Origin of the sequence: Paenibacillus elgii NBRC 100335, assembly GCF_004000865.1 — a bacterium.
In the GTDB taxonomy this organism is placed as follows: domain Bacteria; phylum Bacillota; class Bacilli; order Paenibacillales; family NBRC-103111; genus Paenibacillus_G; species Paenibacillus_G elgii.
The window spans coordinates 173,015-230,685 of sequence record NZ_BIMB01000003.1 but is presented as its reverse complement, the minus strand read 5'-3'; the positions used below and the strand labels follow the sequence as shown (position 1 = coordinate 230,685).

Genomic DNA, 57,671 nt, shown 5'->3' with positions numbered 1-57,671 from the left:
GGGATCGACTATATAACGGCATTGTTTGGTTGCTTGTATGCCGGCGTCATCGCTGTCCCTGCTTATCCTCCCCGCCTTCGCCAGCGGGCAGCGGGCGGGGGAAGCCATCGGATCAGCTCGATGATCCGAGACGCGGAGCCCGTTATTGCCCTGACGCAATCCGGACTGATGAAGCAGCTTGAGAGCTGTAGAGAGCAGCTGCCCGAGCTATCGACGATGCGTTGGCTTGCCGTCGATCAGATTTCTTCGGATCAAGCCACGGCGTATACTACATACGACTCCGCTCAAGAGGCGGTGGCTTACCTTCAATATACATCAGGGTCCACTTCATTGCCCAAAGGGGTAATGGTTACGCACGGCAATTTGTTGGCGCAATGCCGTCTGATGGTAGAATCCTTGCGGTATCGGGCGGACTCCGTTTCGCTGATTTGGCTGCCGCCTTTTCACGATTGGGGCTTGATCGAAGGGATCATGCTGCCCGTATACAACGGACATCGCGGGTTTTTAATGGACCCGGTCTCTTTCGTACAGCAGCCGGTTCGCTGGCTGGAGGCGATCACACGCTGGAAGGTAACCCACGGCGGGGGACCGAACTTTGCTTTGGATTTATGCGTACGAAAGGTGACCCCGGAGCAGATCTCCCAGCTGGATCTGAGCAGTTGGGAAGCGATAGTGGTTTCGGCGGAGCCGGTCCGTCAAGAAACATTGGAGGAATTTGCTTCCATGTTCGCTGCATGCGGGTTTCGCCGGCAGGCGTTGGCGCCCGGCTACGGCATGGCCGAAACGACTCTTCAAGTCTCGTCCGCTTTGCGAAACGGGCCTACTTATATCATGGGAGCTTCGGCTGAGCTGTCCTCGAACTGGATCGTGGATTGCACCGACGGAGAACCCGGCACGGCCTTTCCTTCCTGCGGAAAAGCGGGATGGGATATGAGAGTTCTTATCGTGGACCCGGAAACGCTGCAAGTATGCGCTGACAATCAGGTTGGCGAAATATGGGCAGCCGGCGGGTCCGTTTGCGCAGGCTACTGGAACCGGCCGGAAGAGACGGAAACGGCATTCCGCGCCTATACCAGCGATACGAAAGAAGGACCTTTTCTGCGCACAGGCGATCTGGGATTTCTGCGGGACGGAGATTTGTATTTTGCCGGCCGACGGAAGGACTTGATCATTGTTGACGGGCAAAATCATTATCCGCAGGACATTGAGCTTACGGCGGAGAGAAGCTGTCCGATTTTGCGCAACGGGGCCGGGGCGGCGTTTGCCGTGAGGACTCGAGGAACGGAAGGGGTCGGTCTTGTCTACGAAGTGAAGCTTGCGGCGCGCAAGGCCAAGCTCGACATGGAAGCCGTCGCCCATGAAATTCGCCAGGCGATCTCGGACGTTCACGGCGTTTCACTCGAATGCTTGACGCTGATCCGTCCCGGCAGCATTCCCAAAACGAGCAGCGGAAAAATCCAGCGAAACGCAAGCAAACAAGCTTATGAAAGCGGCCAGTTGGATGTGATTGGAAGCTGGAAGGCCGGGGTCGCCCCTGAACAAGAGGCTTCGCGAATTCCGGCGGGGCAGCGGTTTGCGAGTTCTTGGCAAGAAGAGGCATTGGAGCATTGGGTCCGTGAACAGGTAGCTTCCCGTCTGGGACTGCCTCCTGCGGAGATTGATCCTCTAACGCCTTTCTCGTCTCTGGGGCTTGGTTCGAAGGAAGCCATCCTTCTGACCGGGGAGATTGAGCTGCATGTCGGACGAAAACTGCCGCCAACCTTGTTGTTCGAGCAGCCGAACATCCGCGCCTTGGCGAAGCATCTGACAGACGCCGGGACAGATACGGGGGCCCGCATCCAACGAAACCATAGCGCAGAGCCCATTGCGATTATCGGACTCGCATGTCGTTTTCCGGGAGCGCCCGACCCCGAAGCTTTCTGGCAAGTACTGCAGAGCGGGGAGGATTGCATTACCGAGGTGCCTCCCGAGCGATGGCGGGTGGAAGACTACTATGACGCGGAGCCTGATGCGCCGGGGAAAACGTACAGCAAGCATGGCGGCTTCCTTGCCGATATCGATGCTTTCGACGCCAAGCTGTTCAATATCTCCCGTCCGGAAGCGATGGAGCTGGACCCGCAGCAGCGGTTGCTGCTGGAGTTGAGCTGGGAGGCGCTGGAACGCAGCGGTCATGCTCCCGACCGGCTGGCTGGCCAGCCCGCAGGAGTATTTATGGGCCTTAGTCAAAGCGACTATCAACGTATGCAGTGGATGGATATCGAACGGCTCGGCCCATATACGGCATCCGGCGGAGCGCTCAGTACGGCAGCCGGACGGCTCTCTTACTGCTTGGGGCTGCAAGGGCCTGCCATGGCGGTAGATACGGCCTGCTCCTCTTCGCTTATGGCCGTACATCTTGCTTGTCAAAGCATCCGTATCGGGGAATGCAAGATGGCTCTGGCAGGCGGTGTAAACCTTACGCTGTCGCCCGAGGTGAACATCGGTCTTTCCAAGGCAAGAATGCTGTCGCCAACCGGAAGATGCCATACCTTCGACGGTACGGCCGACGGCTATGTGCGCGGGGAAGGCTGCGCCGTTGTCGTACTCAAGCGGTTATCCGACGCCCAGGCGGCGAAAGACCCTATTCTGGCGGTTATTCGCGGGTCGGCTGCCAATCAGGACGGACGCACGAACGGACTCACCGCGCCGAGCAAGGCTTCCCAGACTGCGGTCATCCGCGAGGCGATCGGCAGCGCGGGCGTGAAGCCGCAGGAGATTCAGTACGTGGAAGCGCATGGGACAGGAACCGTGCTCGGCGATCCGATTGAAATTCATGCGCTTGCGGACGCGCTAGGCGAAGGACGCGGCTCGGATCATGCCCTTCTGGTCGGCTCCGTGAAGACGAATATAGGTCACTTGGAAGCTGCGGCCGGCATTGCCGGTTTGGTGAAAACGATCCTCTCTCTGCAAAACCGGTGCATACCCAAGCATCTTCATTTTCATCAGCCTAACCCTTACATCGATTGGAGCTCGCTTCCCATTGCCATTCCCACGCAAAGCACACCCTGGCCGACCGGACCTTCTTCTCGAAGGATCGCAGGGGTCAGTTCGTTCGGCTTTAGCGGAACCAATGTGCATGTGATTGTGGAAGAAGGGCCGCCGATTGCGGACAATCCGGTCGCGGAGCCTTCTGTTTCCCCGCTGCGACTGTTGACTTTGTCGGCAGGCAGCGAGCGGTCGCTGCGGGCTTTGGCCGGACGTTACGGGAAATTCTTGGCGGAAAAGCCGTCCGTCTCGCTTGCCGATTTCTGCTGCACGGCGAATACGGCGCGAGCCCAATTGCCGTACCGTACCGCCACAGTAGGGGCAACCCCCGAGGAAATGTCGGAGCAACTGCGGCTCATCGGCCAAGGAACGGAAGAAGTGTCCGCCTTGAAACGGACTTTAAAAAGCCCTAAGCTTGCGTTCCTTTTTGCCGGGCAGGGGGAGGTCTACCCCGGAATGGGGCGGCAATTATATGAGACGCAGCCGGTATTCCGGCAGACGATGGATGCTTGCGACAGTGCGCTTCAAACCTTTCCTGCGTTTAAAGGACGCTCGCTTAAGGCGGCGATTCTTCAGGAGGAGGGTGCGGACAATTGGATGGAAGACACTTCTTATGTCCAACCGCTTCTCTTTGCGTTTCAATACGCCTTGACCGAGCTTTATCGCGCTTGGGGGATCGGGCCTGCGGCTGTGTGCGGCCATAGCGTGGGAGAATTTGCCGCTGCCTGTGCCGCCGGAGTGCTGGACTGGCTCGACGGCTTGCGGTTGGTTGCCGAACGCGGGCAGCTGATGCAGTCGCTCACGGAACCCGGCCGTATGGCAGCCGTGATGCTGCCATTAGCGCGGGTTGAGGCCCTGCTGGAGCCGTATTCGGACCGGCTATCGGTCGCAGCCGTTAACGGCTCCGGGAATACGGTGGTCGCCGGCGATCCGGAAGCCCTTGACCGGTTGTTCGAGAGCCTGAAGGCCGAGGGAGTGGACTGCCGCTTTTTGCGGGTGTCGCACGCATTTCATTCGGCGAAAATGGATGCCGTGCTGGAGCCGTTCGAGGCTGCTGCGGCAAGGTACGCCTATGGAGCGCCTCAGCTTCCGCTGATCCGGAATTTGACCGGGACCGCTTGGCCGTCCGGGGAAAAGCCGGATGCCGGGTATTGGCGCGATCATCTTCGGCAGCCGGTACAGTTTGCAGCGGGTGTCCAAGCCCTCGGCGAGCTGGGCTGCGAAGTGTTCGTCGAAATCGGTCCGACAGCAACGCTCACGTATTTAGCATCCCAGTCTTTGCCTGATGCCGTTTGTCTTCCCTCCTTGAGGAAAGGAAAGGACGATAGAAGAACCCTTTTGGAGACAATGGGAGAGCTGTATTGTTATGGAATTTCCTTGAATTGGACCGCCGAGAGCGCGCAAGAATCGCACAAGACGGGAAGAAGGATAGCGATTCCGACCTATGCGTTTGACCAAGAGCGGTATTGGAGTCCATCGGTAGCGGCCTTTCAGGCAAGGAACAGGTATGTAGGCGAAATGAAGACGGGACCGGAAGCGACGGAAATTTCAGACTATCCGCCAATGACGGATACAAGTCGCGATGACCATGCTTTGCAAGAGGGCACCGACGAGCTTGGACGAATCTTGAGGGGGGGACCGGAGCAGGCGGAGGTTTTGAACGCCTATCTTCGGAAGCAGCTGGCTTCCATGCTTATGCTCTCCGAATCGTCTCTGGAAGGCGAACAAGCCGTAGGGACGCTGGGGTTCGACTCGCTGATGGCCATACAGCTGCGGAACCGATTGCAGAGGGATCTTCGGTTGACTGTGCCGATGATTTCTTTAATGGGAGAGGCGACCTTGTCGAGCATCGCTGCCGCTTGCCTGCAGGTACTCGATCTTTCAGAGAGCGCGGGTTCGTCAGGGGAGCAGGCGCCGATTTTGCAGCTCTCCAGGGGAGAAGAATCGTATGCGCTGTCCATCCCGCAACGACAGCTTTGGCTGCTTCAGCAGATGGACCCGTCAACGCCGGCCTACAATTTGCCCACCGGATTGCGCTTGAACGGACCTCTGAAGCAGGACGTACTGCATCGAAGCCTTCAGGAGCTTCTGAACCGACACGAGATTCTTCGGATACGTATCGATGCGATCGAAGGGGAACCTCGTCAACGGGTGCTTGTCTCCGAGCCTATGCCGCTGCCGGTCGTTGATCTCCGCCATCTCGCCCCGGAATCGCGGGAGATTGAAGCGAACCGCATTGCCTTGGAGGAGGCCAGACGGCCGCTGGACTTGAGCCAAGATCCGCTTATGCGGGCTCTCCTTATTAAGCTTGGCGACGAGGATCACATCTTGCTACTCCTGCTCCACCATATTGTGGCGGACGGCTGGTCCTTGGTCGGTGTTTTTATGCGCGAGTTGGATTTATTGTACGCTGCTTTCGAGAAGGGGGAAGCTTCTCCGCTTTCCGGGCAGCACATTCAATATATCGATTACGCCGAGTGGCAGCGGACGCGATTGAACGACTCTTATTTAGCTCCGCAGCTAAACTATTGGAAGGAGCAATTGGAAGGGGCGTTGTTCCATCCCTGCTTCCCGGCCGACCGGCAAAGACAAGCCTTTACGAAGCATCTTGGCCGGCGGATACACGCTTACTTGCCGACGGAATTGATGGAAGCGGTGAATACGCTGAGCCGCAATCAGAACGTCACTCCTTTCGTGACGCTGGTGGCGGCCATGAAAGCTCTGCTGTACCGCTGGACCGGTCGCGAGGACCTGATTATCGGCACTACCGTTTCCGGCAGGACGACGGAGGAGCTTGAGCAGATGATGGGCGATTTTACGAATCATCTGCCTTTACGTACGAAGGTTCAGGCCGATGCGAGCGCGCTCTCGTTCATTCATACGGTCGGAAACACGGTGATGAGCGCTTTTGCTCATAGCGAATGCCCTTTTGAAAAAATCGTCGAAGCGGTCAATCCGAGCCGTCATGGCAACCGCAACCCTTTATATGACATTGCGGTCGTGATGCATACCTTCTCCGGCCGGGCGGCCTCGTTAAAAATCGGGTCCTCGCTGGAGGCCGGTTTCATCGCTCCGGTGGCACAGATCGACAACGGGACGTCGGAGTTGGATTTGATTTTCGATCTGCTGGAGACCCCCAAGGGGCTGTTGATCGAATGCGAGTTCGATACGGAGCTGTTCGAAGCTGCGACCATCGAACGTTTTATTCAAAGCTTCGGAACGTTGCTGCGCAAGCTGGTCGATGATCCGGCGTGTGCGGTGAAGGATTTGCCGCTCCTTACGGAAGCCGAAGAGCGGGAGCTTGCAGCGGAAGCGATCCGGAGGCGCGTTGAGTTTGCGCCGCAAGCTTGCTTGCATCACCTTTTCGAGAAACAGGCGCAATGTCGTCCCGACAATGTGGCTGTCGTTTGCGGAGACCGGCAGCTGACTTACGGGCAGTTGGAAGCAAGGGCCAATGACACGGCGCGCAGGGTTGTCGCTCAGGGCGTCGGACAAGGAGCATTGGTCGGCATTTGCACCGAACGCTCGTTTGAGATGGTCATTGCCATTCTCGGCGTCTTGAAGGCAGGGGCGGGATATATCGCGTTAGATCCGGTATATCCGGAAGAGCAGCTGAACTTTATTCTCAGCGATTCTTCCGCTGCGGTGGTGATCGCGCAGGAGGCGACGAGGGAGCGCGCGTTACGCTTGGAGGGAGTGCAGGTTCTGTGCATCGATGCCGGGCCGGAACCCCGGTACGAGGATGGAAAGCCTCTGGACATCAAGGTGCAGCCGCAGGATACCGCTTATGTCCTCTATACCTCGGGTTCTACCGGAAAGCCCAAGGGAGCACTGATTACGCATTTTAACGTAGTCCGGTTGTTTCAAGCAACGGCGGATTGGTATCGGTTTGGAGAGAAGGACGTATGGACCCTGTTTCATTCGTATGCCTTCGATTTCTCCGTATGGGAGCTGTGGGGAGCGCTGCTCCACGGCGGAAAGCTGGTTGTCGTTCCTTACTCCGTTAGCCGTTCTCCCGAGTTGTTCCTGAACCTGCTGCGCGACCAAAAGGTGACGGTGTTGAATCAGACGCCTTCGGCTTTCCGTCTGCTGATCTATGCGGACGGTCAGTGCTCCGATCCCGTTCCTCTTTCACTGCGGTATGTGATTTTCGGCGGCGAGGCGCTTGATCCCGGGCTGCTTGCGCCTTGGGTGGAAAGATACGGATTGGACGCTCCGCAACTGGTCAATATGTACGGCATTACGGAGACGACGGTGCATGTGACGTATTCCCCAATCCGTTCCATCGAGGAGGCGATGCTTCACCCGGCTTCGGTCGGAGTGCCGATCCCCGATCTGGAGATCTACATTCTTGATGCCGGTCTGCGGCCGGTGCCGCCCGGCGCCGTCGGGGAAATCTGCATCGGCGGTGCGGGTTTAGCCCAAGGCTATCTGAATCGTCCTGAGCTGACGGCTGCCCGGTTCGTTCCGAATCCGTTCCGTCCAGGCGAAGGAGAACGATTGTACCGGTCTGGCGATTGGGGACGCATGCTGCCGGGAGGCTTGCTTGAATATGTCGGGCGAGCGGACGAACAGGTTAAAATTCGCGGCTTCCGGATCGAGCCTGGCGAGATTGAAGCTGTGCTGAGGCAGCACACGGCCGTTCAGGATTGCGTGCTGCAAGTATGGGAACCGGCCCCGGAGGATCGCAGACTGGTGGCGTATGTCGTTGCGAAGCCCGAACGGGTCGAAGTCGATTTGCCCGAAAGCGTGGCGGGTCAGGAGCAGGTGTCCCAGTGGCAGGCTGTGTTCGACACGACCTATAGCCAAGGTGAACACCAGGGTGATCCGACCTTGAATACGACAGGCTGGAGCAGCAGTTATACGGGTCAGCCGATCCCCGATCACGAAATGCACGATTGGGTCGAACATACCGTAGAGCAAATCGCCCAGTTGAATGCCAAAGAGATACTGGAAATCGGCTGCGGAACCGGGATGCTTTTGTTCCGGCTCGCTCCGGATTGTACGCGCTATACGGCTTTGGACCTGTCCGACGTAGCCTTGAACTATGTGCGGAGCCAATTGGCAGCCGCAGGGTTGGCGGAGGCGAAGGTGGAATTGCTCCATCGGCCTGCAGACGACTTGTCCGGATTGGAAGACCGCTTCTATGATGCGGTAGTCATCAACTCCATGATGCAGTACTTGCCGAGTATCTCGTATTTTATCCATATGCTGGAGCAAGCCATAAGGCGGGTAAAACCGGGTGGAACCGTGTTTATCGGCGATATCAGGAATGCCGCTCTGCTGGAGATTTTTCATACCTCGGTACAATTTTTCCGGGCGTCGGAGGACGCGGAGCTATCCGGCATTCATGCTGCCGCCCAACGTGCCGTTCGGGAAGAAAACGAGCTGCTCGCCGAACCGGAGCTGTTTTACGCGCTCAAACGCCGGATACCGCAAATTGGACAGGTGGAGGTTCGCCTGAAACGCGGACACTATGAGAACGAATTGACGCGTTACCGTTATGATGTACTGTTGCACATTGCAGATGCATCCGAGTCCGGTTCCGCAGAGCCGATCGAACCCGAACCGCTTGTGCTCGATTGGCGGAAAGACGGCCTTTCCCTCGCTTCGCTTCGGAGCATGCTGGAACGTGAGGAACCCGAACGTGTGATCGTTAAGGGGATACCGAACCGGAGATTGACCGGCGAGCTCGCCATTTGGGAACAGATGAAGCGAGGAGCGGAGAAGCGGACCAAAGCGGAAATAGCGCCTCATGACCTTCTCCGGATAGAAGAAGCTGTCGATCCCGGACTGCTTTGGGCTTGGGAGCAGGAGCTGCCTTACTCCATTCAAGTTGGCTGGAGCGGCGCAGCGGACGGCCTTCACACGTTTCAAGCGGCCTTGCGCCGTCAGGGGAAGGATGGCAAGGGTAGACGGGCGATTCTTCCTGAACCGACGCTGGAGGATAAACCGCTGAATTCGTATGCGAACGACCCATCCTTCGGCACGTTGGCCAGAAAGCTTGCGCCTCAGCTGCGCTCCTATACGTCGGAGAGGCTGCCTGCTCATATGGTGCCGTCGGCTTTCGTCATCCTGGACCGGCTACCGCTTACCGCGAACGGGAAGCTCGACCGCAGGGCACTTCCTGCGCCGGATACCGACCGGCCCGCTATCGAAACCGCGTATGTGGAACCACGCAATCCGATCGAAGCAATGCTGGTCGATATGGCTTGCGAGGTTTTGGGGATCGGGCAGGTCGGCGTGCATGACAACTTTTTTGAGCTTGGAGGCAATTCGCTGCTCGCGACGCAATTTGTGGGCCGGGTCCGCGCGGCCTTTATGATAGAAGTACGTTTGGTTGAACTGTTCACCGCTTCTACGATTGCTTTGTTGTCCGAACGCGTTGTGGAACTGCTAGTTCAGGAATTAGGAAGCGAGTTTGTGGAAGAAATTGCATTGGCAGAAGAAGCATGACAAGGGGGGGAGAACCGTGAACGATTCCTCACAGAAGATGAAAGCATTGTCGCAAGCGCAGCTGAATCGGGTGCTGGAGCGCATCGGCAGTAAGAAAAAGGGGACGACCACCATTCCGCGCCGTGATCATACGGAAGGCGAGACGGGTCTCTCCTTGGCTCAGCAGCGGCTGTGGTTCATGTGGCTGCTTGATCCGGACAATCCGTTCTATAACGTTCCGGGAGTGCTGCATTTAACCGGTACGTTGGACCTTCGAGCGCTGGAGCGCAGCTTGAGCGAGATTGTCCGCCGTCATGAAGTGCTTCGAACCGCCTTTATCGAAGAAGAAGGCCAAGCGGTTCAGCGTCTCGTATCCACGGGGGAATTCCGGCTGTCGTTTATCGATTTCAGCGCACTGCCGGAGCCTGAAAAGTCCAAGGAAGCCGAGAGGATCGTACAGGAGGAGGCCAGCCGTCCGTTTCACCTGGGGGAAGCGCCTTTGCTTCGGGGACTGGTCGTGCGAATGGCCCCGGAAGAGCATCTCTTCGTCGTGGTTATGCACCATATGGTCTCGGACGGATGGTCGCTCGGCGTATTCGTGAAGGAACTGGCCGCTCTCTATGACGCGTTGAAACAGGGGAATGAATCGCCGTTACCCGAACTGCCCATCCAGTATGCGGATTATGCTCATTGGCAGCGCCACAAGTATGAAGCAGGCGAGCTGCAGGGGCAGCTGGCTTACTGGAAAAACAAGCTGGGTCGCGACAATACTTCCATTGCGCTTCCCACCGACCGCCGCCGGCCGCCGTTCCAACGGTACCGGGGCGCCAAATACCGCATGATGCTGCCAACCGGCCTCCAGCAAAAGCTGGAGGATACCGCCCGGGGAGGAAACGCCACTTTGTTTATGCTCCTGCTGGCCGGTCTGCATGCGCTGCTGTACCGCTATTCCAATCAAAGCACCATCCGGATCGGCTGCCCCGTCGCAAACCGGAAATATTCGGAAATGGAAGGCCTGATCGGCGTATTTATGAATACGCTGGTGATGCGTGCCGAACTTTCGCCCGAGCTTTCCTTCAACGAATTGCTGAATCAGGTTCGCACGACGGCGCTGGAAGCTTTTGAGCATCAAGACGTGCCGTTTGAAAAATTGGTTGAGGAGCTGCAGCCGGAACGGCATATGAGCCATAATCCGTTCTTTCAAGTAGCCTTCTTTTTCCAAAACGCGCCGATGCCTCCGCTGGAGCTGGCCGACCTGACCATACGGCAAATCCCGGTGGACTGCGGGACCTCCAAATTCGATCTTACCTTCCAGATCACGCCCCGCGGCGAGGGGATGGAGCTCGAGATCGAGTACAACAGCGATCTGTTCGACGAATCTACGGTGACCCGCATGTCGGGCCATTGGCAAACGCTGCTTACGGCGATTGCATGGAACGCCGATCTGCCTATAAGTGAACTGCCGCTGCTAAGCGAAGAGGAACTGACTCATTTTCGCACCTGGAACGCCACGTCGTCCGATTATGACGGTCCTTGGCTGCTTCATGAACTGTTCGAGGCTCAGGTTCGCCGCACGCCGGATGCCGTAGCCCTCGAGTTTGAAGGCAAGAGGCTGACCTATCTGGAGCTGGAGCAGCGAAGCAATCAGTTGGCCCACCATCTGAGAGGGAGAGGAATCGGACCGGAACGGACAGTAGGGCTGCTTCTGGACCGTTCGATCGAGCTTGTTATCGGCATTCTGGGCACGCTTAAGGCGGGCGGAGCGTATGTACCGATCGGCCCGGATTATCCGCCGGATCGCATCCGCTTTATGATGGAAGACTCGCAAGTGCCTATCCTTCTTACGCAATCGCATTTGTTAACCGGACTGCCGGAAACGGGAGTGCCTGTCGTTGCGCTCGATACCGAATGGAAGGACAAGATTTCGCAGGAAAGCGTACTGCCGCCGGAGTCCGGCGTGAGGCCGGAGCATTTGGCTTATGTCATTTATACGTCCGGTTCGACGGGCAAGCCCAAAGGGGTCATGAACGAACACCGGGGAATTTGCAACCGAATGCACTGGATGCTTGAAACGTTCCGGCTGGAGTCCGACGACCGAGTCATCCAAAAAACGCCGTACACGTTTGACGTCTCCATCTGGGAATTGTTCTGGCCGTTAATTACGGGTGCGCGGTTGATGATCGCCAGACCGGGCGGACACGCGGACAGCGCGTACCTGGTTGATTTCATCGCAAAGCATGGGATCACCGTGGCTCACTTCGTGCCATCCATGCTGCGGATTTTCCTGCAAGAACGGGATTTGAGCCGCTGCGCCTCGCTTAAGCAGGTCTATTGCACAGGCGAAGCGCTCGCTCCGGACATCGCGCAGGATGGTATGGAAAGGCTCGGCGTCCGCTTGATCAATCTTTACGGACCGACGGAAGCCGCCGTCGAAGCCAGCTGGTGGGAATGTTCGAAGGGCGAATCGGAAGTGCCGATCGGACGACCCATTGCCAATATGCAAATGTACGTACTGGATGCCCAAGGCCATCGTGTGCCGGTCGGGGTGACCGGGGAACTGTACATCGGCGGAGTAGGGGTAGCCCGCGGTTATTGGAATCGGGAAGAACTGACGAAGGAACGTTTTTTGCCCGATCCGTATACAGACACACCAGGAGCCCGCTTGTATCGTACCGGCGATCTGGCACGCTTCCGGGCGGACGGTGCGCTGGAGTTCCTCGGGCGCACCGACTATCAGGTGAAGGTCCGGGGCTTCCGAATCGAGTTGGGAGAGATCGAAGCCGTCTTGGGGCAGCATGAGAGCGTGCGCGACGCCGTCCTGATCGCGCAGCCCGATGCGTCGGGCAGCTCCAGACTTATCGCGTATTGGGTGAGGGAGCCGGGTGCAACGGTATCGGTTGCCGATCTGCGCGAACATATCCGGCAAGCTTTACCGGTGTATATGATTCCTTCCTTGTTCATCGAGCTGGAGCGTATTCCGCTGCTCAGCAACGGAAAGACCGATCGCGGCTCTCTGCCTTCGCCCGACGCCGTGCAATGGGACAAGGACAAGCCCCGAACAGCTCCCCGGACAGCTCTGGAGCGGACGTTGGTCCGCATCTGGAGCGAACTGCTCGGGACCGAGGAGATCGGAATCGAGGACAGCTTTTTTGAATTGGGCGGACACTCTCTGCTGGCCATTCGGCTGGTTGCCCAAATTCGGGAGGTTTTAAAGGTCGAATGTGCGCTGCGCCAGTTGATCACGGCGCCGACGATTGCCGAGCTGTCGGCCTGCCTGGATACGACTGCGGCTGCAGAGTCTTGTTCCGGGTCGCCCGAGCCTTCCGGGGGAGATGCTTGGCAACCGGTTGTTCCGTATGCGGAGCATTTGTACGAGCCGTTCCCGCTCAATGAGGTGCAGCAGGCTTATTGGATCGGCCGCAGCGCAGACTTTGAACTGGGCAATGTAGGAGCGCACCTTTATATCGAAATCGATGCCTCGGCACTTTCCATTTTACGCTTGAATCAAGCCTTGAACGTGCTGATCCGCCGTCATCCGATGATGCGGGCCATTGTCCGCACCGACGGCATGCAGCAGATTGTTCGGGAAGTCCCGCCTTATGAAGTCAACTGCCGGGATTTGCGCCATCTGCTTCCGGAAGAGGCGGATCGCGAGCTTCTCGAGATCCGGAGCGAGCTTTCCCATCGCCATGCTCCGGCCGATCGCTACCCGCTTTTCGATATCAGTGCGACGCTTCTTGCCAACGAGAGACTCCGCCTGCATTTCAGCGTGGATCTTTTAATCGGGGACGCGCAAAGCTGGTACGTTCTGCTTCAGGAGCTCAATCAGCTTATGCGCGATCCGCAGGCAACCCTGCCTCCGCTGGGGTTGACATTCCGCGACTACGTACTGGCCGAGCGGCAGGTGCTCGAGTCCGAAGCGTATACGCGTTCAAAAGCTTATTGGGCGGCCCGGGTTCCCGAGCTGCCGCCGGCGCCGGAGCTGCCGCTTGCCCGCTCGGCAGGTTCCTTGCAGGCGCCGAGGTTTCGCCGTCTGGCAGCCTTCCTTAGCCCGGAAGATTGGCGCAGGCTCTGCGGGTATGGCGGACGTTTTGCCGTTACGCCTTCGGCGATTTTGCTGGGAGCCTTCAGCGAAGTGCTGGCCGCCTGGAGCAAAAAACCGAGATTTACGATCAATTTAACGCTGTTCAACCGGCTTCCTTTGCATCCGGATGTGAACCGGATCGTCGGCGATTTTACGACTTTAACGCTGCTTGAGGTGAACTATTCCGGCCAGGCTGCGTTCGGGACAAGGGTGAAGACCATTCAACAGCAGCTGTGGGAAGATCTTGAGCATCGCTCCTACAGCGGCATTCAAGTGCTGCGCGATTACGCTCGCGCCAATCTCGACAGCTCCAGTGCGGCGATGCCGGTAGTTTTTACGAGCACCTTGACGAAGACGGATGGCCTGGATGCCTCCGTGATGAGGGGCTTGGGCGAAGTGGTGTACGGGGTCAGCCAAACCCCGCAAGTGTATCTGGATCATCAGGTATACGAGGATGCCGGCATGCTGCGCTTCCATTGGGACGTAGCGGAGGACATGTTCCCGCCGGAAATGATCGACGATATGTTTGCAGCCTATTGTTCGCTGCTCAGACGGTTGACGGATGAGGCGGAGGCGTGGAGCGAGCCTGTCGGGCCATTGGCGCCCGCGAGTCAACTGGAGCGGATTGGCAGCGTCAATGCGACAGAGACGGAACTGCCCCGCGGCCTGCTTCACGAGCCGTTCTTCGAGCAGGCGTCCCTTCACCCGGAAGACGCGGCCGTGCTGGCCCCGGGGATGACACTGACCTACGGTGAGCTGGCGCGACTTGCGGACAGCCTGGCCGACTGGCTTATCGGCCGTGGGGCAGTGCCGAATCGTCCCGTGGCGGTGGTGATGGAGAAAGGGTGGGAGCAAGCGGCGGCCGTCCTTGGAATTTTGCGCGCACATGCTCCTTATCTGCCTATCGATCCGGGGCTGCCGGCGGAGCGTATCCGTCTGCTGCTGGAGAGCGGAGAAGTTCGTTTTGCCATTACGCAATCGAAGGTAGATACCACCGTCCAATGGCCGGACGGGGTAGAACGATATTGTGTAGACGGACCGAAGCCTCATGCGGATGAAGCTCCCAAGTCTGAGGCGATGACGGCGGCCTCGGAAGATGATTTGGCCTACATTATTTACACGTCCGGATCGACCGGGATGCCTAAAGGCGTCGCCATTACGCACGGAAGCGCCAGAAATACGCTGGAGGATTTACGTTCCCGCTTACGGATCGGTGCGCAAGACCGGGTGTTGGCACTCTCTTCGTTAAGCTTCGACTTATCGGTATTCGATCTGGCCGGCCTGCTCCAAGCGGGCGGTACTGTCGTCTATCCGTCTGTCGGCGGTCTGAAAGATCCGGCCCATTGGCTGGAGCGGATGCATGAATGTCAGGTTACCGTCTGGAACTCGGTTCCGGCCTTGTTGGGGCTGCTGGTCGATTATGCGGCTGCGACGTCGCGGCGGTTACCGGATTGCCTGAGGCTGATTATGCTGAGCGGTGACTGGATTCCGGTCGGTTTGCCGGAAAGAATTCGTGCAATCGCCGCGCCGGGCGTGGAGATCGTGAGCCTGGGAGGAGCGACGGAAGCTTCGATTTGGTCGGTTCTGTATCCCATCGGAACGGTCGATCCGGCTTGGCGAAGCATCCCGTACGGCCGTCCGATGGCGAACCAGCGGCTCTATGTTCTTGACGAGAAGCTGGAGCATCGTCCCGTCTGGGTGCCGGGGCACCTGTACATCGGCGGGGTCGGATTAGCTCGCGAATATTGGCGCGATGCGGACAAAACGGCTTCCAGCTTCCTTCGGCATCCGGCAACGGGGGAACGCTTGTATCGGACGGGAGACCTGGCGCGTTATTTGCCAAGCGGCGATCTTGAGTTTCTGGGACGCGAGGATGCCCAGGTCAAAATCCGAGGCTATCGAATCGAGCTTGGCGAGATCGAGCAAGCGCTGCGGGGGCATGAGGCCGTCAAGGAAGCGTTTGTGGCGGTAAAACGGGGGCCGTCCGGCGATGCCGCGGTTGTAGGTTACGTGCTGCTTCACTCCAGCGAACTGCATAAGATCGACGGCCAACACCTGCGGACATTTCTGAGCGGCAAGCTTCCGGATTATATGGTTCCTGCTGCCGTCTTCATTCTGGAGCAGTGGCCGATGACCGCAAACGGGAAGCTGGATGTCAAGGCGCTGCCTAGTCCCGAAATGTCCGGTCAGACCTCCGGAACGGAAGCACGCGGGGAGAACGTAACGGATCGAGAACGAATTATGGCGATTGTCAAAGCGTCCTTGCAACTCGACGATTTGGCGGAGGACACCAATCTTCTGGCGATCGGCGTTACCTCGATGGATGTCGTTCGAATGGCCAATGCTTTGGAGAAAGCGTTCGGCTTGCGAATGAAATTCGATGAATTTTACCGTCGTCCGACGGTCGGCGATGTGACGCAATCGTATGTGGCCCGAATGCATAACCATGCAGCGGACGCAAGCAAACTGCCTCGGCCGGCCGCCGAGCGGACACCAATGGAATCCTTCGCCGCTTCGTACGAAGTGATCGTAGATCCCGAAGAACGCGAACGTTTCAAACAGCGCCGCCACTGGCTGCGTTCGGAACCGTACGCCCCGGCGATCGACTTGACGGCCTGCCCTAGCGAAGAAACAGCGGCCGAATTCGTTGCGCTGGAGCCGTGCCGTTATTATGCTCAGGAGCCGATGCCTTTTGGCCGATTGGCGGGATTGCTGCAAGCGCTGCGCCACGATGATTCGCACGGTAAAGGCGTTCGGCAGCATCCATCCTTTGGCGAGCTTTATGCGGTCCAGACGTACTTGTACGTTCACGGCGAACGCATAGAAGGCTTGGATGAAGGCGTGTATTATTACGATCCATCCAAGAACAGGCTGCTGCTTCTGTCGCCGGAAGCCCGGTTCAGCAAAGACATTCACGTCCCGTTCGTCTACCAGCCCGTATTCGAGCAGGCGGCCTTCTCGGTATTCCTGATCGCCGATCTGGACGCGATCGGACCGATGTACGGAGATCAGGCCGAGCGTCTATGCACTCTGGAAGCGGGTTATATGGGGCAACTGCTCATGTCTGAGGCGGCGGCGGCAGGGCTTGGTCTGCATCCGGTCGGCACGATCGATTTTGCTTCCATTCGTGGGGTGTTCAAATTGAAAGACCGGCATGTGCTGGTGCATTCCCTGCTCGGCGGTGTGCCGGAAGTCCGGACCAGCCGTCTGGAAGAGGACGGGAACGAAAACGATTGGGAGGAAGGCGTGCTGGAATGAACGATACCAATACAAGCCATATACGCGACATAGTAGACCGTTTCCGCGAACGGGGTATCGAGCTATGGGCCGAAGAAGGAAAATTGCGGTTTCGGGCGCCCAAAGGGACACTAACGCCGGAGCTGCGCACCGAGCTTCAGGCTCACAAGGATATGCTGCTGGCTTACCTGCTCGGGGAAAAAGGCGGCGGCGGGCTGTCGGGCCTGCCGCTTGCCCCGATAGCCCGTCATGGCGAAATGCCGCTTTCCTTCGCTCAACAGAGACTGTGGTTTATGCAGCAGATGGACCCTACCAATATCTCATACAACGTGCCGATGACCGTCCGGATCGAAGGGGCGCTGGATGCCGACATACTGGAGCGCTGCTTGAACGAAATCATCCGGCGGCATGAAGCGCTGCGGGCGACGTTTCCGTCTTCGAACGGGAAGCCGGTGCAGCATATTGCGGAATCGATGCTGTTGAAATTGGAGCGTACGGACCTCAGGGAGGAGCCGGCGGAACGGCGCGAGCGCCGTGCGCTGGAATTGGCCGTACAAGAGGCGCGCCGTCCTTTTGACATCGCATCGGGACCGCTCATTCGTTCGAAGCTGATCCGGCTGGAGGACGAAGCGTACATCCTTGCGTTAAATCTGCACCATCTTGTAACCGACGGATGGTCGATGGGCATTCTGGGCAGCGAGCTTTCGGAGCTGTACGGGGCATTTTCAGCGGGGGAGGCGTCGCCGCTGTCCGATCTGGAAATTCAATATGCGGATTTCGCTTATTGGCAGCGCCGCTGGGTGGAGACGGATGCTTTGCAGGCCCAGCGGACGTACTGGCATCAAAAGCTGGCCCAGCTGCCTCCCCTGGAGCTGCCTACGGACCATCCGCGTCCGGCCCGGCAGAGCTTCAAGGGGGACATGGAAACTTTCGTCTTTCCGGCTTCGCTGGCCGAGGCGCTGACTGCTTTGAGCCGCCAACAGGGCGTGACAACGTTCATGACCGTATTGACAGCCGTGAACGTGCTCTTGGCAAGATATACGTCGCAGGATGAAATTGTGCTGGCCACTCCGGTGTCCACACGCGGGATCACCGGTCTGGAAAAAGTAATCGGCACTTTTATGAACACACTGGTGATGCGCACACAGGTATCGGGAGACCCGACTTTTCTTGAATTGCTGGAACGGGTGCGCGACACTGCGGTCGAAGCGTTCGACCATCAGGACTTTCCTTTCGACAAGCTGGTGGAGGAAGTCCAGCCGGAGCGGAGCAGAAGCCATTCTCCCCTTTTCCAGGTGCTTTTCTTATTCGAGACAGTGTCGTCTTCCTTGATCCGGTTGCCCGGGCTGCGGACTTCGTCGATCCATATTCCGCTCGGCACTTCCCGCTTCGATATTGTGCTCCTGCTGACTTCCACGGAGCGCGGATTAGAGGGGGCCCTTGAGTATGCGACGGATTTGTTCGATTCGTCCACCATCCGCCGGATGATTGGGCATTTGGAAGTGCTGTTGGAGGGAATCGTTCACAATCCGCAAGCTCCTCTTTCCGAGCTGCCGCTGCTCACACCCGCCGAGCACCGGATGCTGGAGGAATGGAATGCGACCGGGGCCGCTTGGACGCAGGAACGCACGTTCCCGGAGCTGTTTGAAGCGGCGGCTGAAGCACATCCCGGCAGAACAGCTCTCGTCTGCAAAAACGAGCGGCTGACGTTCCGGGAACTGAACTGCCGCGCGAATCGCTTGGCTCATCGTTTGCGGAAGCATGGCGTAGATCGCGGAGTGCGGGTAGGTCTGTGCGTCGGACGTTCGATCGAAGCGATCGTAGGCTTGATCGGAATCGTAAAAGCCGGCGGCGCCTATGTGCCGATCGATCCTTCGTACCCGGAGGAACGCATCCATTATATGCTTCAAGACGCTTCCCCGAGTGTGATTTTGACCGACGAGGCTTCGGCAGGCAAAATGGACGGCAGTTTGGCGGTCAGAATTTATTTAGGGGCCGGGGAAGCCTCACTGGCTGAAGAACCGGAGCATAACCCGGAAAGCTTGGCTAGGCCGGAAGATCCGGTCTACGTGATCTATACCTCGGGCTCGACAGGCCAGCCCCGCGGGGTTGTCGTCACGCACCGCTCCTTGTTTCATTTAGGTGAGGCCCTGGAGGAAGCGATTTACCGCCATCATCCGGGAGTAGGGCAAGTAGTGGTGAACGGCTCCTTATCGTTCGATACGTCGGTGAAACAAATTATTCAGTTGCTCCGGGGCCGCACCTTACATATCATCCCGGAGGACATTCGGTTGGACGGCGCGGCTTTCGTGGCTTACCTTCGGGAACAGGAGATCGACGCTTTTGACTGTACCCCTTCGCAATGCCGCCTGCTGATGCAGTTCGGGCTGCTGGAGCGTCAGGGAACGCGCCCGCTGCTGGGGCTGATCGGCGGGGAGCCGATCGAGGAGTCGACATGGCAGGCGATGCGGGAAGCCAAAGGCATCGAGTTTTACAACTTATACGGACCGACGGAATGCACGGTAGATGCCACCGTTTGCCGGATTCGGGAAAGCGAGCTTCCATCGCTCGGCCGCCCGCTGCGCAACGTCGCGATTTATTTGCTCGATTCCCGTCAAAAGCCGGTTCCGCTAGGAATTCCCGGCGAGATCTGGATCGGCGGCTCCGGCGTATCCGAAGGCTACCTGGGCCGTCCGGATTTGACAGCGGAGAAATTTTGGCCGGACCGCTTTTCCGCTCAGGAAGGCGCCCGGATGTACCGGACCGGAGATATCGGAAAACGGCGGGCCGACGGATCGTTCGCTTATTTGGGCCGGACCGACTTCCAAGTCAAAATCCGGGGGTTTCGAATCGAGCCCGAGGAAATCGAATCCGTGCTTGCCGGTCATCCGGATATCGAGCAAGCGTGCGTCATGGTCCGCGAAGACGAAGCGGGACAGCCTGCTTTGGCCGCCTATGTCGTGCCTTCGGTCCAGCGTGCGCCGATGGCTTCTGGACATACGCGCCATCTGCTGAATAACGGCTTGGCCGTGGTGCAGCTGAATAAAAACGAGACGAATTTTTTGTACCGCGATATTTTTGAAAATCTGGCTTATCTTCGTCACGGCATTTCGGTTGACGAAGGCCACGTGATTTTTGACGTAGGCGCCAATATCGGAATGTTTACTCTGCAGGCGCACATGCAAGCGCCGGGCGTTCGCATTTTTGCCTTCGAACCGAATCCGTACGTGCGGGAATTGACGATTCTAAACGCCCGCTTGTACGGGGCGGAGGCCACGATCATGGATTGTGCCCTCGCTGCGGAGGAAGGGGAGGCGGAGTTTACTTTTTATCCCAAATTCTCTTTCTTATCAGGGCTGCATACGGACACAGAGGAAGAAAAGGAGCTGGTCCGCTCCTTCATCCGGCGTAACGAGAAACCTTCGCGGGAGCTGGACGATGCCGTCGAGGCCATTCTGGACGACCGTTTGAAGAGCGTACAGCTGACCGTTCCCGTCCGCAGGCTGTCGGATGTGATCCGTGAGCATCGGGTGGAGCGAATCGACCTGTTAAAGATCAACGTGGAGAAGGCGGAGCTTGCCGTGCTCCAGGGGATTGATGCCGAAGATTGGCCGAAAATCGGACAGGTCGTCCTGGAGCTTCATGACGTGAACGATCGCCTCCAATGGGTCATGGAGCTGCTGAAGCGGCACGGGTTTCAAGTAATTGCGGAGAAAGACTGGTCTCTCGACGTGACGCAGAACATTTACTACCTTTATGCGACCCGTGAGCCCAAAGAAACCGTCGTGAGACGGTGGATGACTCCGCTACCCCCGATGAATGCGCAGGAAGTTCGCGTATATGCCGAGCAAAGGCTTCCGCGGTATATGGTTCCATCGCACGTCGTCTTGCTGGATCGTCTGCCGCTGACACCGCACGGGAAGGTCGACCGCCAGCGGCTTCCGGCTCCCGAGGAGGTTCGGGCACAAGGGACCGCCGCGCAGCAGCTTCCTCAGACCGCCGTCGAGCGTGCGGTAGCTTCCATCTGGAAAGACTTGCTGGGAACGGGCAGCGTCGGGCTTGACGACAATTTCTTCGATATCGGAGGCCATTCCTTGCTGCTTACCCAGGTTCATGCCCGGCTAAGAAGCGAGCTGTCCGCCGATATGGAACTGTTGGAATTGTTCGAATACCCGACCGTTCGTTTGTTGGCGCAGCGGTTAACTGCTTCTTCGAAGGAAAATACGGAGGAGGCGGAAAATCGGGCGGAGCAGACAGTCCCAAAAGCGGTGGTTGACCCCGGCGGACAAGCGGTCGCCATTATCGGCATGTCGGGGAGATTTCCGGGGGCGTCCGATATCGAGTCGTTCTGGACCAATCTGGCGAACGAGGTCGAATCGATCCGCCGATTTACGCCGGACATGCTGGAAGCGAGCGGTCTTCCAAGGGAGCTGTTGACCCGACCGGAATACGTGCCGGCCCGGGGTACAATTGATGGCATCGAATGGTTTGACGCCGGCTTCTTCGGCTACAGTCCGAGGGAAGCGGAGATGCTTGATCCGCAGCAGCGGTTGTTTCTGGAATGCGCCTGGGAAGCAATGGAAAAGGCGGGGTACGATCCGTCCGGAGGAGGCGTTCCCGTAGGCGTTTATGCAGGGGCGGGCATTAGCACATACTTGCTGTTTGGGCTGCTTCCCCATATCGACCCCGCTGATCCGGTAACCGGTTATCAAGCGCTCATCGCTAACGATAAAGATCATCTTGCAACGCGTACCGCCTACAAATTGAATTTAACGGGACCGAGCCTCTCGGTACAGACAGCCTGCTCGACTTCTCTGGTGGCGGTTCATCTTGCGTGCCAAGCGTTGTCCCGCGGTGAATGCGGGATGGCGATCGCAGGCGGCGCGACGATTACCGTGCCCCACGAGCAGGGTTATGTTTACCGCGAGGGCGGCATTTTCTCCCCGGACGGACACTGCCGGGCGTTTGACGCCCAAGCGAAAGGGACAGTTGCGGGAAGCGGCGTGGGCGTCGTCGTGCTCAAGCTGCGGGACGAGGCGCTGCGGGACGGGGATACGGTTCATGCGGTGATCAAAGGATCGGCGATCAACAACGACGGAGGACGCAAGGTCGGGTATACGGCCCCAAGCATCGGGGGTCAAGCGGAAGTGATCCGGATGGCGCTGGACGCCGCGGGCATCGGAGCGGAGAGCATCTCGTACGTCGAGGCTCACGGGACAGGGACGCCGCTGGGCGATCCGATCGAACTGGCGGCGCTGACCGAAGTGTTCGGCCCATCCGCAGACGGACCCCGGTGCGGGATCGGCTCGGTCAAAACGAACGTCGGGCATCTGGATGCGGCCGCCGGGGCGGCGAGCCTGATCAAGGTTGCGCTGTCGCTGCGCAATGGGGTGCTGCCGGCAAGTCTGCATTATACGAAGGGCAACCCGGCGGTCGATTGGGCAAACAGCCCGTTTTACGTCGTAGACCGGGCCCGGCCGTGGAACGGCGGCAGTCCGGGACAGCCCCGCCGGGCAGGGGTCAGCTCCTTCGGCATCGGAGGGACGAACGCGCACGTCATCGTGGAAGAAGCGCCTGCACAGCGGGCTTCCGACGCTGCGGCGGCCGAGGAAGTGCTGGTGCTGTCGGCCCGGACGCCATCGGCGCTGCAGGCGATGCGCGAGCGGCTGGCGGCGCATCTGGAGGCGGAACCGTCGGCGAAGCTCTCCGACGTAGCTTTCACGCTGCAGCAGGGCCGCAAAGCGTTCGGTCATCGCTGGAGCGCCGTGTGCGGTAGCGCGGAGCAGGCGCTGAACGCCCTGCGGGGCGAAGACGCGAGAGCGGTGCGCACCGGTCTGGCGGATGCGGGAGAGCGTCCCGTCGTCTTCGCTTTTCCGGGACAAGGGAGCCAATATGCCGGGATGGGCACCGAGCTGTACACGCAGGAGCCGGTGTACCGGGAAACGGTGGACCGCTGCGCCGAGCTGCTCATGCCGCAACTCGGAATGGACGTGCGGGATGCGCTGCTGGGAAGAGAAGGCTTCGAAGCGGAACGGCTGGAGGAGACGTGGCTGACGCAGCCGGCGCTGTTCGTGGCGGAATATGCGCTGGCCCGGCTGTGGATGAGCGTAGGCGTGAAGCCGGTCGCGATGATCGGGCATAGTCTGGGCGAGTATACGGCGGCGTGTATCGCCGGGGTATTCAGCCTGGAGGAAGGGCTGGAGCTGGTGAGCGGCCGCGGCCGACTGATGCACCGGTGCGAAGCGGGAGCGATGGCGGCGGTTAACGCGAATGCGGCGGAGCTGACGGGGCAATTGAAGGGGACGTTGGAAATCGCGGCGGTCAACGCCCCAAAGATGTGCGTGGTGACGGGGGCGTCCGAAGAGGTGGAAGAGCTGATGGCTCGTCTGCAATCGGCTGGCGTCGAATGCCGGCGGCTGCGGACTGGCGGGGCGTTCCATTCCTCGCGGATGGAGCCGGCGCTGGGTGAGCTGGAAGCGGCGTTGCAGCGGATAAAGCTGAGTGCGCCGCAAGTTCCTTACGTGTCTAACGTGTCCGGGGATTGGATCACGGCGGAGCAGGCGGGAAGCGCGGCTTATTGGGTGTCCCATGCGCGGCATACGGTAAGGTTTGCGGAAAATGCGGAGCGCGTGTTGGAGCGGTACCCGAATGCGGTGGTGATCGAAGTGGGCCCAGGCCAGACGCTGACGAGCTTGATGCGGCAGTCGGTCCGCTGGGGAGCGGAGCACCGCGGCGTGCGTACGCTGCCGCCGGGCAGAACCGGAGCCGGAGAGCGGCGGCAGTGGCTGGAAAGCGTGGCGGAGCTGTGGAGCGGTGGGCAGAGCATCGCCTGGAAAGCGCTGCACGGCAACCGGGTACGCAATCGGGTCGAGCTGCCGACGTATCCGTTCGAGCGTCAGCGGTACTGGATTGAGCCGCGCCTGACGGCGTTTTCCTCCGGAGCTGCAAGCGGACGGCAAGCGTTACACGGCGCGGCGGAAGAGGTGGCGACGGCAGGGGCGGTAAAAACAGAATCTGCTGCGGAAGCGGCCGAGCAACTGTATCCGCGTCCTCAACTGGCGACACCTTACAAGCCGCCGGAAAATGCGCTCGAAGAGCGATTGGCGGGCATATGGCAGAAGTTGCTCGGGGTTGAACAGATCGGAACGCTAGATGACTTTTTCGATTTGGGCGGTCATTCGCTCTTGATCGTGCAAATGGCGGCGGAGGTGAAGCAAAGTCTGGGGGTCGACATCCAATCGCCCCGATTTTTCGAGCATCCGTGCGTCGCTCATTTGGCTTCTCTGGTTGAGGAGCATCAAGCGGTGGCCGAAGAGAAGATGATAGAGAATGCTCTGGAGCTGGAAGACCCTGCGGACTTGCTGGAGCGGATGGACAGCATGAGCGATGAAGAGATCGATGCGCTGCTGAAACAGATGGAAGCGGAGCCCCGCAAAGGAACTTCCGTGTTCGACACGGAGTGACTTGCCTCAATTTTTGTGGGAGACGAAGGGATGGGAAGTGGGAACTATGGAACGCAGTACGGACGAGAAACGTCTTCGGTTGGCGCGTCTGCTGCAGGAACGGGAAACGCAACCGCGGCAGTACCCCCTTAGCCTGCCGCAGCAGCGGCTGTGGTTTTTGGAACAGATGGCACCCGGCAATACGGCTTACCTTATCACAACGGCCATCCGCATGGAAGGGGCCTTCGACCGGGAGGTGTTCGCAAAGTGCATGCGGCATCTCGTCCGGCGGCACGAGAGCTTGCGTACCCGGTTTCGGAACGAGAACGGAAAAGCGGTACAGCATGTGGACCCGCCTGCCGACATCGTTTCCTTTCCATTGCCCGAAACGGATTTGAGTTCATGGGCCCCAAAAGAAAAGGAAGCGGAGCTATCACGGCTGCTTCTGGCCGAAACGGACAAGCCTTTTGACATCGCCCGGGATCGGCTGGTGCGCGCCCATTGGGTGCTGCTGGACCAAGAGGAAGGCGTCCTCCTGCTGACCCTGCACCATCTGATCTCCGACGGTTGGACCCTTGGACTGCTCATCCGGGAAATTGAAACGTGCTACCGGGCTTACGTCCGGGGAGAAGCGCCAAAGCTGGCGCCTCTGCCGTTTACCTACGGGGAATATGCCCAGCATCAGCGCGAAGCGCTGGACGGAGATGCATTCAAGCGGAGGCTGTCTTATTGGACCGAGAAGCTTCGCAACAGCCCGTCTTTGCTGGCTCTGCCTACCGACCGTCCGCGGCCGGCCGTGCAGTCGACTTCCGGCGCCATGGTGCCGCTTAAGCTGCCTCGGGAGGTGAGCGAAAAGCTCAAGGGGCTGGCCAGAGAACGGGGAGCGAGCGTCTTTATGACGGCTTTGTCCGGATTTTACGCTCTGCTTGCCAGATATACAGGCCAAGAGGACATCGTTCTCGGTTGTCCGTCGGCCAACCGGAATGAAAGCGGAACGGCAGGTGTCGTCGGACTTTTTGTAAACCCGGTTGCTTTGCGGGTGCGCGTTTCCGGGGAGCTTAGCTTCCGGAGCCTGCTCTCGCAGGTGAAGGATACGATGGTCGAAGCTTTGGCTCATCAAGACGTGCCTTTTGAGCGGATCGTCGAAGAGCTTCAGCCGCAGCGTTCTTTGGATGCGTCCCCGCTGTTTCAGGTCATGGCGGTCCAGACGGTCCCGGCGTCGCTCCCGGATCTTCCCGGATTGCGGCTATCTCCGGTGGGCATGCAGGGAACGTCCGCCAAATTCGATATGACCCTCTATGTGGAGGAGACGGAATCGGAGTTATCCGTTGTGCTGGAGTACCGCAAGGACCTGTTTGACGCGGAAACGGCGGAAAGGCTGCTGGAGCGTTACCGCGTTCTGTTGGCCGCCGCCGCGGCCGACCCGCTTCGCCCGATCGGCACTCTGCCGCTCTTGACACTGGAAGAGGAGCGTCAGGCGCTGGAAGACTGGCACCGCCCGCTGACGGCGGCCGAGGATGAGGAAGTCTCACTTCTGGAGCTGTTCGACCGGCAGGTTCAATCCGGTGAAGACCGCATAGCCTTAATAGAAGACGGGAGGCGCGTCTCCTACGGGATGCTAAACCGGATGGCGAACCGGATCGCATGGGAGCTGTTGTCTGCCGGCGTCGCGCCCGAGGTTTTCGTCGGCGTATGCATGGAGCGGGGAATCGAGCGGACAGCCGCGCTGCTGGGCATTCTCAAAGCGGGTGGCGCCTATGTGCCGCTCGATCCGGGATATCCCGCCGATCGGATGCGGCTGATTTTGCAGGAGACCGGAGCGCCCTTGGTGGTGACTCAATCGTTTCTCGCGGCGAAGGTGCCCACAGGGGATTACCGTCTTCTGACGGCGGATTCGTTAGGGGAGCTTCCGGAGCGGTACGATCACAATCCTCCGGCCCCCGACATTCATGGGGATAGCGCGGCCTACGTCATTTTTACCTCGGGGTCTACGGGAGCCCCCAAAGGAGTCGTCGGTCTGCACCGGGGAATCCTGAACCGTCTTCGCTGGGGCTGGGAAACGTACCCGTATGCCGAAGACGAGGTTTGCTGTCACCAGGCGGCGCTTACGTTTGTGGATGCGGTGGCTGAGACGTTCGGTCCGCTCCTGCGCGGAGTGCCGGCCGTTATTTTGCCGCAGATGGCGCTTCAGGACCCGGAGGTGCTGGTGGATGCTTTGGCCAAGCACCGCATCTCGCGCATCGTCATGGTTCCCTCGCTGCTGAGGGTTGTGCTCGAAGCTTGCGCCCGTCGAAAAGAGTTCCTGGAGCGTCTGCGCTATTGGTCCGTCAGCGGAGAAGCGCTACCACAAGCCTTGTGCGAGCGATTCTTCGAGCTGCTGCCGGGACGAACGCTTATCAACATTTACGGCTCCTCGGAAGTGGCGGCGGACGCGACCTATCACGCGATGACATCATCGCCCCAAGGCGCAGGCGTGCCGATCGGACGGCCCTTGCGCAATATGCGGGTATGTCTGGTGGATGAGCGGCTTCAGCTCGTGCCGCCCGGAGTGGCCGGCGAAATTTGCGTCGGCGGCGCCGGCTTGGCGCGAGGGTACCTCCATCGTCCGGATTGGACAGCAGAGCGGTTTATTGACGATCCGTTCAGTGCGGGTCCGGGTGAACGCCTGTATCGGACCGGGGATATCGGCAGGAGGCTTCCGGACGGTACGCTCCTTTTCGAAGGCAGACGGGATCAGCAAATTAAAATTCGCGGCATGCGCGTCGAGTTGAGTGAGATCGAGTCGGTGCTGATCCGCCACCCGGCCGTGCGTAACGCCGTGGTTGCCGCGGCAGAGAAGAACGGCAAAGCCGAGCGCTTGGTCGCCTATGTGGTGCAGGAGGACGAGCCGTGGGACCCGGCCGGGCTGCGCGGATATTTGCGCGAGCATCTGCCCGAGCATATGGTTCCTGCGCTATTCGTTCCGCTGGAGGCTTTGCCGCTTACGGCTACAGGCAAGATCGACCGCCGGGCGCTACCGGCTTGGACGGAAGCTTCGGCCTCTGCTTCTCCCGGATTCGTTCCTCCGGCCACGGACATGGAGCGGCGCATCTCGTCGGTCTGGCGGCAGGCGCTTCAGACGGATCGCGTGGGCCTTCACGATAATTTCTTTGATCTAGGCGGCCATTCGCTGCTCCTGATCGAGGTGCGGGATCGGCTTAGCTTGGAGCTGTCCCGCGAGTTAAGCGTCGTCGAGCTGTTCCAATACCCGACGGTGGCCGAGCTTGCGAGCCACTTGGCGGGTCAAAGCGCCGGTAGCAGCTCCCGCCGCGCACGCAAGCGGAGCTCGGCCTCGGCGGAGTATTCAGGCCCGCCGAACGATGCGGCGGATATCGCGATTATCGGCATGTCCGGCCGATTTCCCGGCGCAGACGGGATCGAGGCGTTCTGGACGAATCTGCTCCAAAGCGAGTGCGGAATCCGCAGCTTCTCGAAAGAGGAGCTGGAGAACGCGGGAGTACCCGCGCGGATGCGCGAGGACCGGCATTTTGTAAACTGCGGCGGGACGGTGGAAGGGATCGAGTTGTTTGACGCCGCATTTTTCGGATACACACCAGGCGAAGCGGAAATGCTCGATCCCCAGCACCGGGTGTTTCTGGAGTGCGCATGGGAAGCGCTGGAACGGGCCGGGTATGCTCCCGGCAGCAGCGAAGGAGCGGTCGGCGTCTACGCGGGCACGACGCAGAGCACCTATCTGTTGTGTTCGCTTCTTCCGCGTCTTGACCCGGCGGACCCGGCAGGCATGTTTGCAGCGAGCACGGCGAACCAGGAGAGCTACCTTGCGACCCGGGTGGCTTACAAGCTGGATCTTCATGGCCCCGGGGTCACTGTGCAGACGGCGTGCTCGACGTCACTGGTCGCCGTACATACCGCCGCGCAGGCGCTGCTTGCAGGCGAATGCGATATGGCGCTGGCGGGAGGCGTTACGATAAAAGTGCCGCAGACAACGGGATATGTATACCGGGAAGGCTCCATTGTTTCGGCGGACGGCTCTTGCAAAGCGTTCGATGCGGAAGCGGACGGCACGGTCTTTGCCAACGGTGCAGGCGTCGTCGTGCTCAAACGGCTGGACGAAGCGCTGCGGGACGGAGATACGGTTCATGCGGTGATCAAAGGATCGGCGATCAACAACGACGGAGGGCGCAAGGTCGGGTATACGGCCCCAAGCGTCGGGGGACAAGCGGAAGTGATCCGGATGGCGCTGGACGCCGCGGGCGTCGGAGCGGAGAGCATCTCGTACGTCGAGGCTCACGGGACAGGGACGCCGCTGGGCGATCCGATCGAGCTGGCAGCGCTGACCGAAGTGTTCGGCCCATTCGCAGACGGCCCCCTGTGTGGGATCGGCTCGGTTAAAACGAACGTCGGGCATCTGGATGCGGCCGCTGGGATAGCGAGCCTGATCAAGGTTGCGCTGTCGATGCGCAGTGGCCTGCTCCCGGCAAGCCTGTATTATACGAAAGGCAATCCGGCGGTCGATTGGGCAAACAGCCCGTTTTACGTCGTAGACCGGGCCCGGCCGTGGAACGGCGGCAGTCCGGGACAGCCTCGCCGGGCAGGGGTGAGTTCCTTCGGCATCGGAGGGACGAACGCGCACGTCATCGTGGAAGAAGCTCCTGCACAGCGGGCCTCCGACGCTGCGTCGGCCGAGGAAGTGCTGGTGCTGTCGGCCCGGACGCCATCGGCGCTGCAGGCGATGCGCGAGCGGCTGGCGGCGCATCTGGAGGCGGACCCGTCGGCGAAGCTCTCCGACGTAGCGTTCACGCTGCAGCAGGGCCGCAAGGCGTTCGGTCACCGCTGGAGCGCCGTGTGCAGCAGCGCGGAGCAGGCGCTCAGCGCCCTGCGGGGAGAAGACGCGAGAGCGGTGCGCACCGGTTTGGCGGATGCGGGAGAGCGTCCCGTCGTTTTCGCTTTTCCGGGACAAGGGAGCCAATATGCCGGCATGGGCGCGGAATTGTACGAGCAGGAGCCGGTGTACCGGGAAACGGTGGACCGCTGCGCCGAACTGCTCATGCCGCATCTCGGAATGGACGTGCGGGATGCGCTGCTGGGAAGAGAAGGCTTCGAAGCGGAGCGGCTGGAGGAGACGTGGCTGACGCAGCCGGCGCTGTTCGTGGCGGAATACGCGCTCGCCCGGCTGTGGATGAGCGTAGGCGTGAAGCCGGCAGCGCTGATCGGACACAGTCTGGGAGAATATACGGCGGCGTGCTTGGCCGGGGTATTTAGCCTGGAGGAAGGGTTGGAGCTGGTGAGCGTCCGCGGCCGCCTGATGCACCAGTGCGAAGCGGGAGCGATGGCGGCGGTCGGCGCGAATACGGCGGAGCTGACGGAGCAATTGAAGGGCACGCTGGAAATTGCGGCGGTCAACGGCCCGAAGATGAGCGTGGTGACGGGGGCAGCCGAAGAGGTGGAAGAGCTGATGGCCCGTCTGCAATCCGCTGGCGTCGAATGCCGGCGGCTGCGGACAGGCGGGGCGTTCCATTCCTCGCGGATGGAGCCGGCGCTGGGCGAGCTGGAAGCGGCGTTACAGCGGGTGAAGCTGAGCGCGCCGCGAATTCCTTACGTGTCTAACGAGACGGGGGAGTGGATCACGGCGGAGCAGGCAGGAAGCGCGGCGTATTGGGTGTCCCACGCGCGGCATACGGTGAAGTTTGCGGAAAACGCGGAGTGCGTGCTGGAGCGGTACCCGAATGCGGTGGTGATTGAAGTGGGCCCGGGCCAGACGCTGACGAGCTTGATGCGGCAATCGGTCCGCTGGGGAGCGGAGCACCGCGGCGTGCGTACGCTGCCGCCGGGCAGAACCGGAGCCGGAGAGCGGCGGCAGTGGCTGGAAAGCGTGGCGGAGCTGTGGAGCGGTGGGCAGAGCATCGCCTGGAAAGCGCTGCACGGCAACCGGGTACGCAATCGGGTCGAGCTGCCGACGTATCCGTTCGAACGTCAGCGGTACTGGATCGAGCCGCGCTTGACCTCTGCGGCAGCTTCTGCAGTTCGCGGCCGCGGGCTGGAACGATTGGAGCCGGAGCAATGGCTCTACGAGCCCATGTTCCGTCCGACAACGTCTATCTCCACGTGGCATCCCAAGGAGCGCAGCGGGTTGTGGGTTGTCTTCGAGGAGGAGCGCGGAGGCTGGATGGATGTACTGGCGGAGCGGCTTGAGCATGCCAACCAGCCTGTCGTTCGGATTCGGGAAGCTGCGGGCTTCGAACGGCTGAGCGAGCGGTTGTACGGCTTGAACCCGGCTCGGCCCGAACAGTACGCGCTGCTCTTCGACGCTCTGGCTGTGGGTGAAGGGCCGACGCGGGTTCTCTGCTCATGCTGCTCGTGGACACAAGAGGATTCCTCCTTTGGCGGCGTGACCAGCTTTTTGCAGCTGTCCAGGGCGCTGCAGGCTCATGCCGGTGCCGCTGGAAATTCAGCCCATTTGTGTGTCGTTACGGAGGGGCTTTACAATATTGCGGGCGAAACGGACGTTCGGCCCGAACGGATGATGGTCGCCGGGCTTGGCCAAGTCTGGATGCAGGAGCATGCGCTGTCCGCGTTTCATCTGGCGGATGCGCTCATGCCGAACCGTCGTTCGCAGGCAGCAGCTATGGCAGACGCCATTTTGGAGGACTTTATGTCCGCCCCGGCGGGAAGTCCGCGCATTTATCGCGGAAATCAGCGGTGGATGCGCGAATACGAGCCTGTACATGCAAATCGGCAAGATGCGGACAATGAAATTGCGCATACCGCCGGTACCTATCTTCTCATCGGCCCGTTCGATCGAAAAATGCAAGCCTTCGCTCAATATCTGGTTCAACCGTCGCCCGATCCGGGGCTAAAGCGGATCGTCATCATAAACGAGCAGCCGGTCATGCCGGACAAAGCCGTCTGGCCTGCGATTGCGAACGGCGAAATACCCGCCGGCGATAAGGCTCGGCAGGCTGCGGCTCATGCACTGCGGCTGGAGGAGCTGGGGGCGGAGGTTCATTTTATCCCCATTGCCTCCCCGAAGCAGAGAGCGCTGACAGAGGCTGTGGACCAAGCGGCAGCTCTGTTCGGGGAGCTTACCGGCGTCCTCTATGCGGATTGGTCCTCGGAAGAAATGACTTTTGCCGCCGCGAGCGAATTGGATGGGCAGGCCGTCGAAGCCGAGCTTGACCGGACAGCACAGGGCTTGGACGAGCTGGAACGGGCTTTGGCACCGTATCGGCCGGAATTTTGCTTCATCCAGTCCTCCATTGCTTCCGAGCTCGGAGGCTTGGGTTTATCGCTTCATGCCGCTGCGGCTGCTTATACGGAGGCGTTCGTGCGCAGGCACAATGAGCTGACAGATTCCCGCTGGCGCTGCATTCAATGGGATGCCTGGACCTCGGGACCCGTCTCCTCCGATCGGGAAGGAAGAGTGAGCGAACTGGCAAGACTGGCCATTCGTCCCGAGGAAGGAGTCCGGTTATGGACGAAGCTGATGGCCTGCGGAAACAGTTCACACTGTCTTGTTTCAACGGCGGACTTTGCCGCTCGGCGGGCCTACGCTTTACAGAGCCACAGCCGGCAGGCAGAGCAGGCAGGCCCGGATAAGGGCAATCTGGCGCTCCGTCCCCGTCCGGCGCTGCCCGTACCACTGGTTGCCCCCCGTCATGATATGGAGCAGCAGCTTGCGGACGCTTGGTCCGAGCTGCTCGGCATGGAACCGATTGGCATTCATGACGACTTTTTCAATCTTGGCGGCCATTCTCTGCTGGCTACGCAAGTGATTTCGTGGGTGAACAGCCGGTTTCCGATCGAATTTCCGCTGAAGCTCTTTTTCGAGCATCCGACGGTCGCAGAGGTTGCCGAGGCCATTGAAGCGCTGTTGATCGAAAAACTGGAATCGATGACGGATGAACAAGTCAGCGAGCTTTTATAGGGCTCCGATCATGAAAGAGAAAGGGTGACAGAAGGTGTCCAATGAAAGCGCGTCGCCGTCTGGCGGCAATTTATCCGATGCCAAACGGGCCCTGCTCGAAAAGTGGAAAAAGGGAAGCGCCACGGCGGGGAAGATGGGCCCGCGCGAGCGGCGGGGGCCGCTTCCGCTGTCGTTTGCTCAGCGGCGAATATGGTTTTTGGAGCAGTTGGTTCCGGGGACGCCGGTCTATAACATTCCGGGAGCCGTGCGTTTAAGCGGCGAATTGAACACGGACGCGCTCAAGCTGGCGCTCAGCGAGATCATTCGACGTCATGAGGTGTTTCGCACCCGATTTACGGTTCGGGAAGCCATCCCTTACCAGGAAATCGAAGAGCTTGGAGCCTGCGAACTGCCGGTCGAGGATTTGAGCCGCCTTCCGGAAGCGGAGCGGGAGGCGGAAGCCGCCCGCCTGCTCTCGGAGGAGGCGAGGACGCCATTCGACTTGACTTGTTCGAGGCTTCTGCGCGCCCGGCTGATCCGTTTGTGGGAGAACGATCACCTTCTCGTGATTTGCATGCACCATATTATTTCCGACGGCTGGTCACTGGGGGTTTTCCAGCGGGAGTTCGCTTTGCTCTATGAAGCTTATTCCCAGGGTCAGCCTTCGCCACTGCCGGAACTGCCGATTCAGTACGGGGATTTCTCGGAGTGGCAGCGGAAGCGAATGGAGGCGGGAGAATACGAGGAACAGTTGGCTTATTGGAGGCGTCAGCTTGCCGGCCTGCGGTCCGATGGGGCTCTGCCGTACGATCGAACGCGTTCGGCGGTACCGACTTATCGGGGGGAACGACATTACTTTGAATTGTCCGAAGCGCAGACGGAGGGCTTGCGCCACCTTGCCCAGAACGAAGGGGCTACCCTCTATATGGCGCTGCTGTCCGTGTTGAAGGTGCTGCTTTATCGGTACGGCCAATCGCCGGACATTTCGGTAGGCTGTCCGATTGCCAATCGGAATCAGGCGCAGATTGAAGGCTTGATTGGCTTCTTCGTCAATACGCTTGTCATGCGCTCGCAGCTTGGCGAGGACGACGATTTTCCGGCGGTTCTCCGCCAGGTGAAGCGTGTGGCGCTGGAAGCGTACGATCGGCAGGATGTGCCGTTTGAGCGTTTGGTGGAGGCTCTTCAACCCGACCGCGATCTGAGCGTTTCGTCGCCGTTCTTTCAGACGGGCTTCGTCTTTCAGAACACGCCGTTTCCGAAGACGCAGCTGAACGGACTGGAGCTGGCCCCCATTACCGTACACAACGGGATGGCGCCGTTCGACCTGCTGCTCTCGCTTACGGAAAGCGAGGGCAAGCTGATCGGGTTCTTCGAGTACTCGACAGAGCTGTTTGACGCAGAAACCGTCGTCCGCATGACATCGCACTTTCAGGTGTTGACGGACAGCATTCTTTCCAATGCCCGGTTGCCGGTGAAGCGTCTGGCCCTATTGCCGGAGGAGGAGCGTCGGCGGGTGCTGACGTGGGGAGCCGCGGCCAAATCGCCGCAGCCCGTCACAAGCTGCATTCACGAACGCTTCGAACAGGCGGCCGCTCTGACTCCCAAGGCTGTTGCCGTTACGTACGAAGGCAGGTCGCTGACCTACGCCGAGCTGGATGGAAGGGCCAACGCTCTGGCACGCCGGCTTAGACGGCTGGGTGTCGAGGCGGAAGTCCGGGTCGGCATCTATCTGGAGCGTTCGCTTGAGCTTGTCGTTGCGATTCTCGCTGTGCTCAAAGCGGGCGGCGCCTACGTACCGCTCGATCCTGCCTATCCGAAGCAGCGGATCGCTTATATCGCCGGCGATGCCGGGCTTTCCTTGATGCTGACGCAGGCTTCGCTTCTCGATACGCTGCCCGATCTCGATGCGCCGACCATTGCTGTGGATGATTTCGACGCGGATGCGGAGAGCCAGGCCCCGCTTGAGCTCGGGACCGATCCCGCACAATTGGCCTATGTGATCTACACCTCCGGTTCGACCGGCCAGCCGAAAGGCGTGCTTGTGGAGCACCGGAACGTCGTCCGCTTGTTCGATGAGACGCATGCCTGGTTCGGGTTTGACCGGAGCGACGTATGGACGCTTTTTCACTCGCACGCTTTTGATTTTTCGGTGTGGGAAATATGGGGCGCTTTATTCTATGGAGGCAAGCTTGTCGTCGTTCCTTACCTGGTCAGCCGTTCGCCGGAAAGCTTCCATGCGCTTCTGCATTCGGAAGGGGTGACCGTCCTTTGTCAGACTCCTTCGGCTTTTCGCCAGCTGGCGCAGCACGAGGAGAGGCAGCCGACCAAAATGCTCGAAGCCCTTCGGTATGTTGTATTCGGCGGGGAAGCGTTGGAGATGCATACGCTCAAAGGCTGGTTTGACCGGCATGGCGATGCCCGGCCCCAACTGGTCAACATGTACGGCATTACCGAAACTACGGTGCATGTTACCTACAGACCGCTGACCCTGACCGATCTCGAAGTGCGAAGCAGCCCTATCGGGATTCCCATCCCCGATCTGAGCCTGTACCTGCTGGACCGCAACCTCGAGCCGGTACCAATCGGTATTGCCGGCGAGATGTATGTGGGAGGAGCCGGCGTTTCGCGGGGGTATCTGAATCGTCCGGAGCTGACGGCCGAGCGGTTCGTCCCGGACCCGTTCTCCGGCGTCTCGGACGCCACTCTCTACAAAACCGGCGATGAAGCAAGGTTCTTGCCGTCAGGAGAGCTGGAGTTCCTCGGACGCAACGATCATCAGGTTAAAATCCGCGGTTTTCGCATCGAATTGGGAGAAATCGAAGCGGCGCTGAAGCAGCATGCTGCCGTCCGCGATGCCGTGGTGGCCGTAAAGCAGGATGCCATGGGCCATCCGCAGCTGGTGGCCTATCTCATCGAGAAGGAAGCGGATGGCCACGATGTGGAAATAACGAAGCAATGGGAGCATGTATTCGATCAAACTTACGAAAACGGAGCGGATGCGGAAGCCGCCGATTTCAATATCGCCGGGTGGAACAGCCTGTACGACGGCCGGCCTCTTCCTGCGGAGGACATGCGGGAGTGGGTGGGCGCGACGGTAAAGCATTTGCTCGACGCGAAGCCGAAGCGCGTGCTGGAACTGGGCTGCGGGACGGGGCTGCTGCTTTTCCGGGTGGCACCGGCGTGCGAGCATTACATGGGAACCGACATTTCGTTAACGGCGATCCGGCGGCTGGAAACGCTGACGGAGAAGCTGCCGCAGGTGAGCCTCCGGCAGCAGCCGGCCCATCATACGGAGGGAATAGAACCGGGCTCTTATGATCTGGTCATACTTAACTCGGTCATCCAATATTTCCCGAGCGTGGAGTATTTTCTGGAAGTGCTCAATGCCGCCGTGCGGGCCGTTCGTCCCGGAGGCACCGTATTTATCGGGGATGTGCGGAGCTTGCCGCTGCAGGAAGCATTTTATGGTTCGGTGGAGCAGTTCAAGGCGAGACGGGCGCTCACGCCGGAGGAACGAAGCTCCCGGGTGAAGGAGCGGATGGAACGCGAGCATGAGCTGCTTCTCGATCCGCAGCTTTTTGTAAAGCTGGCCGAAAGCAAGCCGCAGTTTGCCCATGCGGAAATTCAGTGGAAGCGCGGAAGCCGCTGCAACGAATTGACACGGTTCCGCTACGATGTCCTGCTGCGCGTGAGCGCCTCGGAGCAGCGGACGGTTGAACCGCTACTGCTTCCTTGGACCTCCGTTCGGGACGCGGAGAGCGCGCTGCAAAAGCTGGCCGGACAGGACGCGGAAGCCGTTGCGATCCGCGGCGTCCCCAACGCCAGGCTGCGGGGCTTTCTGGAAGAGGTGGGGGAGGACGCCGTTGATCCCATGGCCTTTGTCGAGCTGGAGCGTTCCCTTCCTTACGATATCGCGATCCATTGGGCGGGCCCCGGCCGGGAAGACCGCTTCGATGTAATCTGTACCCGTCGGGACTTGTCACCGGACAAACGAATCGTCCAGACGGGAAGCGGAAAATCGAAAGGAAGCGAAGAATGGGGCGCATACGCCAACCGGCCGGTGAAGCTTGCAGCACCCGGCGGACTAAGTCCGGAGCTGCGCAGCCTGCTGAAGGAGCGTCTCCCGGATTATTTCATTCCGTCCGCCTGCGTTACCGTACGTACGTTCCCACTTACTTCCAACGGCAAAATCGACAGGGCGGCGCTGCCGGCCCCGGGCCGCGAACGTCCGGAGCTGGAAAATCCGTATGTCGAACCCCGTACTCTGCTCGAGCGGCGGCTTGCCGAGCTTTGGAGCAGCGTGCTGGGTATCCCGCAAATCGGCGTCCTGGACAGCTTCTTCGAGCTGGGAGGCCACTCTTTGCTCGCCACCCAGCTTATTTTCAAGCTGCGCGACGAACTCAGCATCGAAATTCCGCTGCGTGTGCTGTTTGAGACGCCAACCATCGAGTGGATGAGCGCCGCCGTCGAAGCTATCCAAAGCGGTCAGGGAGAGCTTGTCGCTTCGCGGCTTGATTTATGGAGCGAGAGCAGCCTTCCATTTGACATTCGTGATCCGGGAACGGCCGGTCAAGCGAGCAGACCTGTGCAAAACATTTTGCTGACGGGAGCCACGGGCTTCCTTGGAGCCTTCCTGCTGCGCGAGTTGCTGCGAAGCACGGCGGCCGATATTTTCTGCCTTGTCCGCGGGCGCAACGAAGAGGAGGCCATGCGGCGGCTGCAACCCAATCTTGCCAAATACGGGATTCGCGACGAAGCAGTCTCGGAGCGTGTTAGGGTCATTCCCGGCGATCTCGGGCAGGAGAGGCTGGGGTTGTCCGAAGCGGCCTTCGAGCGGCTGGCCGGGCAGATGGACGCCCTTTATCATAACGGCAGCATGGTGCATTTTATCGCGCCTTATGTCGAGCACAAGGCAGCGAATGTTCTGGGAACCCGGGAAATGATCCGGCTGGCGAATACCGGACGTTTCAAAACGTTACACTTCGTCTCGACCACGCACGTGTTCTCGGGACGCGATATCAAGGACGGCGTTTTGTTGGAGAAGGACCTGCCGCAGCATCCCGAAGACCTTAGGCTTGGCTATACCCAGAGCAAATGGGTTGCGGAGCGGATGGTGCTGGAAGCCGCTTGCTCGGGACTGCCCGCGCTCATTTACCGACCGGGCCGTATTTGGGGAGACAGCGTAACGGGCCGCTGCCAATCGAGCGATTTTATGTGGCTGATCATCAAAGCCTCGCTGCAGTTGGGCCTCATTCCCGCTATGGAAGCGGAGCTGGAGATCGTGCCCGCGGATTTCGCGGCTCGGGCGATTGTCCATCTATCGGGGGCGGAGATGCCAGACGGCCGCGCGTACCATCTCGTAAATCCGACGCGGACCACGTGGAGCGAGGTGATCGAAAGCTTGGCCGACTACGGGTATGCTCTCCGGACGGTACCTTACGGGATTTGGCACGAACGGATCTTACAGGCGGCGGCCGAGTCTGGAGATCAGGCGGCGAAGGCGGTTCTGCCGCTCCTCGAAGGCGACTGGGGGGACGGCATGTCGGAATTCCAGGTTGTCTACGATTGCACCCATCTTCATCAGGGCTTGAAGGGAAGCGGCGTAACGTGTCCGAAGCTGGACCGATCCTTGATGAGCACCTACCTTACTTATTTTGTCCAAACCGGGTTCCTGCCGCAGCCTAGCAGCGGAAAGACAGGCCATCAGGGAGCGTGAGGAAAGCTATGGAACCATTGTATATCCAGCCGCTTCTCGAAATTAGGGAGTATCTTCGCTTGGCGTTCGAGCCGTCCGCGGATCAGCATGCCGTGGAGGAGAGACTGGACCGATACATCACGGAAGTGATTGAAGGGTTATATGGGGCACCGCGTGTCACGACGGATACGGCATTGGAGCGGCTGTCTCTGCTTCGACAGGAAGAAGCCGTTCCCGGGAGCGTGCTACATCCCGAAGCGTATATGAGCCGCTTGATTCGTGAGGTCGTGCCACATTCCATCAATACGTCATCCCCCAATTTTATCGGCCATATGACCTCGGCGCTGCCGATGTTTTTCAGGCCGCTGAGCCGACTGCTCACGGCTTTAAACCAAAACGTGGTCAAAGTGGAAACGTCCAAGTCGTTCACCGTACTCGAGCGGCAAGCGCTTGCGTTCATGCATCATCAGGTCTATGGCTGCAATGAATCCTTTTATGCCGAGCACGGGCAACATCCCGAAAGCACGCTGGGCATGATGACTTCGGGCGGGACGGTTTCGAACCTCACCGCCCTGTGGATCGCGCGCAATGCGGCACTGCTTTCGCCGGAAACGGACGTGAAGCGGGACGGGTACGCGCTGGCGCTGCACAAGAACGGCTACCGGCGGGGCGTCATCCTAGGCTCGTCCTTGATGCATTACTCGATCGATAAGGCCGCGGATATTCTCGGCTTGGGGAGCGATGGCGTGATTCGGATCGGCTGCGACTCCCGCGGCCGGATCGATCTGTCGAAGCTGGCGAAGGAGATCGCCGCTTGCCGCGAACGGGGGGATCGGGTCCTCGCCATCGTCGGCATCGCCGGCACAACGGAAAGCGGAGCCATCGATCCGCTGCAAGAATTAGCACGAATGGCCCGCGCGGAACGTATTCATTTTCATGTGGACGCCGCTTGGGGAGGTCCGCTGCTGCTGTCGGACGCCCACGCTCATAAGCTCCGGGGGATCGAATGGGCGGACACCGTCACCATCGACGGGCACAAGCAGATGTATTTGCCGATGGGCACGGGTCTGCTCCTGCTGAAGGATCCGTTAGCCGCGGCACTGATCGAGAAAAAAGCGCAGTACATCATCCGCGGGGGCTCCGCCGATTTGGGACGGCGATCTCTGGAGGGGTCCCGTCCGGCGATGTCGGTGTTTCTGCATGCAGGACTTCATTTGCTGGGCCGGGAAGGCTACGGCTATTTGCTCGATGAAGGCATTCGCAAAACCCGTTGGATGGCCGATCTGCTTGCCGGGCATCACGCCTTCGAGCTGATCGGGGAACCGGAAATCAATATTTTAACCTATCGTTACATTCCCGCGGCGCTGCGTGAAGCGGTACGGAACGGCACGCTGACCCCCGAGGAGCACAACCGGATTAACCGGTTCAATGAGCGTCTTCAGGAAGTGCAGGGACGGCAAGGGGAGTCCTTCGTCTCCCGCACTACGCTGTCCGGTATCGAAGGGCTGCCGGAATCCATCGTCGTATTACGGGTCATCCTAGCCAATCCGTTAACGACGGAAGAGCATATTAAGAACATCTTGGACCTTCAGCAGACGATCGCCGAGGAATTGGAGCTTTCGTTCAGCTAGTGGGAGCTGTGCCGCCGTTCCGTAGGGCGTGCTGCTTTACGGGGCGGTTTGCTCATTGTTTCGATCGATATGTTTTGGTATAAATTACATATAAAGGAATCCTGTGTTTTCGTGGATCCCTTCCTATAAAGGAGTGAGGTACCATGGCCTTAAGAACGCCTAAATCCCTGTCAACGTTTCCGAAAGGAGCGATCAGGAACGCCCAAATCGATCAGCGGTTTCCCGCCGAGGGGATCCGGGAATTTCGCATCGATGTGCATACGCTGGGTAACATGCTGATTTGTTTTGATGCGGAGGATGAGATTAGAGTTGTGGCCGCCGGCGAATCCCATCTGCTGCCCCAACGGTTGTTCTGCTCCGGCGGCGCACTGCGGTATGAGGGAAGCAACTTTGTCTCTTACCTTAAAAACGGACAAAAGCAAAAAATTCTCATTGAAGTTCATGTCCCTCCGGAAACGAAGGTTCTGGCGAAATTCACGGCGGGTGTCGTGATCTTGGACGGAGGCCGGGGCGACATTGACATCCGGGGGACATTCGGCGAAGTGTCCGGGATTACGCACTCTTCCAAGGTGCGGATCAAGCTGCAAACAGGAGATGTTTCGTTGAACGAATTGCAAGGAGAGGCGGAACTCCGGCTGAACGTAGGAAGCGCTACGCTGGGATGGACCGAGCTGGCCGGCCCGAATCGTATTCACGTGCACTGCGGATTCGGCGGAATCGACTTGCTCTTGCCCGCTGTCGAATTCGCCGCTCACGATGAAGGGGTTTTGCCCCGAACGAAACGGATAACGACATCTTCCGGGTCGGAAATAACGGCTGTGGCAGGAATGGGCTCGATTGACGTCAAGCATTGGTAATGGAGTAACGAATAATGGAGTAACGAATGTTCAAGGAGCTTGCAGTTGGCCAATATGGTCTGTTTTATTTTTATTCAATTAGTGGACATCATTCATTATGAAAAAATGTAACGCAGCCGAAAAGGCTGCGTTTTTTCGTATGGAAGGGATTGTTCCCAATCAGAGCTGTAATGTGCAGAAATTCCACGCTTCCTAGCCCAGCAGTTCTTTGGCGCCGTTCATCACTAAAGGCATAGTCTGTTTAACGAATGATTCTGCAGGTAGTAGACGCCCCTCTTTGTTCCAAACGTAAGCGGCCCCGTACATCCCCCAACTTAACATGATGGAAGCTGTATTGATTAATTGCGCGTTTGGACTCGAAAGCATCTTGTCTTTGTCTACAAAGGAAAGAAGTATCGCTTGAATTTTTTCCTTTATTTGAATTTCGAATACAGGTCCAAGCGGTTTATAGCTTCTTTTGCACATGGCGCTTAAATTCTCGTGAAAATCGCATACAGCCAGAAAAATACTCTGAATTGTTTCTTCATTTAATATTTCGTGACCGCTTATTCTACGATTTATGATGGCCATAAAAGATTCCGTTAATTTGGACTCCAGAATTTCGAATTTATCTGCAAAATGCGCATAGAAGGTCGCTCTGTTCACCGTAGCCCTCTCTGTAATATCCCTAACGGTTATCGATTCGAAATCTTTTTCTTGAAGTAATGAAGTGAAAGCGTCCTGAAGGAGTCGCCGTGTACGTATCACGCGAGGATCAGCTTCATTCTTTTTAATTGTCATGTGGGCTGGAGACCTCCTAACTAAAACGACATTATAGAGATGGTGTTGTTTATACAACGTTTCATTGATATTGATGATTGCGTGCCATTCAGTTCTTATTATAACATATGAATACAACACGTGTTGCACAAACAACTAATGTTGTTTTAAAGCAGAATGCTAAATATCGATTTTCTCAAGAGGAGGAGAGAAGCATGTCCGTTTCACAACCGTCGCAAACGATGGAGCAACAATCTTTTTTTGATGTTATTCGAGAACGCCGGTCGGTTCGCAGCTATGATCCCGAGGTCAAGATTTCGCGGGAGGAATTGAGTGAAATCTTGCAGCAAGCCACGCTGGCTCCCTCGGCCGCTAACCTGCAGCCGTGGCGGTTTCTCGTTATCGACTCGCCGGAGCTGAAGCAGAAGCTGCTTCCGATCGCATTCAATCAACAGCAAGTGGTCGAGGCCTCGGCTGTCATCGCCGTTCTTGGGGACCTCGAGAACATCCGGATAGCCGAGAAGATTTACGGCCAGGCTGTCGATGCGGGCTTCATGCCTGCGGATACGGCAAAATCGTTTGTTGAGCGCTATACCGGCATGTATTCGAGCATGCCACCCGAGGCCGTCCGCCAAATCGTTTATACCGACGGCGGACTAGTATCGATGCAGCTCATGCTTGTCGCCCGCGCCAAAGGCTACGATACGGTACCGATGGCTGGCTACGACAAACAAAAGTTCATGGAAGCCTTCGGCGTATCAAACCGGTATGCTCCGGTTATGCTGATCGCCATCGGTAAGGCAGCGAAGCCCGGTCATCCGACGGTGAGGCTGCCAATCGAGGATATAGCTTTTTTTAACGAAATGCCTAACGAATAAGAACATGCAAAAGACCTTCGCATCCGCATAACAACGGCGTGCCAAGGTCTTTTATAAATTCTGCGCATCTAATTCCTACAAGGCGTTCATTGACGAAATTCAAGCTCTTCCAATTGCCCCGACTCCCGGCGCCTCCAGCTCATGAATACCAAGGACAATGCAATTACTGTAAGGATAACCCCCAGCAAGCGAAATCCCCCGAAGCTGAACTGATCTCCCATGACGATACTTATCAATAATGAAGAGATAATGGCCCCCAGGTTTCTTGAGGTATTAAATAATCCGGATGCTACACCGATGATTTCTTTTGGGGCACTTTTGAACAAGGCTGCTTGCATACCGACATTGTTCAATCCGTTGCTAATGCCGAATGCCGCTAACGCCACACACACGCTGATAACCGGTGAAAATTCATTCAAGGTCACGATCCACACGGACCCGAATATCATGAGAATCGCGGACACGAGCAACGCCGGCCTGGGCCCCGATTTATCGATCCATCGCCCTGCCATTGGAGAAGCAACGAGCGAGCACAAGCCCAAGGTTAGCATGAGAATTCCAGTATGGAATTCGCTGATATGACGTACCATTTGCAAATAGGACGGAAGCCCGAAAAAGAGAGCATAAAAAAGTATGTTAACGACCATGAATTGGACATTGACCCACGTCACCGCAGGATATTTGGCGAATGTGCGCAAGGGAATAAAGGGCGAAGCCGTTTTTAGCTCATGTCGTACGAAGGCTCCCAGTACAACGAGGCCGATCAACCCGGTAATGACATACCCAGATGAAACATGTCCGGATGATTTTGCCGACAGTATTCCGACAAGCAGGGCAATCAGCCCCACAGTGAAGAGCAGAATCCCTGGCGCATCAATCAAATTCAGCCATTTGCGAAAGGACATTTTGCGTTCAACGGATGTTGGCGTCTCGTCTTTAGGAATTATCCTCCAAGACCATAGAAAGCTCGCCACCACGAACGGAATATTAACGAAAAAGATACCGGGCCAATCCCACCAATGAATCAAAACCCCGCCAATAAAAGGGCCAATGGCTGCCGCCCCGGATTGGAAGATGGATAAAACGGACACCGCAGTCGCTTGTTTCTCCGTAATATGAATTCGCACAATGGCCATTCCAACGGAAATCATCATGCTTGTCCCGATGGATTGCACAATGCGGAACACGATGAGCCATCCAAAGTTCGGCGATAGTGGAGCTAATAATGAGGCAATGAAGGCTATAACAAGCCCGGTAAGAAATATTTTCCTGCGGCCGAATAAATCGCTGGCCCTTCCCATGACAGGTTGAGCCACAGCACTTGCAATATAGAAGGTAAAAATAACCCAGGAAACAACAGTAAAGTCAAGCTGGAATCCATTTTGCAGCCTGGGAATAGCAACGGAAACCATCGAAGAATTTAATGGGTTCAATAGTATCCCCAGTCCAACGGAAATCATCAACCACCTGCTGCGAGCATTCATTTTGGAGTCCCCCCGAAGTGTTTTAAAGATATCGTACTTGAAATCGAGTATTTACTCCAACGCATTTTATGTTATGATTTCATTGACATGAAGGAATGAATGGAGGTGGGGAGATGGAGCTTCTTCAACTGCAATATTTTCTTGCGGTAGCTCGATTGGAGCATGTGACCGAAGCGGCACGAAGTCTGCACGTTACTCAATCGTCGCTAAGCAAAACGATCCAACGTCTGGAGGAGGATCTGGGGGTCCCTCTATTCGATCGAACAGGGAGGAAGCTGCGATTGAATGAGTTCGGAAGCAGATTCCTTCGTCGTGCGGAAAGGGCTTTATTTGAATTGGAACAGGGGAAGCAGGAGCTTAGCGATTTGTCCAGCCCGGAGCATGGCACAATCGAATTGGCGGTGACCAACGCAAGCAAGCTGCCCAATATTCTTCGAGAGTTTCGGAAAAAGCATCCCCATATCCAGTTTCACGTGCAAATGCTGACCACACAGGAAATGGTTACGCTTCTCCATCGGGGGGAGGTCGATTTCTGCTTGTCCTCGCCTCCTATACAAGGGGATGACATTGAATGTCAAATCGTGTATTACGATCCCATTCTTGTAGCTGTTCCAAAGGGGCATCGGCTGGCAGACCGAAGCAGCGTATCCTTGACGGAACTTAAGGACGAATGGTTCGTCGGTGTAAAGAGAGGGTACCTCACTCGCGATTTAGTGGACTCCGTATGCAAATCGGCTGGGTTTGCGCCTAAATATGTGTATGAAGGGAACGAGCCTGCTCGACTAAGCGCTCTTGTGGAAGCAGAGATTGGCATAGGCTTTATACCAAGCACGGCAAGGAATCCGCGGGAAGATATTCACTATCTTCAGGTAGAGGATCACGAATTGGTACGGGAGATCGCTTTATTATGGCACAGGAGCCGGTACATTTCGCGGGCTGCTCTGGAATTCCGCGAGGTCGTGGTACAATATTTTGAGACGCTATCCAAACTATTTAATACAGAGGAGAAGCTATCATGACGGAAAATAGCAACGTGGTTCATCCGCCCTATGTCGTACGTTTTTCATTTGCAAAATCGCTCGGACTACGTTATGCGCTGATTGACGTGAACGGAAATCTTGTTCGCGAGCCGAATTTGCTTAAAGTACATAACTTTACTTCAAATGGTAAGGGAGGTTACATTACCGCAGCCCAAGACTTAAACGAAAAATGGGGGTATCTGGATCAAAACGGCCGCTGGTTGATCGAGCCGACTTTGGAGGATGCGCGCATTTTTGGCGAGGAGGGCATGGCCAGATTCAAAAAAGAAGGGCTATGGGGCTACGTAGACCTGAATGGGGAAATCAAAATCCAACCCCAGTTTGAGGAGGGGCTGCCATTTCACGCAGGCTTGGCGGCGGTTCGATTGCACAATGGATATGCTTATATCGATAGTATGGGACAAGTCGTCATCGAAGGGCCGTTTGACGAGGCAGGTTTCTTTTCGCCGATCGGTCTGGCTGCCGTGAAAAAGCAGGGGAGCTCCGCTTGTGGGGTGATCAATACGAAAGGCGAAATGACGATTGCCCCACAATTTGCAGATATCCGCATGTATACAAGCGATGGCATAGCCCCTGCCAGGAAAGGTAAACTATGGGGATTGATCGATACACAAGGCGAATGGATCGTGAAGCCGACCTATTCATGTATCGAAGAGTTCAACGAAGAGGGGCTCGCTTTTTTCAGTGATTATTCCGATATGATGAACATAAAAAAGGGTTATCTCAATACAAAGGGCGACGTGGTCATCGAGGGAACGTCCATTTCGGACCAAATGGTGTGCGGCCTGGCAAAACAAGATGTGCCTTATGGCGGAGGTATCGGCTTCTTCGACCGTACCGGTACGATGGTGATTCCGGCACAGTACGCTTGGGCCGATCCTTTTCATGAGTGTGGCGCGAGTATCGTTCTTCACAAGGAGCAATGGGGGATCCTTACGATGGACGGCCAGTTCCGGGAGATGCCTTATGTGGAGCCACTGACGGATCATGAAGGCTGGGTGATGGGCTTTTATGGCGGCAAGGGAATGGCTCCGTTTCTTGTCCGGAAGGGCGAAGTCGTCTACGTGGACGCAGCCGGAAGGGATGTTTGCAGACTGCGGGTAGAGGAGACGGGGAATCCGCAGGAGCATTCCTTGCAACTCTTCAATGCCGAGGGAAGAATTGCTTGGCAAAACGAAGGAGAGCGGGATACATTTTTAGTGGAGAGCCCGTTTTTGCGCAAGCAGCCTGCCCAGCATTTTGAGGATATCCAGTATTGGGAGGGAGATATTACGGCTGCCGCACAAGCTCTCTTGAATGCGGAACCTAGAGATTTTTACCCCTACGACTGGTATGAACGGGATGTGTACGATCTATCGGAAGAGGATGAAGATGAGATCGACGAGTATAAAAAAAGAGGCGCGATGGAGGTCCTGGCCGGCACCTATGTGAGCGAGGAGCATTATGGGCATTATCATTTCCTCGCCGACTGGGAAAGAAGTGCGTTCGAACAGTATTTTACAGTAATCGCTGACCGTCTTTCCGATTCTTTTGGCGACCCGCTGCCCGGTGCGTCCATCATGCTGCGCTGGGGTGATAACAACCTTAGCAAAGTATGGGAAGTGAACGGCAAGTATCTGGTGCTGGAATGGTTCACTCAATATGGCGACGGAGATTTTGTCCACCGGCTGTGGCTTGCTGCAGGAACCAGAGAGGATTTGGAATACGATGAGGAGGATGACGAGAACGAATACGATTCAAACGAGGAAGAAACCCAAGAAAATGACAAGACCTTCGATCTCGATCAGTTTGAGAGGCTGGTGAAAGAGGCGCAGGCTCATATGGATGCGGAGGAACATGAGGAAGTTCTCGACTTGGTGTTCCAAATGGAGGAGCTCGCCTCAGATTCCACGGATGTGGAGGTCACGCACATGAGCTGGATCTACGACTGCAAGCGGAATGCGCTGTATCAATTGGGTCGAGTAGAAGAAGCGCTCGAAGCCTGCCGTGAAGCGATTGCCTATATCTCCCCGAGGATGTTGTTCAACTACCGGCCGGAGCCCCGCCAAACGCTGCGCGCTTGCCATAATATGCTCGCACGGGAGCTAATGGAGCACGCCGCATCCAAAGAAGAATGTCTGACAGCCTGGGAACATGTAAGGGCTTGCTTCCAAGCGGTGGAACCGAACGAGGGCGAAGCGGTACTTGAACATTTCTATGACACCCGAGCGCTTGTGCTGCTGAAGCTGAGTGAATTTGATTCTGCTGAGAGATCGAAGGCCTTTGCTTTTCTTCAGCGGATGCAGACCATAGGGTCACCGTATCTAAGAGACGAGCCTCGACTGGCTAAAGCGATCAACTCGGCAGAGTATCAGTCATTTGCGAAAAACAGCCATGAAGTCGATCAAGAATATGTACAGGCACCTGCACAGGAAACCGCTATGGAGGCAGTGACCCGGTACCACAAGGCATACGAAACATTTAGCCAATTCAACTCGCAAGTGGAAAAGGAGTTCGGGCCCATTCTCTCCCTTTCGTTCAGGGAGGACATGATTGCGAAGGCTGAAGAGGAATTAGGGTTTGCCTTGCCGGATGCCCTTCGTCAATTTATGCTGGTTCCTGGCCTTGTGCACGGGATATATCCGGAGCTTGTGCCTCCTATGGAAATTCAAGGGATGTTTTCGCTAATCAGTGATGTATGGGGAGTGCGCCGGGAGTTCGAGGAGCGTTTGACGCAGAAAGAATTGTACTGGCTGGAGGTTCATTGTCAGATCTGCGGCTTGTCCCAGATGGACGACTATAGTCAAGAGTATATGTACTTTACTCCAGGAAAAGGGTTCGGCACCTTTATCTACAATCGGGATGATTGGGCTAAATTTGAAGCGGATGTGCTCAGACCGCTGCTGGCGCAAGAGATTCCCGCTGAGACGTTTGACCAGATGTATTCCCGAAAGGTGACCGATCAGATTAAGCGGATGATTGAAGTTAGCAGAGCCTCCAGCGCAATGCTCTAATCGTATCCCCTCTAAGTAGACGGTAAAGGATAAACCCTTACAGTTTGCTTAGAGGGGATTTCCTAATGGAAAGGATTGCCTCGATTTCTTACTTTTCGGAAGCCGCAGCCGGTTGTTCTATTTTAGACGCTTCCTGACTCGTCCTAAAGTCGATCGGCGTAACGCCTTCCGCTTTCCACACTGTGCCTCTTCGCTCGTACTCGAATAACTTTTCGACGGCATTCGCGATTCGGGGCCCTAGCTCACGCTCAACCAAATACAAGGCCACATCAAGTCCCGAAGTCACGCCTCCGCCGCTCACGAGACGGGGATCGTCTTCAACGACTCTTGCATCAACCGGAATTGCGCCGGCAGCTTTTAATGCAGCCATGCCCATATGGTTCGTAACGGCATATCGATCTTTCAACAAGCCTTTCATAGCAAGCAGCAATGAGCCTCCACATACGGTAGCAACAGTAACTTCCTTATTGTCAATAGCTTGCTTCAGAAAATTCGGTAAGCCTGTCTTCATGGCCTGACCTAATATATTCGGAATGGCATCTTCCGAATTTCCCGCCGGTTTCCCCGCAGCTCCGGGCACCAAAATAATTCCCGGACGATTCGGATCTAATGCCGCTTGCGCTTCGAGAGAAGGCCCATTCATCCCGCTCGGGACAGAACGTTTGCCTTCTGCGGATACCAATTCCAGCGTAACAGCCCCTCCCGAGTACATTCCCGCGGCAGCGAATACTTCATATGGCGCCAAAGCGTCCATCAGATCGAAACCATCGAATAAAACGATTTGAACATGCACACTTTTGTCCTTGAACGCATCCTTATTCTCGCTTGTTTGCGCACTTGCCGCAGGGGCAAACAGACTTAGCACCAGGGCAAACGACAAGAGCCATCCCAAAATTTTTTTCATTTTTATCCATTCCTTTCGCGCCTTAAGCGATTTAGTTGGTTGTGGAGGTACCGTTCATTCTAATGACGATGTCAGGAATGACCAGCAGCAGCACAATGGAGCCATAAACGCCAATGGTATAGCTGGTAGCGTAAACCAGACCGAAGCCCTGATGAAACAGGAAGGTGATGAGATGAATGAACATGTTCGTAAAACAAAAAGCGTAGCTTCGGATCATCCAGTTCCGGTGTCGGATGATTCGTTTCATTTTGATTTGGACGAGTGCCATAATCGTGATAAACAGCCATATCACATTCAGTACATTGAACGCCATGCTGCTTATTTTTCCTCCGGTGGCGTAAGGCGCCATGTATCCGGAAGTCAGCACGACAAGAAGTACGGACACCAAGTAAACGTACCCGTTGATGCGATGGAACTTGCGGCTTTTTTCCAAGATTCGGTTCGAAAAGTTGAGCAGCCCGGCCGCCATGGCGATGCAGGCAAATGCAACATGAACGTACATCACGTTTAACCAAACCGGGAGATTGAGCGCGCGTTTGAGTCCGGTTTTATGGCTTAAAAAGCTTTCGGCTCCGGGATCGACGATATAGTTGTTCACCAAGGCGTAAAGGATAAATAGAATCGTGACACCGGCCAAAAGGCCGGATAGTAGTTTCCGCTTCTTCATGTGATCCGTACCCCCTCCGGGCTAGGAAACGCGCTGGCCTGTTAATTTGGATGCCGGCAGCATGCCGGCCTTGGCGAATCCGGTCATGTGATCTCCGTCGGCGACAACTTCGAATTTCAGATTCAAGCGCATCGGTTTCGTGATTTGCAGCGACCAAGTAAGCTTGTTATCCAGAAGGACAGGGTTCAACAATGCTACCGTCTCATTCCCTTGAGTGGCCTTGCCTTGGATCATCCCATTCCTTGCTGAGATGGAGAGCTTAACCTGCAATTTCCCAACGGGCGTAGCGATTGTCGTATCCCAATCCCCTTCGAAGACGGATGCCTGTGTGAGTTTGTTATCCGGAGTGCCATAAGCCATGGGCGTTTTGTCCGCCGCGATGTTCGGTTCGTCGTCTGTCCTTGTTTTTGGACGGACAGGTGCCATTCCTGCTGCTCTCCAAACCGTCCCCCTCCGTTCAAATTCGAACAACTGTTCCACGGCGTGAGAAATACGCGGTCCAAGCTCACGTTCCACCAGATACAGCGCTACATCGAGTCCCGAAGTGACGCCGCCGCCGCTAACCAGATTGCCATCGTCCACGACGCGCGCCGAGACGGGAACGGCACCGGTTGCTTCAAGTACACTCATGCCCAGATGATGGGTTACCGCCGGCCTGCCTTCCAAGAGCCCTCCCATGGCCAGCAGCAGGGAGCCGCCGCATACCGTGGCGATTACGATGTCTTTTTGCCCGAATGCTTGCCTGATCATACCGGTCAATTCCGTATTCATGGCCCGGGCCAGAATAGCCGGAATGGAATCGGGGCCATTTCCTTCAACGTCACCCGCGGCGCCGGGCACGAGAATGATGCCCGCACGTTCCGGATTCAATCTGCCGCTTGCTTCAAGCTTTACCCCATGGATGCCGCTGGTTACGGTCCTCGGCCCTTCGGCGGTGACGAATTCTACGCTTAACGCGTTGTCCGTATTCGTGGCAGCGGCGCAAAAAACCTCGTAAGGGGCAATGGCATCCAGAAGGTCGAAGCCATCAAAAAGCACGACTTGAACCGTCAACATTAAGAAATCTTCCTCCTTTATCCGTTTCTGCGTGGGACGTGTCATTACCCGCGGGTTTTACCGTCCGTGCTCGCAAGAATCATGTTAACAAACGAATATCTCAAACGAAGTTGTAAAAAGGTCACAAAACGATAAACAACTCATCACAAATCAGGTGACTGCGTTAGTTTCTTGCGGAAAAAATGATAAACTAGAATGCAAAGGTGGGATATTCATGAGCGAAGCAAATACGATACTCGTTGTAGACGATGACCAAAGTATCGTCGACCTGCTGAGGGACTTTTTAGAGTACGAAAATTTTCACGTTCTAACCGCTTGTGATACCGCTCAAGCGTGGGCCGTGTTCCAACAGAGTTCCATTCATTGCATCGTTCTTGACATCATGATGCCGGGACAAAACGGATTTGAGTTATGTCGCCGGATTCGGGCGGAGAGCAACGTGCCGATCCTTTTCTTGAGTGCACGCAGTGACGATGTGGACAAGATTCGAGGGCTGACGCTCGGCGGCGATGATTATATCGTCAAATCCGCTTCACCCGGTGAGATCATAGCGAGGATAAAAGCGGTATTGCGGCGTTCCGGTTCTCAGCAGCAAAGGGACGAAAGGATCTTGGATTTTGGCCGCATCAAGCTAAATCTGTCCGCAAGAGAAGTGACCGTGGATGGGAAGAATGCAGCGCTCACGCCGAAGGAATATGAGCTGCTGCGATTATTTGTCGAACACCCCAGACATGTGTTTACCTATGAACAATTACTTGAAAAATTTTGGGAGGGGGTCGGTGATAAGCATACGATTCGGGTGCATCTCGGCCGACTTCGCGAAAAAATCGAATCCGATCCGAACCATCCGCAATATCTGGTCAACGTATGGGGAGTAGGGTATCGCTTCGAGGGAGGATAACATGAGAACACTTCGCATTCGTACGTTTACTATGCTGTGCTTCTTCTTCCTAACGCTAGTGCCGTGGATCTTCTTTGTTACGGCTCACTTCATGGAGACAAAGACGCTCAGCTTCGCAAAAAACCAACCGCAAGATGAGCTTCTGCAAAAAAATTTGACCGAGATCACACACCTGATCGAAACGAACCCGGACAAATGGAGAGATCCGAATTGGCAAAACGAATTGGATATCCAATTGCGGCAAGCGAAGATGGAGGCGACTATTCTATCTGCGTCAGATCAGGAAATTTATCGGTCTAATCCGGAGCGCGATGGCGCCATGTCGTCAACCGAGCGGTTTTCCATCATAGAGGACGGTCGTTTACTCGGAAAGATCGTCCTCTACCTGCCGAAGTCCAATACGGTTCAGATGATCGCGGTGATTGCCGGAATATTGCTCGCTTTCTTTATTATCGGTGTGGAAATGCGAAGGTTCCTTCTTAAGCCCCTCGAAAGGATGAGCTTGGCAGCCAGACAAATCGCCGCAGGAGATTGGGATGTGAAGCTTCCTGGGTCCAGGATCACCGAAATCTCTGAAGTGCGCGATGGGTTCGAAGTGATGGTGAAGGGGCTTCAACAATCTTTTCGGAAGCAAGCGGAATTGGAAGAAGAACGTCGATTCGTGATCGCTGCTGTCGCGCACGATTTACGGACCCCGTTGTTCGCCTTGCGGGGTTATTTGGACGGTCTGGAGCAAGGAATTGCCCAATCCCCGGAGAAAATAACAAAATATTTGGCGGTATGTAAGGAAAAATCGGCGCAATTGGACCGGCTGGTAGAGGATCTTTTCACATTTACGAAGATGGACTATTTGGAGATGAAGCTTCATCACAAGAAGATTGATTTTAAACACCTCATCCAGAAGTCGATCGACAGTCTAAGTCCGCTAGCCCGGCAAAAGCACATCTCGATCTCGAACCATACTACAGACGACTGCTTCATTAGCGGTGACATGCACTTATTGGAACGTTCCATCAACAACCTTTTGGATAATGCCGTCAGGCATACCCCCTCCTATGGCGAAATTGTTGTTCAATGTTATACAGAACATGACCAAGTAAAGTTTACGATACGTGATACCGGGCCGGGCTTCTCATCGGAAGAGCTGCAGCGGGTTTTTGAACCTTTATATCGTGGTGAACAATCCAGGAATCGTTCAACCGGAGGCAGCGGGTTAGGGTTGACGATTTCACAAAGAATTATTAGGCGTCACGGAGGGGAACTTGCCGCAGGCAACCAATCGGAGGGTGGCGCTCTGCTGACCGGTTGGTTACCTGTAAACTGTCAATTGAAATAACGAAGACAATAGCTCGGCGATGGAACCTATTCCATCGCTTGTTTTCATTGATGTGCTGTTCACTCAACAAACGTTGCTTTGCGTATAGCCGTTGACAAACAAAAGTATCAAATATATTATAGATATATAATATCCATGATTCTTTTTGCCAGAAGGCATACCATTTGGGCTTCGGCTGGCGGAGCGGCAAGGACAATAATGAAAGGGGTACGTATCATGTCGAACGATCTGTTTAACGAAACCGTTTGGGAAAAAGCTTGGAAGGAAGATACGCAAACAGCAGTCAATAAGATGAAAAAAGCCGGAATTGATGCGGTACATGTCTTCGACCATAGGGCAAAGTCATTCAACGAGGAGGCATTTAACGAAGAAGGGAGACAAAGAACGAAACGGATTATGAATTGGCTGGAAGGACAGGGTGTGGCATTCAAAGATACTTCCATTTTAGACATTGGTGCAGCCTCGGGCGGATTTACAGTGCCGTTCGCAGAAAGAGGGGCAAGTGTTACTTCCGTAGAGCCTAGTCTGCCTTTGGCCGAACTCCTGAAAGAAAATGCGACGGGATTAACAAACGGGAACGTTGAGCTGGTGACTGAGCCGTTCGAAAACATTAATATTGAAGCAAAGGGGTGGGGGAAAGCCTTTGATTTGGTATTTGTCTCCATGTGCCCGGTTATCGTCGATTGGGAGAGTGTGGAGAAGGTGCTGAGCTGCGCGCGTCGGTTCTGCTATATCAGTCTGGCTGCCGGCTCCAGAGAGCACAGTCTGGTGAACGAGATTTGGACTTTGGTCACCGATCAGCCTCAGAAAGCCGAGCATCTGGAGATGGCTTATTTGCAGCATTTATTGTATCTTAAAGGCTACTCCTATGAGTCGCTGATCACCCGGGAGATGAAAACCAGGGAGGTATCCAGAGAAACGGCGCTTATGGAAGTTATGGACTGGCTTAAAATTTTGGGTCTGCCTGCGGACGATCGGAACCGGCAAATCGTCGCCGAGTATTTGGAGCGGACTTATCCGTCAGACAAGGTGGAAATCCGGCAGGGTGGTCGATTTGGCAAAGTTCTGATTCGATTGCAGGATCAGAACATGTACACCTGAGAAAGTACAGTTTAATGTAATCGTAAGTAGTCCCCGCCTAGCGATCAGATGGGGACTATTTTACGCTTACTTGGTCGGTAGCCGGGTTAATCGGTATGGGCGACGGCGCGGATTTCGATCAATTGGTGAGGGAACGCCAGACCCGACACGCCGACGAGGGTGGCGGCCGGTCGATGGTCGCCCACATACTCCTTGTACAGAACGATGAACTGCTCGAAATGCTCTTGCGGGTTGGTCAGAAAGACCTCCATCTCAGCAATGTTCGACCTCGCGACACCAAATCCCGCCAGCACGCGATCGAGGTTTTCCAGTGTCTGCCGGGTCTGTGCCTCGATATCGCCCTCGCCAACGAACGCGCCCTGCATATCGTGGGAAAATTGTCCCGAAATGTAGATGTTGCCGTTGACACTGTAACCTTGGGTGACGCCGAAAGCTTCTTCCCATGCAACACCGTGATTGTAGGTTTTAGCCATAGTCATTGTTTTCTCTCCTTCACCTCAAAGTAAGGCTAGTATAAACCGGGCACAATTAAAAAGGTAGTACGCACTTTATTGATAGGTACTACCCGAAAGGATAGTGTAAACGCAAGTTTCCCCCTTCCGGACTGTCGAGACGTTCTCGGCAGTCTTCTTTATTGGCGTCAAACATTGCCCAATAAGGCCAAGCGATCGCAACCCTGTGTGCATAAACCGGCTATATTTTTTTTGCATAGTTTCTATGCACAATATATATTTCACGATTGGAACGACAGGATGTAAAAATAAAGTAAACCGCAATTTGCAGCGGCACCATTGTCGGAGGGATACGATATGAATCAAACCGGAAACGCTCAACTCAAAAACCGGCACCAGGCACTTGGTTTATCGGATCAGCAGGTTGTTGAAATGTACAAGAATATGGTCTTGGCGCGGAAAGTAGATGAGCGGATGTGGCTTCTCAATCGTGCGGGAAAGATCCCTTTTCTCGTTTCTTGCCAAGGTCATGAAGCGGCGCAGGTGGGAGCGGCTTATGCGTTGGATCGAACGAAAGATTTTCTTTGTCCGTACTATCGGGATATGGGAATGGTCATTGTTTTCGGGATGACGGCAAAGGAATTGATGCTTTCCGCTTTTGCCAAGGCGGGAGATCCGAATAGTGGCGGACGCCAAATGCCAGGGCATTATGGGAGTAAACGACTGCATATTCTTTCGGGGTCCAGCGTCGTAACGAGTCAAGTGCCGCATGCCGTTGGAATCGCTTTATCTGGAAGGATCGAGGGGCAAAAACTTGTCGTGTTAACGGCCTTTGGGGAAGGGGCCAGCAATCAAGGGGAGTTTCACGAAGCGGCAAATTTTGCCGGGGTGCACAAGCTTCCTGTCATTTTCTTCTGCGAGAATAACAAGTATGCCATTTCTGTCCCCTACTCCAAGCAGGCGGCTTGTGAAAGTATCGCGGATCGGGCAAAAGGTTACGGATTTCCCGGCATCAGCGTGGATGGCAATGATCCCTTGGAAGTATACAAGGTCACGAAAGAAGCGGCCGATCGGGCAAAAAGAGGAGAAGGGCCCACGTTGATCGAGGTGGTCGTCTATCGTTTAGTTCCTCATTCAAGCGACGACGATGATCGAACCTACCGTTCCCGGGAAGAAGTGGAAGCAGCCAGGAAGAAAGATCCGCTCGTAACCTTCAGCCATTATCTTAAAGATTTGGGGATATTGGATGAACCTAAAGAGAAGGAAATCCATGACCGGATGCTCATGGAAGTCGATGAGGCCACGGAATATGCGGAGAATGCTCCGGATTCGGCTCCGGAAGACGCCCTTAAGCACGTTTATGCAGAATAGGGGGAGTGAGACATGGCCGTCATTTCTTATCTTGATGCAGTGACCCAAGCTCTTCGGGAAGAAATGCAGCGAGATCAAAGGGTATTCGTCTTAGGAGAAGACATCGGGGTGCGCGGGGGCGTGTTTCGGGTTACTCAGGGATTTTACGAGGAATTTGGAGAACAACGGGTTATCGATACGCCGCTATCGGAAGCGGCTATTGCAGGCGTATCGGTTGGGGCAGCCGCTTATGGCTTGAGGCCTGTAGCCGAGATTCAGTTCGCCGAGTATATCATGCCTGCCGTAAACCAAATTGTGAATGAAGCCGCTAAAATGAGATACCGCTCGAACGGAGATTGGACCTGTCCTTTGGTCATTCGTGCCCCTTATGGAGGGGGAGTTCACGGCGCCCTCTATCATTCACAAAGCGTCGAAGCCATGTTTTGCAACATACCCGGATTGAAAGTGGTCACCCCTTCCACGCCGTATGATGCCAAAGGACTGCTAAAAGCAGCGATCCGTGATGAAAATCCCGTCCTTTTCTTTGAACATAAGCGATGCTACCGATCGATCAAAGGTGAAGTGCCGGACTCGGACTACATCGTTTCCATCGGGAAGTCGGATATTAAGCGGCAAGGAGAAGACCTCACAGTCATTTCTTACGGACTTGCCTTGCATTTTGCGTTGGAAGCGGCGGAAAAGCTTTCCCGGGAAGGATACAGCGCTCACGTTCTCGATTTGCGCACCCTCTATCCTCTGGATAAGGAATCGATTGTAGAGGCCGCCCGCAAAACCGGCAAAGTGTTAATTGTGCATGAAGACAACAAAGAGGGAGGCGTCGGGGCTGAAGTCGCGGCTGTGCTCGCCGAGGAATGCCTTTTTGAACTGGATGCTCCAATCAAACGCCTGTGCGGTCCGGACGTCCCCGCCATGCCGTACAGTAAACCGATGGAGAAATTTTTCATGCTCAACCCGGATAAAGTGTATCAGGCCATGAAAGAATTGGCCGAATTTTGATCCGATCGGGAGGAGAATATGGCCGAGAACATCGTTATGCCCCAGCTAGGGGAAAGTGTAACGGAAGGAACCATCTCCAAGTGGCTCGTCAACATCGGGGATCAAGTCAAAAAATACGATCCTGTCTGCGAAGTGATTACCGATAAAGTGAATGCGGAGGTTCCTTCTTCTTTCAGCGGCACGATATCCGAAATTGTCGTTCAAGAAGGCGAAACGGTAGCCGTAGGCACGTTGCTTTGCCGTATTGCAGTGGAAGATCAAGCGATCCCGCCGGTTGAAGCCAAGCCGTCAGCCGCCAATCAAGATCAGGGTGACAATGATGTGACAACGCAAGCAGCCTCGAACCCGCGCTATTCGCCGGCCGCGCTTAAACTGGCGCAAGAAAACAACCTGGATCTTTCCCGTATGGAAGGATCAGGCGCAGCCGGACGCATCACCAGAAAAGACATCTTGGACCTACTGCAAGGAAAGAGGCAGGCCGTGACCACCGTTCCAAAAGCAGAACCTCCGTCCAAGCCGTCCCAACCGGTACAATCGGTACAATCGGTACAATCGGTGCAATCGGTACAATCGGCCCGCGACATTCCGAAGTCGTCCGTTTCAATTGATACGCAGTCTGCCGTCCATTCTCCTTTTAATCAAGCCGACGAGACGATCCCGGTTACCGCCATCCGCAAGACGATTGCCGAACGAATGGTAAAAAGCAAGCAAGAGATCCCCCACGCCTGGCTTACAGTTGAATGCGATGTCACCAACTTGGTACGTTATCGGGACCGGATCAAAGAAGAGTTTAAGCAAAAAGAAGGCATCCATTTAACTTATTTGCCGTTTTTTATCAAGTCGGTTGTCGAAGCCTTGAAGGAATTCCCCACCTTGAATTCGCAGTGGACAGGGGATCACATTCTCGTCAAAAAAGCGGTTCATATCTCGATGGCCGTCGCCACCGATCAAGCGTTATTCGTTCCCGTCGTTAAGGACGCCGACCAAAAAAGCATTTTCGGTCTTGCCAAATCTATAGATGAATTGGTCAAGAAGGCGAGGGAAGGCAAGTTAGCGCTAGAGGATATCACCGGCGGAACGTTTACCGTCAATAACACAGGCTCTTTCGGCTCCGTCCTTTCAGCTCCCATCATCAATCCTCCACAAGTAGCCATTCTAACTGTCGAAGCCATCGTAAAACGTCCGATCGTCGTCGATAACATGATTGCCGTCCGCGATATGATGAACGTCTGTCTTTCCTTGGATCACCGGGTGTTGGACGGACTGGTATGCGGCCGCTTCTTGAAGAGAGTCAAGCAAAACATTGAAGGCTGCGGTACGGAAACCGGACTCTATTAACGACTCAGAATGTTTAAGTTAGGGGCGATAACATCATGCACTTTGATTTAACCGAAGAACAAGCGCTGATCAAGACGATGATGCGCG

General features: G+C 56.6%; 23 protein-coding genes (2 of these 23 running past the window's edge). 17 read left to right on the top strand and 6 right to left on the bottom strand.

The annotated features are described in order from the left end of the window. The 7 genes from PEL01S_RS03730 to PEL01S_RS03700 form a co-directional block, all read left to right on the top strand. Positions 1-9,480, top strand: the 3' portion of a protein-coding gene (locus PEL01S_RS03730) for a non-ribosomal peptide synthetase/type I polyketide synthase (RefSeq protein ID WP_127459352.1). It extends 207 nt beyond the left edge of the window; 9,480 of the gene's 9,687 nt are visible here — the last part of the coding sequence; its start codon lies beyond the left edge, outside the window; it ends in the stop codon at positions 9,478-9,480. Between the two features lie 16 nt (positions 9,481-9,496). After that, positions 9,497-16,801 carry a non-ribosomal peptide synthetase gene (locus PEL01S_RS03725; protein WP_127459326.1) on the top strand — a complete coding sequence of 2,435 codons (7,305 nt, stop codon included), beginning with the start codon at positions 9,497-9,499 and terminating at the stop codon, positions 16,799-16,801. Continuing rightward, complete coding sequence (locus PEL01S_RS03720) at positions 16,798-24,243, top strand: non-ribosomal peptide synthetase/type I polyketide synthase (RefSeq protein WP_127459325.1); 7,446 nt, start codon at positions 16,798-16,800, stop codon at positions 24,241-24,243. Before PEL01S_RS03725 ends, PEL01S_RS03720 begins: the two co-directional genes overlap by 4 nt. Before the next feature lie 46 nt (positions 24,244-24,289). Further along, positions 24,290-32,146, top strand: coding sequence for a hybrid non-ribosomal peptide synthetase/type I polyketide synthase (locus tag PEL01S_RS03715; protein ID WP_127459324.1), 7,857 nt, complete (start codon positions 24,290-24,292; stop codon positions 32,144-32,146). 34 nt (positions 32,147-32,180) lie between these two features. Next, on the top strand, positions 32,181-37,841 hold the full coding sequence (locus tag PEL01S_RS03710; protein ID WP_127459323.1) for a non-ribosomal peptide synthetase: 5,661 nt from the start codon (positions 32,181-32,183) through the stop codon (positions 37,839-37,841). A gap of 8 nt (positions 37,842-37,849) precedes the next feature. Further along, positions 37,850-39,451 (top strand): aminotransferase class V-fold PLP-dependent enzyme, encoded by a 1,602-nt coding sequence (locus tag PEL01S_RS03705; protein ID WP_127459322.1) that lies wholly within the window; start codon positions 37,850-37,852, stop codon positions 39,449-39,451. A 143-nt stretch (positions 39,452-39,594) separates the two neighbouring features. Beyond that, complete coding sequence (locus PEL01S_RS03700) at positions 39,595-40,308, top strand: DUF4097 family beta strand repeat-containing protein (protein WP_127459321.1); 714 nt, start codon at positions 39,595-39,597, stop codon at positions 40,306-40,308. 192 nt (positions 40,309-40,500) lie between these two features. Here PEL01S_RS03700 and PEL01S_RS03695 read toward each other — a convergent pair whose 3' ends face one another. Beyond that, positions 40,501-41,088 (bottom strand): TetR/AcrR family transcriptional regulator, encoded by a 588-nt coding sequence (locus PEL01S_RS03695; protein WP_063183504.1) that lies wholly within the window; start codon positions 41,086-41,088, stop codon positions 40,501-40,503. 194 nt (positions 41,089-41,282) lie between these two features. Here PEL01S_RS03695 and PEL01S_RS03690 point away from each other — a divergent pair, with 194 nt between their 5' ends. Beyond that, complete coding sequence (locus PEL01S_RS03690) at positions 41,283-41,945, top strand: nitroreductase family protein (protein WP_127459320.1); 663 nt, start codon at positions 41,283-41,285, stop codon at positions 41,943-41,945. A gap of 86 nt (positions 41,946-42,031) precedes the next feature. Here the strand turns inward: PEL01S_RS03690 and PEL01S_RS03685 are convergent, their stop codons facing one another. Continuing rightward, positions 42,032-43,429, bottom strand: coding sequence for an MFS transporter (locus PEL01S_RS03685; RefSeq protein WP_127459319.1), 1,398 nt, complete (start codon positions 43,427-43,429; stop codon positions 42,032-42,034). 113 nt (positions 43,430-43,542) lie between these two features. Between PEL01S_RS03685 and PEL01S_RS03680 the strand changes: the two genes are divergently transcribed. Together PEL01S_RS03680 and PEL01S_RS03675 are read left to right on the top strand one after the other, a co-directional pair. Beyond that, entirely contained in the window at positions 43,543-44,448 is a 906-nt protein-coding gene (locus PEL01S_RS03680) for a LysR family transcriptional regulator (RefSeq protein WP_127459318.1), read from the top strand. After that, the gene (locus PEL01S_RS03675; protein ID WP_127459317.1) at positions 44,445-47,462 is read left to right on the top strand and encodes a WG repeat-containing protein; all 3,018 of its coding nucleotides are present in this window, start codon (positions 44,445-44,447) and stop codon (positions 47,460-47,462) included. The genes PEL01S_RS03680 and PEL01S_RS03675 overlap by 4 nt, the downstream gene beginning before the upstream one ends. Positions 47,463-47,550: 88 nt before the next feature. Here the strand turns inward: PEL01S_RS03675 and PEL01S_RS03670 are convergent, their stop codons facing one another. From PEL01S_RS03670 to PEL01S_RS03660, 3 genes are read right to left on the bottom strand one after another with little or no spacing between them, the layout of a single operon-like run. Then, on the bottom strand, positions 47,551-48,366 hold the full coding sequence (locus PEL01S_RS03670; protein ID WP_127459316.1) for a DJ-1/PfpI family protein: 816 nt from the start codon (positions 48,364-48,366) through the stop codon (positions 47,551-47,553). A gap of 31 nt (positions 48,367-48,397) precedes the next feature. Next, complete coding sequence (locus PEL01S_RS03665; RefSeq protein ID WP_127459315.1) at positions 48,398-49,033, bottom strand: DUF2306 domain-containing protein; 636 nt, start codon at positions 49,031-49,033, stop codon at positions 48,398-48,400. 21 nt (positions 49,034-49,054) lie between these two features. Beyond that, positions 49,055-50,089: a DJ-1/PfpI family protein gene (locus PEL01S_RS03660; protein ID WP_127459314.1), complete on the bottom strand. Its 1,035-nt coding sequence runs from the start codon at positions 50,087-50,089 to the stop codon at positions 49,055-49,057. A 214-nt stretch (positions 50,090-50,303) separates the two neighbouring features. Here PEL01S_RS03660 and PEL01S_RS03655 point away from each other — a divergent pair, with 214 nt between their 5' ends. The 3 genes from PEL01S_RS03655 (at position 50,304) to PEL01S_RS03645 (ending at position 53,427) form a co-directional block, all read left to right on the top strand. Beyond that, the gene (locus tag PEL01S_RS03655; RefSeq protein WP_127459313.1) at positions 50,304-50,990 is read left to right on the top strand and encodes a response regulator transcription factor; all 687 of its coding nucleotides are present in this window, start codon (positions 50,304-50,306) and stop codon (positions 50,988-50,990) included. A gap of 1 nt (position 50,991) precedes the next feature. After that, the gene (locus tag PEL01S_RS03650) at positions 50,992-52,326 is read left to right on the top strand and encodes a sensor histidine kinase (protein ID WP_127459312.1); all 1,335 of its coding nucleotides are present in this window, start codon (positions 50,992-50,994) and stop codon (positions 52,324-52,326) included. A gap of 216 nt (positions 52,327-52,542) precedes the next feature. Beyond that, on the top strand, positions 52,543-53,427 hold the full coding sequence (locus PEL01S_RS03645; RefSeq protein WP_127459311.1) for a class I SAM-dependent methyltransferase: 885 nt from the start codon (positions 52,543-52,545) through the stop codon (positions 53,425-53,427). An 86-nt stretch (positions 53,428-53,513) separates the two neighbouring features. On the opposite strand, the gene PEL01S_RS03640 is transcribed toward PEL01S_RS03645, so the two are convergent. Continuing rightward, a complete protein-coding gene (locus PEL01S_RS03640; protein WP_127459310.1) occupies positions 53,514-53,906 on the bottom strand; it encodes a RidA family protein in 393 nt (130 codons plus the stop codon). Positions 53,907-54,236: 330 nt separating this feature from the next. Here PEL01S_RS03640 and PEL01S_RS03635 point away from each other — a divergent pair, with 330 nt between their 5' ends. The 4 genes in view from PEL01S_RS03635 to PEL01S_RS03620 are tightly spaced (at most 35 nt apart) and all read left to right on the top strand, a layout consistent with a single transcriptional unit that may run on beyond the window. Beyond that, complete coding sequence (locus PEL01S_RS03635; protein WP_127459309.1) at positions 54,237-55,250, top strand: thiamine pyrophosphate-dependent dehydrogenase E1 component subunit alpha; 1,014 nt, start codon at positions 54,237-54,239, stop codon at positions 55,248-55,250. Positions 55,251-55,262: 12 nt separating this feature from the next. Further along, positions 55,263-56,246, top strand: coding sequence for an alpha-ketoacid dehydrogenase subunit beta (locus PEL01S_RS03630; protein WP_063183529.1), 984 nt, complete (start codon positions 55,263-55,265; stop codon positions 56,244-56,246). An 18-nt stretch (positions 56,247-56,264) separates the two neighbouring features. Then, a complete protein-coding gene (locus PEL01S_RS03625) occupies positions 56,265-57,584 on the top strand; it encodes a dihydrolipoamide acetyltransferase family protein (protein WP_127459308.1) in 1,320 nt (439 codons plus the stop codon). Positions 57,585-57,619: 35 nt separating this feature from the next. After that, positions 57,620-57,671, top strand: partial view of an acyl-CoA dehydrogenase gene (locus PEL01S_RS03620; RefSeq protein ID WP_127459307.1) — the 5' portion only. It continues 1,088 nt past the right edge of the window; only the first 52 of its 1,140 coding nucleotides appear in the window; its start codon is at positions 57,620-57,622; its stop codon lies beyond the right edge, outside the window.

Coding starts and splice junctions, on each gene's coding strand:
- PEL01S_RS03675 (WP_127459317.1), top strand. CDS start 44,445: ATGACGGAAAATAGCAACGTGGTTCATCCGCCCTATGTCGTACGTTTT.
- PEL01S_RS03715 (WP_127459324.1), top strand. CDS start 24,290: ATGGAACGCAGTACGGACGAGAAACGTCTTCGGTTGGCGCGTCTGCTG.
- PEL01S_RS03705 (WP_127459322.1), top strand. CDS start 37,850: ATGGAACCATTGTATATCCAGCCGCTTCTCGAAATTAGGGAGTATCTT.
- PEL01S_RS03625 (WP_127459308.1), top strand. CDS start 56,265: ATGGCCGAGAACATCGTTATGCCCCAGCTAGGGGAAAGTGTAACGGAA.
- PEL01S_RS03700 (WP_127459321.1), top strand. CDS start 39,595: ATGGCCTTAAGAACGCCTAAATCCCTGTCAACGTTTCCGAAAGGAGCG.
- PEL01S_RS03660 (WP_127459314.1), bottom strand. CDS start 50,089: ATGTTGACGGTTCAAGTCGTGCTTTTTGATGGCTTCGACCTTCTGGAT.
- PEL01S_RS03655 (WP_127459313.1), top strand. CDS start 50,304: ATGAGCGAAGCAAATACGATACTCGTTGTAGACGATGACCAAAGTATC.
- PEL01S_RS03645 (WP_127459311.1), top strand. CDS start 52,543: ATGTCGAACGATCTGTTTAACGAAACCGTTTGGGAAAAAGCTTGGAAG.
- PEL01S_RS03640 (WP_127459310.1), bottom strand. CDS start 53,906: ATGACTATGGCTAAAACCTACAATCACGGTGTTGCATGGGAAGAAGCT.
- PEL01S_RS03665 (WP_127459315.1), bottom strand. CDS start 49,033: ATGAAGAAGCGGAAACTACTATCCGGCCTTTTGGCCGGTGTCACGATT.
- PEL01S_RS03720 (WP_127459325.1), top strand. CDS start 16,798: ATGAACGATACCAATACAAGCCATATACGCGACATAGTAGACCGTTTC.
- PEL01S_RS03670 (WP_127459316.1), bottom strand. CDS start 48,366: ATGAAAAAAATTTTGGGATGGCTCTTGTCGTTTGCCCTGGTGCTAAGT.
- PEL01S_RS03650 (WP_127459312.1), top strand. CDS start 50,992: ATGAGAACACTTCGCATTCGTACGTTTACTATGCTGTGCTTCTTCTTC.
- PEL01S_RS03630 (WP_063183529.1), top strand. CDS start 55,263: ATGGCCGTCATTTCTTATCTTGATGCAGTGACCCAAGCTCTTCGGGAA.
- PEL01S_RS03635 (WP_127459309.1), top strand. CDS start 54,237: ATGAATCAAACCGGAAACGCTCAACTCAAAAACCGGCACCAGGCACTT.
- PEL01S_RS03685 (WP_127459319.1), bottom strand. CDS start 43,429: ATGAATGCTCGCAGCAGGTGGTTGATGATTTCCGTTGGACTGGGGATA.
- PEL01S_RS03695 (WP_063183504.1), bottom strand. CDS start 41,088: ATGACAATTAAAAAGAATGAAGCTGATCCTCGCGTGATACGTACACGG.
- PEL01S_RS03690 (WP_127459320.1), top strand. CDS start 41,283: ATGTCCGTTTCACAACCGTCGCAAACGATGGAGCAACAATCTTTTTTT.
- PEL01S_RS03680 (WP_127459318.1), top strand. CDS start 43,543: ATGGAGCTTCTTCAACTGCAATATTTTCTTGCGGTAGCTCGATTGGAG.